Here is a 56,795-nt window from a genome sequence, read left to right as displayed (position 1 = left end):
CATGGCTCCCGTGGGCGGCAAAAGACTTGCCGCTATTCTGAAGGAAATGATCGCAGGAGGAGCGTGACCATGGAACTCCAGCGTCCGCGCGAAGCGGCTGCCCTCACTCTGTCCTTGCTGGACCTGACCAATCTTAGGGAAGACTGCACGCCGCAGCAGATCGCCGCTTTGTGCCAGCGGGCGCATACGAATTATGGCAACACTGCCGCCATCTGTATCTGGCCGCGTTTCGTGGCGCAGGCGCGTGCGGCTTTCGGCAAAGAGCATGTGATCCGCATCGCCACCGTCGTCAATTTTCCCTCGGGCGATCTCGATATCGAGACCGTGGTTGCGGAAACGGAAGCCGCGATTGGCGATGGTGCCGACGAAATCGATCTGGTCATCCCCTACCGTAAATTCATGGCAGGCGATGAAGCGGCGGTTAGCGAAATGGTAGCGGCCGTGCGCAAGGCTTGTGTCGCACCCGTGCTGCTCAAGGTCATTCTCGAAACCGGCGAACTGAAGGACAAGGCTCTGATCCGCCGCGCCTCCGAACTCGCGATCGCCGAAGGCGCTGACTTCATCAAGACCTCCACAGGCAAGGTCGCCATCAATGCCACGCTGGAGGCGGCAGACATCATGTTGCAGGCGATCCGCGACAGCCGGCAGAAAGTTGGTTTCAAACCTGCCGGTGGCATCGGCACGGTGGAGGATGCGACGCTTTACCTGCGGCTGGCGGAAACCATCATGGCGCCCAACTGGGCCATGCCGTCCACTTTCCGCTTCGGTGCTTCGGGTATTCTCGACGATGTGCTGAACGTGCTGGCCGGCGGTGAACCGGCCAAGGCCGCCAGCGGGTATTGAGCTTGATCCCGCAGGAAATCATCCGCCGCAAACGCGATGGCCTGTCTCTTGAGCCGCAGGAGATTGGCGCTTTCATCGACGCTCTGTCGAAAGATGGCATATCGGAAGGGCAGGCGGCCGCCTTTGCCATGGCGGTGTTTTTCCGTGGCATGAACCGCGACGAAATGGTGGCGCTGACGCTTGCGATGCGCGACAGCGGCGATGTTCTCTCATGGAGCGACATTGGCAGACCGGTGGCGGACAAGCACTCGACCGGCGGCGTCGGTGACAACGTCTCCCTGATGCTGGCTCCTATCGTTGCCGCCTGCGGTCTTGCCGTGCCGATGATATCAGGCAGGGGCCTTGGCCACACCGGCGGCACGCTCGACAAGCTGGAAGCCATCCCCGGTTATGATGTGATGCCGGATGAGGCTCTGTTTCGTCGGACGGTGCAGTCGGTCGGCTGCGCCATCATCGGCCAGACCGGCGATCTCGCACCCGCCGACAAACGCCTCTACGCTATCAGGGATGTGACCGCGACGGTCGATTCCATCCCGCTGATCACGGCTTCCATTCTCTCTAAGAAACTCGCGGCCGGGCTTGAGACGCTTGTTCTCGACGTGAAGGTCGGCAATGGCGCCTTCATGCAAAGCCTGGAGGATGCCCGCATTCTCGCCCGCGCACTGGTCGATGTGGCTGTTGGCGCGGGCCTGCCGACGAGCGCGCTGATCACCGACATGAACCAGCCGCTCGGCGATGCCACGGGCAATGCCGTCGAAATCGTCAATTGTCTGGAGTTTCTGGCCGGTCGCAAGGCCGGCACCCGTCTGGAGAAGGTGGTCCTGTCCTTCGCCGCAGAAATGCTGGTGCAGGCTCGTAAAGCCGCGACATTGGAGGAAGGCGAGGCGCTGGCGTCGGCGGCTCTCTCCTCCGGCCGCGCCATGGAGGTGTTCGCGCGGATGGTTTCGGCACTGGGCGGCCCGTCGGATTTTATCGACAATCCATCCCGTTACCTGGCCTCTGCGCCGGTCATCCTCCCGGTTCCCGCTGCACGAAGCGGCTGGCTCGCATCCTGCGCAACGCGCGATCTCGGCATGGCTGTCGTTGAACTCGGTGGTGGCAGAACAAGGCCCTCGGACACCATCAACCCGGCGGTCGGTATTTCGGATATCCTGCCGCTCGGCGTAAGGGTGGAGAAAGGCGAACCGATCGCTGTCGTTCACGCAGCGTCCAGCGAAGACGTGGAACGTGCAATCAGAAGAATAGAGGGCTGTTACGGCATTGCGGACAGCGCCCCGGAAATCGCGCCACCTATTCTTGAGCGGATCACCTGACCAGCCGCATTTCGCCGCCCGATACCTTGAAGGACGATAGTTGCTTCAAAAAGCTCATGCCGACCAGCATGCTGCTCAGCGCATTGTCCTTCAGCACCATGGCATCGACATTCTGAACGCGGATCGCGCCGATCTCCACCCGGTCGAGTTTCACATGGGCCGCCATGGTCTGGCCATTGGCGGTCGAGATCGCATATTTGAAATCGAGGCTGTTGACGCCGTAACCCAACCGGCGCGCAATCGTCTCGTTGATGGCCACCATGGAAGCGCCGGTATCGACAAGCCCGTCGAAGGATTTGCCATTGATGCGGAAGGTGGCATTGAAGTGACCGCGCGTATCCGCTTTCAGACTGACACTACCCAGTGAAACCGGCTGCGTTCTGGGAACTTCGGCGGTGTCGCCGGATTTTGCCGCGCTGGTTTCCGGGCGCGGCTGAAATTTCTCCATCAGCGCCGGAAGCTGCGTGGCGCTGACCGAAAGACCGACAAGCAAAAAAATCGCACGCGCCAGCAAGTGATTGCTCCTCATGGGCAAGGGTTATCCATGCGCAGCATAGGCGCAAAACATGCTGAAATCTTAAAAGAAAAAGCCATCCGCCGCGTTGCGCGCGGCGAATGGCTCAAACGGTTAAGCAATGATGAACGGTGTTATTTGGTGCCGTACATGCGGTCGCCGGCATCACCGAGGCCGGGAACGATATAGCCTTTTTCATTCAGGTGCCTGTCGATTGCGGCGGTGTAAATCGGCACATCGGGATGCGCTTCACGGAAATTCTTGATGCCTTCGGGTGCTGCCAGCAGACACAGGAAGCGGATGTTCTTCGCACCGCGCTCCTTCAGCTTTTCCACGGCGGCAATGGAGGAATTGCCGGTCGCCAGCATAGGGTCGACAACGATGACCAAGCGGGCATCGAGGCTTTCGGGCGCCTTGAAATAATATTCGACGGCCTCGAGCGTATCGTGGTCACGATAGACGCCGACATGGGCAACACGCGCCGAAGGCACCAGTTCGAGCATGCCTTCCAGAAGGCCATTGCCGGCGCGCAGGATGGAGGCAAAAACCAGCTTCTTGCCTTCCAGAACGGGTGCCTGAATGGTCTCGAGCGGCGTATCGATGGTTTCCATCGTCATTTCGAGATCACGCGTCACTTCATAGCAGAGCAGCGTCGAAATTTCCCTGAGCAGACGGCGGAAGCCGGCCGTGGAAGTTTCCTTCTTGCGCATGATGGTAAGTTTGTGCCGCACCAGCGGATGTTCGATGACTGTGACGCCGTCCATGAAACTGGCCTTCCTTTTTATCTTATGCCCTGTAATTCACCGAAAGCACGTTTTTCGCAAGCCTTCTTCGCGGTTTTACCCTGCCAACAACCGTCTCAGGCATCATCCAGTCTAGCAAGCAGCCGCTCGCGTGTTGCCTCGTCCACGAAGGCGCATTCCAGTGCGGTGCGGGTCATGCGGTTAATCTCGGTATCGCTGAAACCGAATGCGTCTGCAGCCAGCGCATATTCCCGCGCAAGCGAGGTGAAGAAAAACGGCGGGTCGTCGGAACTGATGCAGACGCGCACCCCGGCATCGCTCAGGGCTTTCAGCGGGTGGCTGGCAAAATCGGGATAGACGCTGAGCGCGATATTCGAGCCGGGGCAGACTTCGAGAACCGTTCCCGTCTCGACCAGCCGGGAGATGAGAGCGGCATCTTCGATGGCGCGCACGCCGTGGCCGATACGTGACGGTTTGACGAGATCGAGCGCGTCGGCAACGCTTTCCGGCCCGCAAACCTCACCCGCATGGATCGTCAGCCCAAGACCCGCATCGCGGGCGATATCGAAGGCGCGGGCGTAGTCGGCAACCCGGCCCATGCGCTCTTCGCCCGCCATGTTGAAGCCGGTTACCAGCGGATGCCGGGCGCGTGCCGCATATTCGGCCGCCGCGATCACCCGCTCCGGGCCGAAATGCCGCTCGCCGGTGACGATGATGCGGGTTTCGATGCCGGTCTTTTCTTTGGCGATACGGATACCCTCGGCAATGCCCGCGAGATAGGCGTCGGCGCCAAGCCCGATGCGGTCACCATGATCGGGCGAGATGATCAGCTCGCTATAGATTGTACTGGCTTCGGCCAGTTCTGTCAGATAGGTTTCCGTCAGGACAGCATAGTCTTCATCGGTCTTGAACACCTGCGCGACCGCATCGTAGCACTGGATGAATTGCGCAAAATCCGACCATACATATTGGCCGTCGCGCAGAAAGCCGCTGGTGTCTATGCCGTATTTCTCCGCCTGTTTCGCAACGAGGGCAGGCGGTGCCGCACCTTCGAGGTGGCAGTGAATTTCCGCTTTCAGCAAATGCGATGTCAAATGAAGCTCCTGCCGTGTGAACCGGCGTCAATGCCAAGATGGTGGGCGATACTTTCGCCGATATCGGCGTAGCTTGAACGAATGCCGACATCGCGGGAACGGATGCCCGGACCGAACGCCATGATCGGCACTCTTTCGCGTGTATGATCCGTGCCTCGCCATGTGGGATCGCAACCATGGTCTGCGGTGAGAAGCGCTATATCGCCAGGCGCCATCTTGCGGTGGATTTCCGGAATACGCGCATCGAAGGCCTCAAGCGCCGCCGCATAACCGGCGACGTCTCGGCGGTGGCCGTAAAGCATGTCGAAATCGACGAAATTGGTGAAGACGAGATCGCCGTTTTGTGCCTCGTCGATGGCCTGCAGCGTCGCATCCATCAAGGCGGCGTTGCCATTTGCCTTGATGACGCGCGAGACACCCTGATGGGCATAGATATCGCCGATCTTGCCGATGGCATGTACCTTGCGGTCTGCCTCCACCAACCGGTCGAGCAGGGTCGGTTCCGGTGGCGGAACGGAGAAGTCGCGGCGGTTGCCTGTGCGTTCGAAGGTTACGACTGTCTCGCCGATGAAGGGGCGTGCGATGACGCGGCCGATATTCAGCGGATCGACCAGCTTACGCACAGTCTCGCAGAGAGCGATAAGCCGCGTGAGGCCGAAATGGGTTTCATGCGCGGCAATCTGGAACACGGAATCGGAAGAGGTGTAGCAGATCGGCTTGCCGCTCCGGATATGCTCTTCGCCGAGCGCAGCGATGATTTCGGTACCGGAAGCATGGCAATTGCCAAGAATGCCGGGAATATCGGCTTGCCTGCAGATGGCCTCAACCAGCTCCGGGGAAAAGGCGTCGCCCTCCGTCGGGAAATATCCCCAGTCGAACGTCACGGGCGTGCCGGCGATCTCCCAATGGCCTGAAGGCGTGTCCTTGCCCTTGGAGATTTCGCTGGCGGAGCCGTGCAGACCGAAAATCCGCTCCGGCAGCTCCATGCCGGCGGGAATATCGCCGCTTGCCTGCCTTGCGATCTCCATGAGGCCGAGCGAACACATATTCGGCAGCTTCAGCGGGCCGGCCCGAAGCCCGGCTCTGTCCGCCGCACCTGCCGCGCAGAATTCCGCGATATGACCGAGCGTATTGGCACCAAGGTCGCCATAACGCTCCGCGTCAGGCGCGCCGCCGACACCGAAGGAATCCAGAACGAGAAGAAATGCTCTTGCCATAACTCACCGAAACAAAATTGCGCCGACGGGCAATGTCAGGCCGAACTGTCGTTATAGATCAGCAAAACGTGAAGAAGGAAGTGCTTTTATGAACCATCCGGTAAAACCGGCCGTTCACTCCGCATCCCGTTTCGATTTCGGCGCATTGAGATTGCGCAGAACATACCAGCCGGCCGCAACCACCATGGCCGCCAGAATGTACCATGTCACGGCGTAAGAGAGGTGGTTGTTGGGGAAAGTCAGCATGGTCTTGCCGCCAACCGGCAGGCCACCCGGATTGGGTGTCGCATCCGCATCGACATAAAAGGGCGCGACGTCTGAAAGGCCGGAGGCCCGTATAATCTGTGGAATATTGCGGGAATACCAGCGGCCGTTTGCCGGATCATTGGTTCTGAGGAAAAGCCCGCCTGTTTCCGGCGCGCGCATCAGCCCGACAATCTCGACGTTTCCGGTCGGTTCACCTTCCGCGCGCGAGGACGGGTTGCGCCGGTCGGACGGCACGAAGCCGCGATTGACGATCACGCTTGAGCCATCGTCCCGCCGCAGCGGCGTCATGACCCAGTAACCGGGCCCGAGATCGGTGACCGTGTAGACCTGAACTTCCCTGTCGTTGAGGAGGGTGCCGGTCAGTTTCACACGACGATATTCATAGTCCGAGGGATTGCCGAGAGCCGGCCATTCGCTGGCGGCAGGGGCATCGATGGGCTCGGCATGGGCGCGGGCGTTAACGCGTTGGATCAGGTCGAGTTTCCAGAAAAGGCGCTGGACCTGCCATGTTCCAAGCGCCAGCAGGCAGCCCGTCAGGGCAATGGTCAAAAACAGGACGACGATTGCCGCAGGGCGGATGCGCCGGTTTTGGGGTGCGATTTCGCTCATGTCACGGTCCTTGCGAAGCGCCACCGGCAGAAAGATCATCTGCTCCGGCGGGCCTCGTTGCACCCGCATGCGCTTCCTCCAGCAAATAACCCCATAAATCTCGCTGGGATTCATGGGGTTATGTGTTGGCGCGGAAGACGGCCCGCCGGGGTCCGGCAGGCCGTTGATCTATGCTGCTCAGGGTAGGTTCTTCACATCCTCGATGTGCAGCGGCATCATGTTCTTGTTCATGTTGTACATGACCCAGAGCGAGCCGGAGAGCGTGATCAAGAGCACCACGACGGTGAAGATCAGCGCCATGAAGGTCCAGCCGCCTTCGGACCTGGTGTCCATGTGCAGGAAGTAGATCATGTGCACGAAGATCTGGATGACGCCGAGACCCATGATGGCGATGACGAGCAGGGTCTTGTTCTCAAGAACGTCGCCCATGACCAGCCAGAACGGAATGGCCGTCAGAATGACCGACAGGACGAAGCCGATCATGTAGCTTTTGAAGGTGCCGTGGCTGGCGCCATCATGGTGATGGTCGTCACCATGCGCGTCGTGATGTGCGTGTGCTTCGGAACTCATCAAAGAACTCCCATGAGGTAAACGAAGGAGAAGACGCCGATCCAGATGACGTCAAGGAAGTGCCAGAACATCGAAAGGCACATCAGGCGGCGCTTGTTGGCGGCGATCAGGCCATGTTTTGCCACCTGTACCATCAGCGTGACAAGCCAGATGGTGCCGAAGGTGACGTGCAGACCGTGGGTACCGACCAGAGCGAAGAAAGCCGACAGGAATGCCGAACGTTGCGGGCCAGCGCCTTCTTCGATCAGGTGGTGGAACTCATAAAGTTCCACGGCGAGGAAGGCGAGGCCGAAGAGGCCGGTGATGCCGAGCCATATCAGCGTCGACTTCACCTTCTGTTTTTCCATTTCCAGCATGGCGAAGCCATAGGTAATGGAGGAGAGAAGCAGGAAGCCGGTATTGATGGCCACGAGCTTGAGATCGAACAGATCCGCGCCCGAAGGACCGGCCGCGTAGCTGCGGCCGAGAACGGCATAGGTGGCGAAGAGCACGGCAAAGATCAGGCAGTCGCTCATCAGATAGAGCCAGAAGCCGATCGAAGTGCCGTTTTCAGGGTGGTGGTCTTCTTTCAGGTAGAAGACCGGTGGTTCTGCGCCGTCGACGCTTTGTGCAGGTGTATGAGCCATGTTCCGTTACGCCTGTTTCGCGAGCAGCTTCGTACGCTCCGCCTCGACGGTCGAAACGTCGGACGCGGGAATGTAGTAATCGCGATTGTAGTTGAAGGTGTGGGCAATCGAGACTGCTATGATGGCGAGCATCGAAAGAGCCGCAAGCCACCAGATGTGCCACACCAAAGCGAAGCCGAGGACAACGCTGATGGCGCTGATGATGACGCCCGTGCCGGTATTCTTCGGCATATGGATCGGAATGTAACCTTCCAGAGGACGGCTGTAACCGCGCTTCTTCATGTCCGCCCATGCGTCCACGTCATGAATGACCGGCGTGAAGGCGAAGTTGTAGGCGGGCGGCGGCGACGAGGTCGACCATTCCAGCGTACGGGCGTTGTAGGGATCGCCGGTCACGTCGCGCAGCTGATCGCGCTTCAGGTAGCTGACGATGAGCTGGATGACGAAGGCGGCGATGCCGAGCGCAATCAGGAAGGCGCCGAAGGCGGCGATCACGAACCAGATCTGTAGCGAATTGTCCTCGAACTGGCTGACACGGCGGGTAATCCCCATCAGGCCGAGCACGTAAAGCGGCATGAAGGCGAAATAGAAGCCGATGAACCAGAACCAGAAGGACAGCTTGCCCCAGAACGGATCGAGGCGGTAACCGAACGCTTTCGGGAACCAGTAGACTATACCCGCAAGTACACCGAACACCACGCCGCCGATGATGACGTTGTGGAAGTGAGCGATGAGGAACAGCGAGTTGTGGAGCACGAAATCCGCAGGCGGAACAGCAAGAAGAACGCCGGTCATGCCGCCGATGACGAAGGTGATCATGAAACCGATCGTCCAAAGCATCGGAACGTCGAAATTGATGCGGCCCTTATACATGGTGAAGAGCCAGTTGAAGATTTTCGCGCCCGTCGGGATCGAGATAATCATCGTGGTGATGCCGAAGAAAGCGTTGACGCTCGCGCCGGAGCCCATGGTGAAGAAGTGGTGCAGCCACACGATATAGGCAAGGATGGTGATGACGCCCGTCGCATAAACCATCGAGGCATAACCGAAGAGGCGCTTGCGGGAGAACGTCGCAACGATTTCCGAGAAGACGCCGAATGCCGGCAGCACCAGAATGTAAACTTCAGGATGGCCCCAGATCCAGATGAGGTTGACATACATCATCGGGTTGCCGCCGAGATCGTTGGTGAAGAAATTCGTACCAACGTAACGGTCCAGTGTCAGGAGCGCGAGCGTGCCGGTCAGGATCGGGAAGGAGGCCACGATCAGGATGTTCGAACACAGCGACGTCCAGACGAAAATCGGCATGCGCATCATGGTCATGCCGGGTGCGCGCATTTTGATGATGGTCACGATCAGGTTGATGCCCGATAGCGTCGTGCCCACACCGGCGATCTGCAGACCCCAGATGTAATAATCGACCCCGACGCCCGGGCTGCCATCGATGCCGGAAAGCGGCGGATAGGCGAGCCAGCCGGTCTGCGCATATTCACCCACAAACAGCGAGATCATGGTGATGACGGCGCCGGCCGTGGTCATCCAGAAGGAGAAGTTGTTGAGAAAGGGGAACGAAACGTCGCGGGCGCCGATCTGCAGCGGCACGACGAAGTTCATCAGACCCGTGATCATCGGCATGGCCATGAAAAAGATCATGATGACGCCATGGGCCGTGAAAATCTGGTCGTAGTGGTGTGGCGGAAGATAACCTTCCGAGCCGCCGGAGGCGATCGCCTGCTGCACGCGCATCATGATGGCGTCGGCAAAGCCGCGCAACAGCATGACCAGCGCCAGAATGATGTACATGATACCGATCTTCTTGTGATCGATGCTCGTGAACCATTCATTCCAGAGATAACCCCAAAGCCGGAAATAGGTGAGGGCGCCAACGACGGCGATGCCGCCGAGCGCCACGGCCGCGAAGGTGGCGACAAGAATGGGCTCGTGAAGCGGGATGGATTCCCATGTCAGCTTCCCGAACAGGAACGACGTTTGATCGGAATTGACGATCATTTTCAGCCTCTTGCGATTCTAAGACGTAAGATCGGCGCAGCCATTGGCCGCGCCGCAGAATGCCGGGACGTCACCGTCAGCCAGCGACTTGTTTCGTTTCCGGCAGCGCTGCGGGTTCAAAAGTCTGACCTTTGATCGCAGCCGGAGTGGATTGGGGTCCGCTGGCGACACCGTAAGGCGCAAGCGGCGTGCAGACGACGGAGTTCAGCGCCTTGGCGATGTCGATGCCTTCCTTGCCGCCGCCGCCATTGGCGTCGATATGCATCATATCGCGCATGCAGAGCTTGTTGGGCTCCACGCAGCGGTTGAGGATGGCGCTGTACAGTTCCGGATCGACCGAAGCGAAATATTGCACCGGCTCACGCTCGGAAGGCTTGGCGAATTCCAGATATTCCTGCCGGCCGAAGCCCTTGCCGCCTTCTTTCACCTTGGCCACCCATTGCTCGAAGCCCTGCTGGCTGAGGCCATGGAACTTGAAGCGCATGTGCGAGAAGCCGGGGCCGGAGAAGTTGGCCGAGATGCCGTCATAGACACCTTCCTTGTTGATGACCGCGTGCAGCTTGGTCTGCATGCCACCCATGGCGTAAATCTGGCCGGCAAGTGCTGGAACGAAGAAGGAGTTCATCGCAGTCGTGCCGGTGATCTTGAAGTTGATCGGAACATCGACCGGCGCGGCGAATTCGTTGACGCTGCCGATGCCGAGTTCGGGATAGAAGAACAGCCACTTCCAGTCCATGGCCACCACTTCGACCGTGATCGGCTTAATATCGGCGGTAACCTGACGGTTCTCGTCGATCCGTTCCAGCGGGCGGTAAGGGTCGAGACGGTGCGTGGAAATCCAGGTCACCGTGCCAAGCATCAGGATGATGGCGACGGGGGCCGACCAGATCACCATTTCAAGGCGGGTGGAGTGGTGCCACTCGGGATCGTAATCTTCAGCCTTCGCCGACTCGCGGTACTTCCAGGCGAAGAACAGCGTCAGCACGATGACCGGGACGATGATCAGCAACATCAGGACCGTGGACGTGATGATAAGATCGCGCTGCTGGATGGCCACGTCGCCCGAAGGGTTCATGACGACCAGATTGCAGCCGCTGAGCAACAGCAGGGCCGGGATTGCCAGAAGGGCGGATGGGAGTTTTTTGATCATGCGCACGTTCTTTGAACTCGTACAGTTTGGATTAGGCCGCGAATAATTGCCGAAGGTCATTTTTGAAATGAGGTATATTGTCGCGGTGCAGCGAAGCCTTCGCGATGCACCATATGCCGGGCAGTACTGCGTTTAAAGGCGAGCGGCTGCATTATCGCACGGTCGGCCGGCTGGGCAACCCTTTATTGTCAAACTTCAATTGACGTTACGTAGGGTGCGTGTGACAATCCGTCGCATCGTAACGCAACGGAAGAGGAGCCTGCGCGTTACAGGGAATGGTTCGTCCATGACGCAGGAGGGATATTATGAGTTATACCAATGCTGCTCCATCCTTTGGGCAGGCGCCGGAGGCAAACGGGGCTGGTCCCACGAGCGTCGATCCGGATCGCATCACGATCGCGGTCATTCTTGCGAGAATGACTGAATTCTTTGACTTTTTTATCTATGCCATCGCCTCTGCGCTCGTTTTCCCCCACGTCTTTTTTTCCTTCGTCGATCCGCTGACGGCCACACTTTATTCCTTCGCGGTATTCTCGCTTGCCTTTATCGCAAGGCCGATCGGTTCGCTGATCTTCCTCCAGATCGACCGTAAGTTCGGCCGTGCCGTCAAGCTGATGGCGGCGCTTTTCACGCTCTGTGGTTCCACCATGGCGATCAGCTTCCTTCCGTCTTATGCGGAAGCGGGCATGCTCGCTCCGATCCTTCTGGCTGTCTTCCGTATCGGTCAGGGCCTTGGCCTTGGGGGCGCCTGGGATGGTCTGGTTTCGCTGCTTGCCATGAATGCACCGCAGAAACAGCGCGGCTGGTACGCCATGATGCCGCAGATCGGTGCGGCCATGGGCTTCGGCCTCGCCAGTGCCTTTTTTATCGTTTTCGTCACGCAGCTTTCCAATGCGGAATTCCTCGCCTGGGGCTGGCGTTTCCCCTTCTTCGTGGCGCTGGCGCTCAATGTTCTCGCGCTCTTTGCCCGCCTGCGCATGATCGTCACGCCGGAATTCCAGGCCATGCTGGAGCAGCATGAGCTGGAACCGCGCCCGATGTTCAAGATGCTGCGCTCACAGTTCCCGGTCGTCGTCACCGGCGCCTTCGTCCCGCTGGCAAGTTTTGCACTCTTCCACCTCGTCACGGTATTCCCGCTGAGCTGGGTTTCCCTTAATACCAGTCAGCGTGTTTCGGACTTCCTGTTCGTGCAATTCGTCAGTGCCATCATCTGCGGCGGTATGATCGTGGTTTCAGGCATTCTGGCCGACAGGATCGGCCGGCGGAAGCTTCTGGCCATCGCCGCAGCTCTCATTGGTCTCTTCAGCCTCGTGGCACCCGTGCTGCTGAGCTCGGGCGATATTGGCCGCTATCTCTTCGTTCTGATCGGCTTCTCGCTGCTTGGCTTGTCTTTCGGTCAGGCGGGCGGCGCGCTCGCATCCCGTTTCAGCCGTGAATACCGCTATACCGGTGCGTCGCTCACCTCGGATATTTCCTGGCTGATCGGTGCCGGTTTCGCACCGCTTGTCGCACTTGGATTTTCGTCCAAATTCGGACTGTTCGCGGTCGGAATTTACCTGATGTCGGGTGCCGTCTGTACGCTGGTTGCCCTCTGGTTCAGCCGAACGCTGGAAATGCCTTCGGACTGATCTGGGCAATTTAACAATCGCTGCAGCCATCACGCCGCGGAATCCTGTCGGATTTCGCGGCGTTTTTGTTTTTTTATTGCGCGAGGCAGATTTTAATCTTGACTCGGCCCATCATGAAATATTATGTAAGCAATACTGACGTAATTCAGTGTGCCTCATTGCCGGAAATACCGGCCACCAGGGAACGCGATGCGAACGACGACGATCATTATTTGCGAAAAAGCGGCCATTGCCGTCACGCCGTTTGCCGGCCGCAAAACGACCGTTCGCGCCATTAAACGCCGATAGCCAAAAAAAGAGGAGCAGCCAGGTCGCCTGCGGCTCCGCCCGCAGAGTGCCGGCTGACGCGCCGGGTTTCGGGAAAAGAGGGTGATGCCGCGCGAAATGCGCAACGAGAGGAGAGTGCCTTGAGTGTGACGGAGCAAAAATTCGGCCTTTATGATGCGGCTTTTGAAAAAAGCAGCTGTGGCGTCGGTTTCATCACCCGCAAGGATGGCGTGCAGACGCATGATGTGCTGAAGCGCGGCCATGAGGCACTCTGTGCCGTGCCGCATCGCGGCGGCATGTCGGCGGAAGGTGTTGGTGATGGCGCGGGCGTGTCGCTGGATCTGTCGCTCTCCTTTTTTCGTGAGCTGACGGGACAAGGTTCCCTCAAGGCCGGCCGGTTCGGCGTCGGCAATTTTTTCCTGCCGCAGAACCCGGCTTTCCACGATGAGGCGGTCGGTATCATCGGCACCGCTCTGAAAGAGCAGGGCTTTTCGGTTCTGCTGGTGCGCGATGTGCCAGTGAATGATGCGGCCATCCGTCCCGCCGCAATCCCCTATCAGTTACCGATCCGCCAATGGGTCTTTTCGGCACCAGCGGAATGCGCGACGCTTGCCGAATTCGACTGGCGCATCCACAAGGCGCTGCTCGCCATCGAGGCGCTCGCTTACACCGTGCCGGAGCTTGCCGGTTTTTACCCGCTGTCGCTCAGCGCGCGCACGCAGGTGCTCAAGGGCCGTCTGAACTCCCAGGAGGTCATGCCCTATTTCTGCGATCTGACAGATCCGCGCCATGAAGTGCATACGATGTATTTCCACACTCGGTTCTCCACCAATACCGATCCGCATCCCTCCATGGCGCAGCCCTTCCGCCTGATGGCGCATAATGGCGAACTCAACACCGACAAGAAAAACCGGCTATCGGAAGCGGCCGTGGCGCTGGCGAAGAATGCCAGCATCGTCAGGCCCAAGGGCCAGTCGGATAGCTGCCGTCTGGACCAGACATTGCAGGCACGGGTGATGGAGGATGGTCTCGACCTCGTCACCGCCGTGGTCTCGATGATGCCGCCAGCCTGGGAAAACGACGACACGCTCTCGCCCGGTGTGAAGTCGATGCTGGAATATTTCTCGCTCTATGAGGAAAAGAACGACGGCCCAGCCGCGCTGATCTTCGGCGACGGCACGATCATTGGTGCACGCCTCGACCGCCTTGGCCTGCGCCCGCTGCGCACTGTCGAGACGGAGGACTATCTCTGTGTCATGTCTGAGGCGGGGCAGATTGCCTTCCCGGCGGAAAGCGTCATCCGCCGTGGCCGCATCGAAGCGGGCGGCATGCTTTATTACAATCACGCCGAGCGTCGTGCGTTTTCAACCGTCGAGGCGCTGGAGCTTCTGGCCTCGCAGCGGGACTATTCGTCGCTGCTGTCTGAAGCGCGCGTCATGCTTGGTGATCTGCCGGAGGTGCCGGCCGACAAGCAGGGCTCACCGCTTCGCTATAATGGCGATCTGGAGCGGCATCAGCGTTATGTCGCCTATTCGCACAATCAGGAAAGCTTCAAGTTCCTGATGGACCCGATGCTGGCCTCCGGTGCGGAAAAAATCTCGGCCATGGGTTATGGCAATGCCATCAATGCGCTTTCCGATCAGGAAGGCGGCGTCGCGAAGTATTTCTCACAGCGTTTCGCGCAGGTCACCAATCCGCCGCTCGACAGCATTCGTGAGGCCGACGGTATGACGCTGCGTGTGGCGTTGGGCGCAAAGCCGAACAGCGGTGCGGCCAAGGCCCGCCAGATCGTCGTTCGCTCCCCGATCCTCACCCATCTCGATATGCTGCGTATTCGCGAGCAGCCCGAGACACCCGTTCGTCGTTTCGAAATGCTCTTTACGCCGGTCTTCGATGCTGCTGACCTCAATGAGGCTGCCCTCCGGCAGGCGATCGACGGCCTCTGCGATGAGGTTGCGGCTTTCGCAGCCGAGCAGGGCGGGATTGCCGTCATCACCGACCGCCATGTCTCGGCGGGCCGCGCGGCCTTACCGATGATCATGGTCGTTTCCGCCATCAACCAGCGGCTGATTGAGGAAGGCCTGCGGTTGCGCGTTTCCCTGATCGTCGAAAGCGGGCAGTTTTCGTCCTCCCATCATATCGCAGCCGGACTCGGTTTCGGTGCTTCGGCGGTCTATCCGCTCGGCGTGCAGTTCCGTGCGGAAGAGAAATTCGGTGCCGAGGCCGACAAGGCGTTCAAGCGCTTCGCCAAGGCGGCTGAAAAGTCGCTGATGAAGACCATGGGCAAAGTCGGCCTGTGCACGGCGGAAAGCTACATCGGTGGCGAATTCTTCGAGCCGAATTTCCTCGATACCAACGATCCCGTTCTGAAGCGTTATTTCCCCAATGTGAAGACCCCGGTCGGCGGCGTCACCTTCGCCGTTATCGCGCAGGCGGTGGCCGACTGGCATCGAAAAGCATTGTCGGTGAAGGGTGAAAACGATATTCCGCTGCTCGGTCTCTTCAAGGAACGTGCCGAAGGTGCCGGCCATTCTTATGGCACGACGGCCGTTCGCGGCTTCGTGGATATGACGGAGGAAAAGATCGGTTTCGACAAGGGAACTGAAAACGAGGAGGCGCTGCGCCTCCTGCCGCTCAACCGGCTGGAAGATGCCTTCGGTCTCAACGATGCTGCCTATTATCACAACAGCTTCGACCGGCTGACCCCGGAGGCCATCGATGCATTTGAGGTAACGCCCGGTTACCGCTCCTTTGCGCGCATGATGGCGGAAGAAAGAGCGGGCCGCCCGGCCGCCCTGCGTGATGTTCTGGAACTGCCGGCCGATGTGACCTTTGCCGGTTCGGCCGAAGAATTCCGCCGGGAAATGGGCCGTTTTTCCAGGCATGGCAATAACAGCTTCATGGTGCGCGGATTGCGCTGCGAAGAGGCAGGAGACGGCGCGTTCCGGCTGCAGCTGATCGGCCCGCACGGTCATGAACTTGCCCGCCTCGCCGCCCTCGGCCAGTCGCTGCTCGACCGTTTTGGCGACGACATCACCGGCCATTGGCTGGAAGGTGGCGCGCTCATGGTTCAGGCAAAGGGTGAGGCCTCCGCCTATCTATCGCTTATCCGCACCGCACCGGAGAGTATTCCGCTTGAGACCGTGCAAAAGGCAAGCGAGATCACCAAGACCCTCGCATCGGGTGCCATGAGCCACGGCGCGCTGGTTGCGGCTGCCCATGAGGCGGTGGCCCACGGCACCAACATGGTTGGTGGCATGTCCAATTCGGGCGAGGGCGGCGAGCATATCTCCCGTTACGGCACCATCCGTGCCTCGCGCATCAAGCAGTTCGCCTCCGGCCGCTTCGGTGTCTGGGCCGGTTATCTTGCCGATCCGATGCTGGAAGAGATCGAGATCAAGATTGGCCAGGGCGCAAAGCCGGGCGAGGGCGGGCAGCTGCCGTCTCCCAAGGTGACGGTGGAGATCGCTGCGGCGCGCGGTGGCACGCCGGGCGTCGAGCTGGTCTCGCCGCCGCCGCATCATGATACCTATTCGATCGAGGACCTGGCCCAGCTTATCCACGACGCCAAGGCGGCACGCGTGCGCGTCATCGTCAAGCTCGTATCGTCGGAAGGCATCGGCACGATTGCAGTCGGCGTCGCCAAGGCGGGTGCGGATGTCATCAACGTTGCCGGCAATACCGGCGGCACGGGTGCTGCGGCCGTTACCAGCCTCAAATATACCGGCCGTGCGGCGGAAATCGGCATAGCCGAGGTGCATCAGGCGCTGTGCGCCACCGGTCTGCGCGCCAAGGTGCTGCTGCGTTGTTCCGGCGCGCACCAGACGGCGAGCGACGTGGTGAAATCAGCCCTTCTCGGCGGCGACAGCTTCGAATTCGGCACCACGGCGCTGATGATGCTGAAATGCGTCATGGCGAAGAACTGCAACATCAAGTGCCCGGCCGGTCTCACCACCAATCAGGAAGCCTTCAACGGCGATCCGCGGGCGCTGGCGCAGTATCTCATGAACATCGCCCATGAAACGCGCGAGATTCTGGCAGGGCTTGGGGTTACCTCGCTGCGGGAAGCCCGTGGTCGTTCCGACCTTCTTCACCTCCTCGATCATCCGGCAAGCGTCGGTCAGCTTGACCTCCGGGCAATGCTTGCCGTGGTCGAAGAGGTGAAGATCGACAGCCCGGTCTATATGGAAAAGGACTTCGCACTCGACGATGCCTTCATCGATCTCGTGCGTTCGGCGCTGGTCGACAGCAAGCGCGAGAACATCGAGCTTGGCGGCAATCGTTTCCTAAACAATTGCAACAAGAGCGTCGGCGGCCAGCTCGCCGTCGATATCGAACGCATGTTAAACCACGAACTTTCGGATGAGCAGCTGGACGCGCTTCCGGCCGTCAAGCGGGATGGCCGTGGCCGCCGTTTTCTGGAAGCGGGTTCGGTGCGCATCGATACTTCAGGTTCGGCTGGTCAGTCCTTCGGCGCTTTCTGCAATGACGGCATGGTCATGGTGCATACCGGCACCTGCAATGACGGTGTTGGCAAAAGCGCCTGCGGCGGCACCATCGTCGTGCGCTCGCCCGGCGGCGGTTCGCAAGAGGCGGGCGGCAATGTGCTGGTCGGTAATTTCGCGCTGTTCGGCGCCACCGGCGGCCGCACCTTCGTGGAAGGGCAGGCGGGCGACCGTTTCGCGGTGCGTAATTCTGGCGCCACCGCCGTGGTCGAAGGCGTTGGCGATTTCGCCTGCGAATATATGACCAATGGTGCTGTTCTCAACCTTGGCAGTTTCGGCAAGGGTTTTGGCAACGGCATGAGCGGCGGCTTCGTCTATCAGTATGATCCCTATGGCGATCTGCCGAAGAAGGTCAGCCATGACTCCATCCTGCTCGGCTCGATCACCGGTGAGGATGAACAGGCAGCAATCCACAATCAGGCAGTCCACCAGCTTCTGAGCCTGCATGTCGCAGAGACCGGCTCGGCCAAGGCGGCATGGCTTCTGGAAAACTGGGAGAGTGAGCAGCATAATTTCGTCTATGGCATGCCGCGCGCCCTGCTGCTTTATCAGGACAGCGATGAGATCCTCAAAGCCAAGCCCCGCAAGGAGCTGCTGGAGGAGCTGGCCTCGGCACTTGCCGCCCATCAGTTGCGCAAGTTCAAGCTCGCTTATCGCGACCGTAAGGCTGTCTTGAACGGAACGGTGCCGGGTTATGGCGAGACGGATACGGAAGACATGTATGCGCTTCTCAATAACTACACCGTGTTGAGCATGGCGCAGGCCATCGCCCTGCAACGGTTGCCGATGGCATCCGGTCCTTCTGATCCCGCCATCGAAAAGGCTGTGCGCAATCTTATTCTCACGGAAGACTATGCGCTAATGCAGCGCCTGCTGAAATATGCCCGCGAGGCGTTGTCCGACCATAGCGACGCGCAGCTCGCGGTGATGATCGCGGCCAAGCGGCTTGACGACTACAAGCAGGCGCTGACGCGCCGGAACATCTGGTCGGTGGACAGCCCCGGCACCTATGGCTGGATCATTCAGCAGAACCGGAAAAACATCGAGAAGATCGGTCGTCTGCCGGGCTTCGAGGAGCTTTTCGCCGCTCGTGCCATCCCGGACCTAGCCACCGCATCCAGCCAGAACAGGGCAGCATGATGAAGATACCTTACATTCCACAGGATGCGCCCTTTAACGGCGACCAACGCGCTTGGCTCGCCGGCTTTCTGGCCGGGCTCCATTCCCGCGCTGCCATCGGCCTCGAGACATCGGTGGCCGCTGCTGCCCCCAAGGCGACAGCCAGCCTGCTGAACATCCTTGTCGGCACCCAGACCGGCAACGCCGAGGCGTTGGCGATGGATATCGCCGCTGCTGCCCGCACCCAGGGTATGCAGCCGGTTGTGACGGCGCTGGACGACGTCTCAATGGACAGTCTCGGCACCATGAAGCGGGTCATCGTTGTTACTTCTACATATGGCGAAGGTGAGATGCCTGATAATGCCCAGCTGTTCTGGGAAGCGCTCGCCGCTGACAGCGCACCGCGGCTGGACGAGATGAGTTTTGCGGTGCTCGCCTTGGGCGATACCGGCTATGACGGCTTCTGCCAGGCGGGCAAACTTATCGATACACGCTTTGAACAGCTTGGCGGCAGGCGCATGAAAGCGCGTATCGATTGCGATATCGACTTTGAGGATGCGGCTGCCGCGTGGATCGGGGAGACGCTGCCGCTCGCGCTGGCCGTCGATGGCGGCAAGGAAGCCGCTGTCACCATGCCCGACATTGCTGGGCAGCCCGCAAGGGCAAAATCGGGCTGGAATCGCAAGAACCCCTATTCGGCAAAGATTAGCGTTAATCGCCGGCTGTCCGGTCCCGGCTCGTCCAAGGAAATTCGTCACTACGAATTCGATCTCCGCGAAAGCGGGCTCGATTATGAGGCGGGTGACGCGCTTGGTGTTGTTCCGCTTAACGATCCGAAACTGGCCGGCGCGCTGCTCGGCCATTTCGGAGCGGGCGCAGACAGCCAAGTCGCCGGGATGGACCGGCCGGTTGGCGATGCGCTTCTCAAAATGTACGAGATTTTAACGCCCTCACGCGAACTGGTGGCTGAAATCGGCAAGCGCGCGGGGCATGAAGAACTTTCCCATATCCTTGCGAATGGCGACAAGGAGCAGCTTGCCGCCTTTCTCTGGAGCAAGGATATTCTCGACCTGCTCAATCTTGGCAGAAAGCCACTGTTCGAGCTTGCCGAATTCGTGAACTTCCTGAAACCCTTGCAGCACCGCGCCTATTCCATCTCCTCCAGCCCTCTGGTTGCGAAAGACAGCGTGCATCTGACGATCGCGAGCGTACGGTATCGCGCCGAGGGCCGGGAGCGTGGCGGCGTATGCTCCACCTATCTCGCGGACCGGGTGGAGGCAGGGCAGAGCGCCGGTATTTTCGTCTCACCAAACAAGGCATTCCGTGTCCCGCAGGACGACAATGCGCCTGTTATCATGGTGGGACCGGGCACGGGCATAGCACCTTTCCGGGCCTTTTTGCAGGAACGGCAGGCGCGCGGCGCCAGGGGCAAGAACTGGCTGTTTTTCGGCGACCAGCACCGGCAATCGGATTTCATCTATGAAAACGAACTTGGCGATATGAGCCGCGATGGCGTGCTGACCCGTCTAGATCTCGCTTTCTCACGGGATCAGGCGGAGAAAATCTATGTCCAGACCCGCATGCGGCAGAACGGCAAGGCGCTCTATCAGTGGCTTGAGGAGGGCGGCTATTTCTACGTCTGCGGCGATGCGACCCGTATGGCAAAGGATGTCGATGATGCCCTGCACGGCATCATAAGCGACGAGGCAGGCATCTCCGCCGAGGCCGCAAGCGACTACATCAACCGGCTAAAGCGCGAAAAACGCTATCTGCGCGACGTCTATTAGGCCCGGCCGAAAAAGGGGCCGCCGTGGCACCGATTGGCTCAGCAATTGGTGCAGGCGGTCTCTGCGTCGCGTTGCTTGAAGAAATAGTCTCTGCCGATCGTGATCGACTTTGTGCCGGATGAGGTGACATCAGGCATGAACATCAGCAACTCATGTGGGATGGAAAGTTCCACATGAATGAGGAAGCTGTCTTGCACAAGCAGGCGCGTTGGAACGGTGACCACGGATCCTACCGCATAGGGTCTCAGATTCTTCTCATCCCAGGACCAGGTGATCTTTGCCTGTTTTTGCGTATCGATCTTGATGCCGCTGATCTTCAGCTTAAGACCCTTGGTACTGTAAGGTGCAAAAACCGCGGCTGCGACATCCTGCATGCCTGTGAGGTAGGTTTTATCGACGGAACCTGTTTTCGATATCAGGTCGTTGATTGTGGCGGCCGCGCTGCTTGCCCGCTTGTAGGTATTATAGCCTATCGTCAACTCGAAAGAGGTCAGATAAAGCGCGAGCAATATCGGGAAGACGATGGCGAATTCCACGGCGCCCACACCCCGGCGATCCCTGACGAAGCGTGAAACGAGCGCGATCAGACCCCGCTTGCCGCTTGCCGCGACCAAGACAAGCTTTTTCATCATGACCCCCCGCCCGTGACGTATTTCTCGTTCATGAACGCACTTGTCGCGACGATAAGGAAATGCGAGGGCATCGATCCATCGGCCGGGCGTATTTTGGTGAGATAGGGGCGGATAATATCGGCGACGACCCGCCAGCGATAATAGACGCGCAACATGTTGATGGTTTCCGGTCCGCCTGGCTTGAAACCGAACTGGGCCGTATCGAGATCGTAATATTCGCCATAGGCTTTCAGGGGTATCGTGGTCGGAATATCCTTGAAGGCGGTAAAAGAGCGAAGGTCGACATACAGTTTCTCTTCTTTTTTGATCTCGTCTGCCGAGCAGGTGATCATCACAGAAATTTCGTTGCAGAAACTCTTGCGAAAATCTTCTTTGGAAATCGAGCTGCTGATCTGCCCGGTGCGCAAACGTCGCGACATGGTCTCGGTGGCGTTGGCAACGACCTGTTCCGCCATCAGGGCGATGAAGGTCTCGATGATCGCGAAAACCACAAGAAAATAAGGGATGGCAAGGATCGCGAATTCTATGGCTGCCGTCCCGTCGCGGGACAACCCGAATTTTTCCAGCAATGGCTTCAGTCTGGCCAGTCGCATGAGGTGGTGTCGATCTCTAAGAATATGCGGCAAGCGCAACCGTTGAATTTGTTGCGGACCATAACCACCCCATGTTTAAAATCAGTTACTTCGATAAACTATACTTTAGTGATTTCCAAAATTGATACGGCGCATAAAAAAGCCCGGCGCAGGGCCGGGCTTTGTTGATTGCGAGAGGTAGGCTTATTCCGCGTCTGCCTTGGAGAGAACCTCGAGCGTGGGTGTCGAGGTGATATTGTAACCGCAATCCACGTAGTGACATTCGCCGGTCACGCCGCGCGACAGGCTGGACAGCAGGTAGAGTGCGGAGCCGCCAATGTCGTCGATGTCAGCCGTCCGCCGCAGCGGTGCGTTTTTCTGGTTCCAAGCGTAGATCGCGCGCGCATCCGAAATGCCCGCACCCGCCAGCGTGCGGACCGGACCGGCCGAGATGGCGTTGACCCGGATATCGCGCGGGCCGTAATCAGCGGCGAGATAACGGACTGACGCCTCGAGAGCCGCCTTGGCGACGCCCATGACGTTGTAGTTCGGAATGACGCGTTGCGAACCATTATAGGTCAGCGTCAGCATGGATCCGCCATTGGTCATCAGTTCTGCGGCGCGCTTGGCGATTTCCGTGAAGGAGAAACAGGAAATGACCATGGTACGGCTGAAATTCTCGCGCGTCGTGTCGGCGTAGAGACCTTTCAGTTCGTTCTTGTCGGAAAAGCCGATGGCGTGCACGACGAAATCCAGCGAGCCCCATTTTTCGCGGATCGCTGCAAACAGCGCATCCACCGAAGCGATATCCTCGACATCGCAAGGTACGATGAAGTCGGAGCCCAGTTCCGCGGCGAGCGGCTTCACGCGCTTGCCAAGCGCTTCACCCTGATAGGTGAAGGCCAGTTCCGCGCCCTGTGCCGCAAGTGCCTTGGAAATGCCCCAGGCGATCGAGTGATTGTTCGCGACGCCCATGATGAGGCCGCGCTTACCTTGCATGATGCCGTTCATGGGCAATTATCCGTTATGACGCTGGAAGACCAGCGTGGCGTTGGTGCCGCCGAAGCCGAAAGAATTGGAAAGGATGGTGTCGATCTTGGCGTTGTCGATGCGGCTGCGAACGATCGGAACGCCCGCAAATTCCGGATCGAGTTCGGAAATATGCGCGCTTTCGCCGATGAAACGTTCCTGCATCATCAGCAGGCCGTAGATCGATTCCTGCACGCCGGCCGCACCCAGCGAATGGCCGGTGAGCGACTTGGTCGACTGAATATGCGGAATCTTGTCGCCAAAGACTTCGCGGATCGCACCGATTTCCTTGCTGTCGCCAACCGGTGTGGAGGTGCCGTGGGTGTTGATGTAGTCGATGTCACCCTTGACGGTGGCAAGCGCCTGCCGCATGCAGCGGATCGCGCCTTCGCCTGACGGAGCCACCATGTCGTAACCATCAGAGGTTGCGCCATAACCGACGATCTCGGCGTAAATCTTCGCGCCGCGCGCCTTGGCATGTTCCAGCTCTTCCAGAACCAGCACGCCTGCACCACCAGCGATCACGAAACCGTCGCGGTTGACGTCATAGGCGCGCGACGCGAGGCTGGGCGTTTCATTGTATTTGGACGACATTGCGCCCATGGCGTCGAAGAGGTTCGACATCGACCAGTCGAGATCCTCGTGGCCGCCTGCAAACATCACATCCTGCTTGCCCCACTGGATCATCTCGGCGGCGTTGCCGATGCAATGCGCCGAGGTGGAGCAGGCCGACGAGATCGAATAGTTGACGCCGTGAATCTTGAACCAGGTCGCGAGCGTGGCCGAGGCGGTGGAGGACATGGCCTTCGGCACGGCGAAGGGGCCGATGCGCTTCGGGCTATTGTTCTTGAGCGTGATATCGGCAGCTTCAACGATGGTGCGGGTGGACGGACCGCCCGAACCCATGATGATGCCGGTGCGCTCATTGCCGCTGATGTCGCTCTCTTCCAGACCGGAATCGGCGATCGCCTGCTTCATGGCTACATGGTTCCACGCACCGCCCTGCGACAGGAAGCGCATGGCGCGGCGGTCGACCAGATCGGTTGGGTCGAGAGAGGGTTTGCCCCAGACCTGGCATTTGAAACCGTGCTCGGCAAAATCCGGCGAAAATGAAATGCCGGACTTGGCCTGGCGCAGCGACGCCGTGACCTCAGCGGCATCACCGCCGATGGAGGAAACAATACCGAGGCCGGTGACAACAACTCGTCTCATGAAAGGGACCTTTTCTTAAGATTTCGGCTGGACGACCAAAGCCGCCCGGCGTTTGTCTGAACTATTCCGTCTGTGTCAGGCGGTCTTTTCCTTGGACAGGCCGACCCGCAGGTCCGTCGCCTGATAAATGGTCTCGCCGTCCGCCTTCAGCCAGCCATCGGCGGTTCCGAGAACCAGACGGCCGCGCATCACGCGCTTGAAATCAATACCATACTGCAGCAGCTTGGTGTTAGGGCGTACCATGCCTTTGAACTTCACTTCGCCGGTGGAAAGCGCCATGCCGCGGCCTTCTTCGCCCAGCCAGCCGAGGAAGAAACCGGTCAGCTGCCACATGCCGTCAAGTCCGAGGCAGCCCGGCATGATCGGGTTGCCCTGGAAGTGGCAGGGGAAATACCAGTCGTCGGGGCTGACATCGTATTCGGCGCGGATGAAACCCTTGTCGAAGGCGCCGCCGGTTTCGGAAATTTCGGTGATCCGGTGAACCATGAGCATGGGGGGCAATGGGAGCTGGGCATTTCCAGGGCCGAACAATTCGCCGCGACCGCAGGAAAGAATCTCCTCGTAATTGTAACTTGATTGCCTGGTTGCCATACCGCTTTCACTTCCCCAATCACTGGTGTTGAACGACTTCACTAGAGCAAGTTAGGTTCAAAATGAAGCGCTGCAAGGGCAGAGGCCGCTCCGGCCCCAATCTTTGTCTTCAGAACCTTCTTTGCAGAAGTCATTACCTCAATATGCCGTCCGCATACAGGAACCATCAGGCTGGAACCAGAGGAAATTTGCAGGAATGGCCGGTTTACAGCCATTTGCGACACTCGACGGCGCTGAAACTATTGAAAGCATTCCCTGCAAAAGATATATGCTATTGCAATTGACGGGTTTCATACCTCTGTTTGGAATGGGATTGCATGGCATTTGACGCCACATTGGATATCGGAACGAGGCTGCGGCGCTCGGGGCTGCGGCCCACGCGCCAGCGCGTTGCTTTGGGCGATCTTCTTTTCGCAAAGGGCGATCGGCACCTGACGGTCGAGGAGCTGCATGACGAGGCGGTCACCGCCGGCGTGCCCGTTTCTCTCGCCACGGTTTACAATACGCTGCATCAGTTCACTGAAGCCGGCCTGATCCGCGTTCTTGCCGTGGAAGGCGCTCGCACCTATTTCGATACGAACGTCTCGGATCACCACCACTTCTTCGTGGAAGGTGAGAACGAGGTTCTCGATATTCCCATCAATAATCTCCAGATCGACAACCTGCCGGAAGCACCCGAGGGCATGGAAATCGCCCATGTGGATGTGGTCATCCGCCTTCGCCGCAAGCGCGGCTGACGTTTTTGTCCGATAGTGAATATGAAAATGGCGCCCATGGGCGCCATTTCTGTTTTCAGTGATCATTTCCACATGTCACTTCATGACGTCTTCCGGTCGCCTGCCGGGCTTGGCCTTATAGGGCGGGAAGGTCCAGCCGAAGATCAGCGCGCCTGATCGCACGCAGAAGGCGGTCAGGAAACCCGCCGCTGATGCGGCATAAAGCGGTGCGCCGAGGAAATAGACGACAATGAAGGTGGAGGAGCCCAAAAGCGCGCAGGTGATGTAGATTTCCGGGCGCAGCAGAACCGATGGCTCTCCGGCCATAATATCGCGCAAAACACCACCGAACGTCGCCGTCAGAACACCTGTGACGATGGCGACGGTTGCCGAGCCGCTTGCAGCGAGACCTTTGGCTGCTCCCATGACGCAATAGGCGGAAAGGCCGAGCGCATCGAGCCAGATCAATACCCGATAACGGGATTCGAAAAGATGCGCGGTGAAAAACAGCAGAACCGCGACCGAGACACAGACGAGAATATAGGTGGGGTTTATCACCCAGAAGACCGGCGTTCTGCCCAGCACAAGATCGCGAACCGTGCCGCCGCCAATGCCGGTCGCCGCCGCGAAAAACAGGAAGCCGATCAGGTCGAGCTGCTTGCGTGAGGCGGCCAGAGCGCCGGTTGCGGCAAAGACGGCGACACCGGCATAATCGAGAAAACCCAGAAGTGTCATGAAAAGGTTCCCCCTGGAAACACGGGCCGCGAACACGTCAGTGTCGCGCAAGCACTAAACTCTAGGCTGACCGCCCGGATGATCGCAACATCCATAACCGAAACGGATGCAAAGGAAAATGCCGTGCGAATCGCTCTCGTTGCCGCTCTTCAGGCGCTGGTCCTCTTGATGTTTCCGGTAGCGCTCTCGGCGCAGCAGCAGCTGGTGAGCGACCCGGAGATTTACGAGAAGGATCATTTCCGCAATGAGTGCAAGGTGGCGGCCTTCGGCGATGATTTCGTCACGCGGCTGGATATCAACAATGACGGCCTGATGGATGCCGTCGTCAATCACGGCGTTCTGGATTGCGACGGTGAAAAGGGCCGCAGCTGCGACGACGAAGGATGCCCCTATAATTTCTACGTCCAGGTGAAAGAGGGCGGCTATCTGATGATCGCCACCGCCCGGATCTACAGCTATGATTTCATCAAGCGGTTCGGCAACATGGTTTTTGTGCTGAGGATGCATCCGCGTTATTGCGAGCGTACCGACAAGGAGCCCTGCCTGATGACGGTGCGGGTTCGCGGCACGAAATTCGTGACGATTTCGCGAAAGTGATGGGGGGCGATGATCAAGGTGCAATCCGCCGGATTTTGACCCGCTGATTATAGCGCTGGCGCAATGAGCGCGGAATGATGAGCGTGGTGATGGCGACGGCGAAAACCGCGCCCGCAACTACCCACAGAGCATCGGACTGGAGAGTGGCGCCGAGAACGGCGCCGCAGATCGCGCCGCTCAGCATGCCGAGCCACGGAACGATCTGGATGCCCCAGTCGAAGCTCCGGTCACCGAGAAGAAAACGGCCGATGCCGCGGCCGAAGCGGGAAAGAGCGCCCGTCACATAGGTAAGCCCGATCGGTAACCCCTCTATATGCTCCACGGCGGCGTTGACCATGCCCATGGCGAAGACCACGAGGTAAAACTGCGCAAGCGCGGTAGCCTCGCCGGGCAGCAATGCGGCAATCACCACCAGAGCTCCCACCGCCATGAGAACGGCAAAGATGCGCCGCTCGAACTTGTGCGCTACCACGATGCCGCCGGCATTGCCGGCCACGAAAGCAACGATGGCGAAAAGCAGTTTCGCGGCGTGGGAATAGAGACCCGCCTGCGCCGAGACGGCGGCGCGGGTGGTGTTGCCGGTCATGAACGATACGAAGTCGCCTGAAATATGCAGGCCCACCGCATCCGTCATGCCCGCTATGAAGGAGATGGCGGCCACCAGCGCAATTCCGGTTCCGGTGCGCCTCGCCCTGATGATATTACGACGTCTTTGTCTGGTCATGGGAACGCTCGATATCGAAAAACAGCTGCCCGACAGCTAGGCCGTGTTATCCTATGTCTAGAATGCCGGAGGGTCGGTTTGCAATCTTTCCGGAGGTGTTCAAGCGCTTCTATTTTGTCTAGACAAATATAGAATCCCTGCCTACCATGCCTCAAATAAGGCGAAAAATAACATCGCACAAAAATAAGTCAAAAGGGGTCCGGATCATGAAAAGAACGTGGGTTCTCGCCACTATTGCAGCACTTGCCTCATCCGCTTCCGCCTATGCCGAAACGTCGGTGACGATCGGCATGTCCGGCTGGACGGGTTTTGCACCGCTGACGCTTGCCAAGCAGGCCGGCATTTTCGAAAAGAATGGCCTGAAGGTCGATATCAAGAAGATACCGCAGGCCAGCCGCCATCTCGCTCTTGCTTCCGGTGACATCCAGTGCGCGGCCACCACGGTGGAAACATGGATCGCCTGGAACGCCAATGGCGTGAAATCCACCCAGATTTTCCAGATGGACAAATCGCACGGTGCCGATGGCATCGCGGTGCGCAGCGATGTCTCGAAGGTCGCGGACCTCAAGGGCAAGACTGTCGCCGCGTCCGCGCCGGGCACCTCGCCCTATTTCTTCCTTGCCTGGATCCTCAAGGAAAATGGCCTGACGCTGAAGGATGTGAAGGTCGTCAACCTTGAGCCGGGACCGGCCGCGCAGGCCTTCGTCGCCGGCCAGAATGAAGCGGCCATGACCTATGAGCCCTATCTCTCCACCGTGCGCGCCGCGCCTGACAAAGGCAAGATTCTCGCCACGACGCTGGATTATCCCGCGGTCATGGATACTTTCGGCTGCACGCCGGACTTCCTGAAGGCCAATCCGCAGGCGGCCAAGGCCCTGGCGGACAGCTATTTCCAGGCGCTGGAACTCATCAAGGCCGACCCGGAGAAATCCTATGCCACGATGGGTGCTGATGTGAAGCAGTCGGGCGAGGCCTTTGCCGCTTCGGCAAAATTCCTCGAATGGCAGGACAAAGCCTCCAACCAGAAATTCTTCGAGGGTGAGTTCAAAACGTTCTCCGAAAAGTCGGCGGATCTGCTTCTTGAAATCGGCGTGATAAAGTCGAAGCCCGATCTTTCGACGCTCGCGGATACATCTTTCATCAAGTGAGAGAAAAGGCGGCGGCAGCCCTGCGGGGAATGCACGGTCAGTGATAATTTGAGAGCGTCGATTGTGTGCCCTGAAAGGCATGCAGTGCTCTGATGGCGCGGCGAAAGTGCCGCGCCGGTTTTCCGGACAGGCGATAGAATGCAACCTCTTCAACCCATCAAGAACAGCACGAGGATCATCCTCGGCATTCTGTTCTTTGTGCTGTTTTTATCCGCCTGGGGCTTTGCCACGCTCGGCGGTTTCGTGTCGCCAACCTTTCTGGCTGACCCGATCACCATGCTCAAGGACGGCATCTATCTGCTGACCGATCAGGGTTTTGCCGGTGATATCGGCATGACCATCTGGCGCGTTGTGGGCGGTTTCGTGCTGGCATCGGTGGTCGCCGTGCCTGTTGGTATCGCCATGGGGGCTTATAAGCCGATCGAGGCGCTGCTTGAGCCCTTCGTGTCCTTTGCGCGTTATCTTCCGGCCTCCGCCTTTGTGCCGTTGCTCATTCTCTGGGCCGGCATCGGCGAAATGCAGAAGCTGCTGGTGATCTTCATCGGTGCCGTCTTCCAGATCATCCTGATGGTTGCCGTGGCGGTTGCCGGCACGAGGCGTGATCTGGTGGAAGCCGCTTATACGCTGGGCGCGAAGGACCGTGGTGTGGTGCGCCGTGTTCTCATTCCCGCCAATGCGCCTGACATTGCTGAAATCCTCCGCCTCGTTCTTGGCTGGGCCTGGACCTATGTCATCGTTGCTGAACTGATCGGAGCTTCCTCTGGCATCGGTTACATGATCATCAACAGCCAGGCGCTGATGGCGACCGGGCAGATCATTTTCGGCATCATCGTCATCGGTGTCATCGGCCTAATCTCGGATTTCGCGTTCAAATCGCTGAACCGGAAGCTTTTCGCCTGGAGGCTTGCCTGATGAGCGAACTCGTTATCAAGGGCGTCAGCCGCACTTTTCCGGGCGTGCAGGGCGGCCAGCCGACGCTGGCCCTGCAGCCGACCGATCTGGAAATCCCACGCAATGATTTCGTCACCATCCTTGGTCCGTCGGGATGCGGAAAATCGACCTTGCTGCGCATTATCGCTGGCCTCGACCGTCCGACGACGGGCGAAGTCCTGTTGTCGGGCAAGGCGGTGACCAGTCCGGGCGCGGATCGCGGCATGGTGTTCCAGTCCTACACCCTGTTTCCCTGGCTGACGATCCGTGAAAACGTCGCCTTCGGCCTGCGCGAACGCGGCGTGGCCGAGAAGGAAAAATGGGAGATCGTCGACAGCTATATCGATAAGGTCGGCCTGCGCGGTTTCGAAAACCATTGGCCGAAACAACTGTCCGGCGGCATGCAGCAGAGAACGGCGATTGCCCGCGCCTTGGCGAATGGCCCGAAAATCCTGTTGCTGGACGAGCCTTTCGGCGCCCTCGACAACCAGACGCGCGGCCTGATGCAGGAATTGCTGCTCGGCATATGGGAACGTGAGCAGAAGACGGTCATTTTCGTCACTCACGATATCGAGGAGGCGGTCTTCATGGCCTCGCGCGTCGTGACCATGTCCGCAAGGCCGGGCCGCATCAAGTCGATCACGCCGGTCGACCTGCCGCATCCGCGGCACTACACCATCAAGGCCAGCCCGGAGTTTTCCGAGCTGCGGGCGAAACTCACGGAGGAAATACGCAGCGAGGCGATCGCCGCCGCTGCCCATGGCTAGCTGATCCGGCAAAGGGGAGGAGAGACGTATCGGGATGAGGAGCACAGGCGCCGATCTTCAGGAAAAATCGCTGCACGAGCGCATCCGTAACGATGTCGAGCGCCACATCATGTCGGGCGAATGGCCGCCGGGATATCGTATCCCCTTCGAACACGAGATGACCCGGCAATATGCCTGTTCGCGTATGACGGTGAACAAGGCACTCGGCGAACTGGTACAACGCGGCTTGATTGAAAGACGCCGGCGTCTCGGCACCTTTGTTCGCCAGCCCCACGCGCAATCCGCCGTGTTGGAAATCCACGATATCGAGCGGGAGGTGCAGGCGCTCGGTCTCGTTTATGGCTACAGTCTTGATAAACGACGGCTGCGCCCTGCGGGCAAGGAAGATGGCGCGGCCATGGCGCTTGCCGCCGATGCGCCGGTTCTGGAACTCACCTGCACGCATTTTGCCGGCGGCGTTCCCTTTTGCCTTGAGGAACGTACTATCAATGTCACCGCCGTTCCCGAGGCGGAACACACTGATTTTTCAAATGTCGGGCCGGGAACTTGGCTGCTGAAGATGGTACCCTGGAGCGCTGCCGAACATCGCATTAGCGCTGTTTCCGCAGATCGCAAAAACGCCGCGGCACTGGGTATTGCCTCCGGTGCGGCCTGTCTGGTCATCGATCGCCGCACCTGGCATGGGGCGGATTACATTACCCGCGTCCGGGTCACCTATCCCGGAGACCGGCATGCGCTGGTTGCGCAGTTTTCACCTTCACAAAACAGCTGAAACTGCTTGGGGCGATCAATTTTTTGCAAAGAAGAGTTTACGGGTCGTCTTTTGACAATATAATAGTTGTCAAAAGAACTCAGGTTTATTATCGGAACGTCAAGCTTACACGACGGCGTCCGTTGATGGCCCCGGTTTTCAGGACCGGTCAATCTGCGGATGAGTTCATCGACGGAAATCCGGGATAAAAATTATGTCAGCTGAGACCTTCACTTCTTCCGCGTCCTTCACCAAGGCAAACACAACACGGCATGCCTCTCTTGCCATGGCTGTCACCTTGCTGACGGGCCTGAGTGCCGGTGCGGTGTTTGCTCAGCAGACCCCTGAAACCCAGATTCAATCCGCGCCACAGACGGAAACGGTTCAGCCTTCACAGGCGCCGGCAGCTCCCGCAACGCCGAGCGCACCAACCGCCGAGCCTTCCGCAACCGCGCAGCCCTCATCGCCCGAGCCTGCGCCTGCTCAATCCGCGACCGATCCCGCGCCGGCGTCTCAAGGCAGTGCGCCGCAGCCGGCGCAGACCGAGCAACCCGCCCAGACGAACCAGACGCCCGTGCCGAGTGAAACCTCCACCCCGGTAGAAACCATCAGCGCCGAGCCGGGCAGTGCCGAACGTCGCACGGACATCCCGCACAACCTGTCGCCTTGGGGCATGTTCATGGCGGCGGACTGGGTCGTCAAGGGCGTCATGATCGGTCTCGCCTTCGCCTCACTCGTCACCTGGACGGTCTGGGTGGCGAAGTCGATCGAGCTCGCAGGCGCACGCGTGCGTGCCGGCTCGACGCTGAAGGTCATTCGCCGGGCAAAAACACTTGCCGAGGCCACCGATGCTGTCGAAAACAAGGGTGGACCTGCCGCGCTGATGCTGCGTATGGCAACCCACGAAATGCAGCTTTCCGATGCGGTGGTCGAACACACCGATGGCGGCGGCATCAAGGAGCGCGTTTCCTCGGCGCTGTCGCGGATTGAAACCCATGCGGGTCGCCGTATGTCACGCGGAACGGGTGCTCTGGCAACCATCGGTTCCACCGCGCCCTTTGTTGGCCTTTTCGGCACGGTCTGGGGCATCATGAATTCCTTCATCAGCATTTCGGAATCGCAGACCACCAATCTCGCCGTCGTGGCGCCCGGCATTGCCGAGGCGCTTCTCGCCACCGCCATCGGCCTTGTCGCGGCAATTCCGGCGGTGGTGATCTACAACGTCTTCGCCCGCTCGATTACCGGATACCGTCATCTGCTGGCGGATGCCGCAGCCGGCGTGGAGCGCCTCGTCAGCCGCGACCTCGATTTTCGCCGCATTCCGCCCGGCAGCACCAGCAAGCCGGCCGTGTCGCTGGTTGGACGGTGATCGGTCATGGCTGGCGGTATTCGCGAAAATAGCGGAGACGATCTCTCCGAGAACCACGAAATCAACGTCACACCCTTTATCGACGTGATGCTGGTTCTGCTCATCATCTTCATGGTGGCCGCACCGCTGGCGACCGTCGACGTAAATGTCGATCTGCCCGCATCCACCGCCAAGCCAGCGGAGCGGCCGGAGGAGCCGCTTTATCTGACGGTCAAGGACGATCTCTCGCTCAATCTCGGCAATGATGCGGTTGCCCGCGAGGCCCTGGCGGCAGCGATCGACCGCCAGACGGGTGGCAAGAAGGATACGCGTATCTTCCTGCGGGCTGACAAAGCCGTTGATTACGGTCACTTCATGGAAATCATGAACCTTCTCAGGGATGCCGGTTATCTGAAGATCGCCCTTGTCGGGCTGGAAAACGCGGCTGCGGCGTCTCAGCCTGCCAGTTCCACGACGGCCCAACCCTTTGGCCAGCCCGCCGCGCCGGCAGGGCAGGGAACGGTGCCATGACTGAAAACGGCTACCCGCAGGCCCGCCATTCCCGTCTTTGGGAAGTGACGCTGTGGTCTGCCGCGGCGCTGCTCATGCTGAGCGTTCATGCCGGTTTTGCCTATTATCTGATGCAGGAGCCCGAGGAACAGGATGCCGGCGGACAGCCGCCTGCCGCGATCATGATTGAAATGGCGGCGATACCGGAAGCCGTTAAAACCGAGGAAACGACGCAGGCGCAGGATGTCGAAGACACCCAGGAGGTGAAGAGCGACAGCAGCGAACCGGTGGAGGAAGCTGCTCCGGAAGAGCCGCCCCCACCGGAACCGGTTGCGGAAACGCCGCCGCCCGAGCCCATCCAGCCACCCGAACCACCGGTCGAAGAGATCGTCGAACCGCAGGAAATTCCCGAGCCGGTGGAGCCGATCGATCCCGTGCAGGAACAGATGATGGCGGAACTCGAAAATGTCGAGGTGCCCTTGCCCGTCATGCGGCCGCCGCCGCCGCCCGTCGAAAAGAAGGTGGAAAAGAAAGAGCCGGAAGAGAAAAAGAAGGTCGAGCGACAGCGTCCCAAACCGCAGCAGGCATCGGAATTGCGCGAAACGGCGAAGGCGGAAGCCCAGCAATCCGACCGGACGGCGGCATCGCGCAGCAATGCCGGCTTCTTCTCGTCATCGTCCATGTCAAAAGCTGACTGGGACGCAAAAGTACGCTCGGCGATGCAAAGGCGACTGGCCCGGGCGGCTGGAAAATCCGGCATGGCCATTACGGTATCATTCAAGATAGATAGCGGCGGATCCGTAGGCGGTGCGAGAATCCTTTCGTCCACCGGTGACTCTGCGATGGATCAGAAGCTTCTGGCCGTCATACAAAAAGCGTCCGTTTCACCGCCGCCAGCGGGCGCAAATACCAGTTTTACCCTTCCGGTTCTTTTCAAGTAGGGCTGGAACGGCATGAGGCCATTCCGACTCTGAAGAGGACGGGATGGCCGGTTCATTTTCCATGTTGATTTGCAGCGACCCTATACCGCAAAGTGGGCTCATATATCCCATCGCATGCGAGCCAACAGGAATCACGAAAATCATGAAATTCTCAATCGCAGAGGCGGAGGAACTCGTATCCTCTATCTTTGAGCGCAATGGCGTTCTGCCGCAAAATGCCCGTTCTGTGGCAAAGGCGCTGGTCGCTTCCGAAGCGGCTGGCCAGGGCGGCCATGGTTTTCGCCGTATCCCCGTTTATGTCCGCCAGGCGCGGGTTGGAAAGGTGGACGGCCAGGCGCGTCCGGTAATGAGGCGCGTGAAGCCGGGTGTTCTTTCGATTGATGCCAATCATGGTTATGCCTATCCGGCGATCGACTGCGCTCTTGAGGAATTGCCTGAAATGGCCCGACAGCAGGGCATTGCGCTGGCAGCGATCCATCGCTCCCATCATGCAGGTGTCATGGCACTGACGGTCGAGCGCTTTGCGGAAATGGGCCTTGTCGCGCTCATGTTCGCCAATGCGCCAGCCTCCATGGCTCCCTGGGGCGGCCACACACCGCTTTATGGCACCAACCCCATCGCCTTTGCGGCGCCCATCGGCGGTGCCGATCCGCTGGTCATCGATCTGGCTCTGTCCAAGGTCGCACGCGGTAAGATCATGGCGGCACGACAGAAGGGCGAAACCATTCCCGGCGATTGGGCGCTCGACAGAAACGGCCGGCCGACGACCGATCCAGAAGAGGCGATTGCCGGAACCATGGTGCCTGCGGGTGAAGCCAAGGGCGCTGCTTTGGCGCTGATGGTGGAGATCATGGCGGCTGCGGTGACCGGTGGAAATTTCGCATTCCAGGCGTCTTCCCTTCTGGACGACAAGGGCGTGCCACCCTCCCTCGGCCATACGATCATTGCCATCGACCCGGTATCCTCTGGCGGCGCGGCCTTTACAGAGCGGCTGGCCCTCATCGCGGGTGAGATCGAAAAGCAGGAAAATGTGCGTTTGCCCGGTCGTCGCAGCCAGGGTATCCGCAAACAGGCGCTGGAAAGCGGCATCGTGATCGAAAGCGATATTCTCGCCGAAATTCAATCGCTCTGAAGCGACAGGAAAAACCCGGCGGATCGAATATGATCCGCCGGGCAAACCCGATATGGCTGCTTCGCATTTGCGTCGATTGGGCCGGACATCATGTCCAGCCCGCTTTTGGTCCGCCATCCCGCCATTGACGTGGAAGGATTTGACGCAGAAAGCCGCTCATTCGGTTTTTAGCTTACGGAAGGGGACGTTTCGCGTAAGCTTGGATAAAGCACACGGTGATCATGCATCCTGTTCGATCAGGCCGCGTAGCAGGGCAATGCTGACGGCGTTCAGCAGATTGGCCGCACCCAGCCTGTTCCGCACCCGGTCCAGAGTATCCTTTACTTCCGTTTCGTCCGCGCCGGTTATCAGGGCGACGTGGGAAGGATGTTTACCCCGTGCGACAAGCCCCAGATAATGTCGCTCACGATCCGAAAGGACAATGTCGCGCGTCTGATGATGTTCATGCGGCGTTTTTGCAGACATTTTCTTTCAGCCTCAAAAGAGATTGACCTGCCCCGAATGCGTGACCATCTGGTGATCTCGCCCCGAAACTGGCTCGTTAACCGCTCTGCCTAAACGCGAACAGAAACGTCAATTTCGCCAATAGGTTTCATGTCGCATCAGGAATTATGCAGTAAAAGCCACTTTCGCAGCCAGCCGATCCCGGAGGGGACATTATTCCGGGGCATTGAGAGAACTGCCGCGCCAATTTTCGAGACCGCAATCTCGGGTCTGGCGCAGAATGCAGTTTCAAAGCTCTGGAATGTTTTTCGTCATACCCCGGGGATATGCGGCGCTCTATTAAGCGATGTGATGCGCCGATAAAATAACATCGCGCGCCAAGTTTTGCATTTCTATTGTTATGTTTCGGCACATCTTCTTAGATGTGCCGACATATTTCTCAAGTTTTATGTGTATTTTCGAAATATTGATGCCCATGACATCCGTCAGCTGGCGGAATGATGCGCGTGTTTCCTTCGAATATCCGTGGGTGTCGCCCCGAACCAGCGCGAAACGGAACGCGAAAAGGCACCGGGTGTGGAATAACCAAGCCTGTAACTGATGTCAGATACCGGAAGATCGCTTTCGACAAGGAGTTTGAAACCGGCGTTTTTGCGAATGGCGTCCTTTATCTCGTTGAGATTGGTGCCAAGCTCGGCGAGCCGCCTTTGGAAACTCCGTTCCGAAAGGTTGAAGTAGGGCGCGATCTCTGCGAGTGAAAGTTCTGCGTCCGACAGCCGCATCTGCATATAGCGTTTCACCTGATCGATGAAATGGGTCGGGTCCGCCGATGTTTCAGGCCGCAACATCCGGCATTGCAAGTTCATCAATTCGAACAGGCGCTCATCCGCATTCGGATTGGCCACATCCAGAAGCGATGCCGGAAGTCGCATCGTGTGGATGGCCTGGGAAAAACTGAGCCGTCTGGTCAGTCTGTCTTTAAACAGCTGAATATTATTGGGTTTCTGTCGCTCCAGACCGATCTCGATCTGGTTCACGCGCTCTCCGAGAATATCGCGCAGACGCTGCATCAGAACGGCAAGTGACAAATCCACATATTGATCGCGTTTGGCGATCCCGGGCGCGAAGGACCATGACAGCGTTACCTGCGCGGCATCCGTCACCATGGTGAAATTGCTGTTATTGGTGGCGTAATAAACATGATCCTGAAGAAAACGCAGGAACGACCGAACAGTGGGGGCGCTGATCAGCCCATATCCGAACGCACCGGATGCACCGGCTGGAAAGGTGGCGGCGCATTGCAGGCCAAAGGCGTCGTCGCCGGAAATCAAGGCGCAGGTTTCCAGCAGACGGGAAAATCTGTCGAGGCTGATGCGTTCCGTCAGGCTGCTGAATGTGGCGGGATCAATATCCAGTGCTTTGCAGATGGGAACGATATCGATGCCCCGTGACCGGGCGTAATTACTGACGCCGGCGGCCAGACCGGCGACCACAGATATCTCGTCACTGACCCTTTTTTCGGGCATCCCTCGCCTTGGCGTACCATGTTTGGAAATTGTCGCCTGATGGTAAGCCTTGAAAGCGTGTTTGTCGAGCAGCCCGGCTGCGGCATTTTAAGGGTGGCTGGAACCGGCGCTTTGCTGCAGCACCTGCATGATGGTCTTGCCGGCATCTTCGATTGCGCCGCTATTATCGACGGTCGTGACATCGAAGTCCCCGGCGACGGCCAGCGAGCTTCGTTCCAGCCGGCGGAGAATGTCGTCCTGGCTTTCCCGTCCGCGCTGTTCCAGTCGCCTCGCCAGCACATCCGGCCGCGCAACGATGTTCACGACCTTCAGACGGGAAAATGCAGTGCCAAAATGCGGAAGCGCCGAGCGTGAACCATTGGCGATGACAACGTCTCCCGCTTCGAGATGGCTATAGACGGCGGCCGGAATGCCGTATTTCAGACCGTGCGCCTGCCAAGAGACCGCGAAGGCACCTGCGTCTTCCAGCTGGTTGAACTCGTGCAACGAAACGGCATCGTGATTTTCACCGCCCGCATCGCAGCTGCGGGTAATGACGCGGCGCGTGAAATGGAAACCCGGGCGGCCGGAGAGTTGTGCCGCCGCATAGTCCATCAACGTGTCCTTGCCGGCCCCGCTCGGGCCGACAATCACGATCATCGTGCCGGGCGACAATGTGCGCCGGCTATCTTCTCCATCGGTGGTCATGCCACGCGCTTGCCCTGGCGCCAGACCGAACGGGCGACCGGCACGCCATCTTCGCGGTGGACCCGTACTAGATCGGCCCGCAATCCGGTTGCGATACGGCCCCGGTCAACGAGGCCGACCGTGCGTGCCGGCGTGGCGGTGACCATGCGCAGCGCTTCCGGCAGGCTGATGGCCTCCACCTGATCGGCGAGCAGGAACGGCGCGAAGAGCAGGCTGAACGGCACGTAGTCGGAAGAAAGAACATCCAACACGCCGATCTCGGCCAAATCGCGGGCGGCGATATTGCCGGAATGAGACTTGCCGCGGACGATATTCGGCGCACCCATCAACACGCTCATGCCGGCGCTGTGCGACGCCTTTGCCGCCTCGACGCTGGTGGGGAATTCCGCCAGTTTCACGCCGTGGCCGATGGCTTCGCCGACATGCGCTTCGGTCGCGTCGTCATGGCTCGCAACGGTGATGCCACGCTCAGCGCAACGAGCGGCCAGATAGTCGCGATGCTTGGTGGAATATTCGGCTGATGCGGCCTGTCGCCGGCGCACGAATTCGGCAAAAGCCTCGTCGCTCAAGCCGCGTTTCTTCTGATAATAGAAGATATACTGGTCCATCGACTGGAACTGGCGCTGACCCGGGGAGTGATCCATCAGCGAAATCAGCCGCACGCGCGGATCGGTTTCGAAGTCTTCGAAATGCTCAAGCACATCGGCGGAAGCCACTTCACAGCGCAGATGCAGCAGGTGGTCCGCGCGCAGGCGGTTCTGATCCGCCGCCGCCTCGATGGCGTCAGCCATTTCGCGCATTTCGCCCTTTTTGAAACCGCCATCCTCATCCGAGCCGAGCCGCAGGCAATCGAACACCGTGGTGATGCCGGAAGCGGCGACCTGTGCGTCATGCGCCTGAATGGCGGCGATCTTGTCCCAGATCACACCGGGACGCGGCGAATAATGCTGCTCAAGGTGGTCAGTGTGGAGTTCCACCAGGCCGGGGATCAGGAAGTCGCCTTCGAGGTCTTCTCCGGTTTTGGAAGCGCCTTCGCTGATATCGGCAATCTTGCCGTCACGGATCAGAACGGATCCGAGAATAATATCGTCTTCCAGAACGATACGGGCATTGGAAAGGGCGTGCTCGGTCATGGGTTCGCATCTTTCTTTGGTGGCTGGGCAAGGGGGTGCCAGCTATGAACGGTAAAGGGCGCGCCGCGCGTTTCTTCAATGAACAAGGCGAGGCCGGAAATGGTGAGAGGCCGGTCGGTGAATTCGGCAAACCGGGTGGAGAGAACCTCTTGCATGGCGGGCTGCTCATCTTCATCGATACGGCCGGTCAGCGTCATATGAAAACGGAAGTCATCCATGACATGCGGATAACCCCAGAGAGAGAGATTTTGTCGCTGGCTTTCCGTCAGCATCTGCGGTCGTCGGCGGGCAATATCGGTCTCAGACAGGGGCGCGCGGAACCGATCGAAGTGATCAACAACCTCGGCGGCAAAATCCTGTAGCGGCTGGTAAATACGGTCTGGAACCAGCGCGAAAAACGGCCCAAGCGCCCCGACGACGATGCGCGGTATCTCGAAGGCGGACTGATTAGCCGCAAAGTCTTCGACGGTCGCGAGAAGCTCCGCTTCGCTGTATTTTTCGGCAAGCTCAAAGGGGGCCTTCAGGGTCGCGTGGAAACCGTAACGACGGGGTTCCTCCGTTAAATCGGCATAGTCGTGGTGGTCGTCGTGCAACGTGCCGGAAAACGCATTGCGGCCCAGCCAGCGCGACGCCGTTTCAGTCAGCGGATGATCTTTAGCCGGAGAAAAATAGATGGCGTAGCGCACGGCAAGCACTCTTCGGTGTCATGGAAAACCAGGGATGAGAAGCTATTTGGCGTGACTCGCCCGCTTCCCGCAAGGTCAGGAGTGCGAGTAATCGCTTTCCGTGACAGAATGATGATGCAGATGGAAAAAAGCGTAATCAAAACGCCACAGATACTCCCACCGCGATGAAGGCGTAGACGGAGATGGTGGAGAAATATGGCCTGAGCAAATCGGGACTGCGTGAACGTTCGGGACGAGGGATAACGAAAATCGCTGCGAGTTTCGTTATCCTGCCCGTTTAGACCTAATGCTGTGTTTTACCAATCAGTCGCGAACGCAGCGAATTGGAAATATGGTCGAACAGGAAAACGACGAAGAGGATAAGCACGACCATATAGGCGACCTTGTCCCAGTCGGCGTTGGTACCCATCGCTTCCAGCAGCTTCAGGCCAATGCCGCCGGCGCCCACCGCACCGATGATGGTGGCGGAGCGAGTGTTGCTTTCCCAGAAATAAAGGGATTGGGAAATGAAGACCGGCAGGACCTGCGGCAACACGCCGAAGCGATTGACCGCAATCGGCGATGCACCGACTGATTTGACGCCTTCGCGCTGCTTGTCGTCGACATTCTCCAGTGCCTCGGCATAGACCTTGCCGAGTGCGCCGGTATCGGTGAAGAAGATCGCGGCAATTCCCGGGATCGGTCCCGGGCCGAAACTGCGGGTGAAGAACAGCGCCCAGATCAGCATGTCGATGGAACGCAGGAAATCGAACAGGCGCTTCATGCCCCAGTTTGCCGCCCTGTTGGCGGTGATGTTGCGCGCTGCGATGAAGGCGAGCGGCAGGGCGACAAGCGTGCCGAACAGCGTTCCAACAAATGCCATCACCAGCGTCTGCATCAGCTTGGACAGGATATCGGCATGTTGCCAGACGCTGTTATCGAGGAAATCATCCACCATGTGACCGATATTGGACCGTGCGGGATCGAGCCTCTCTCCCCACAGAGCCAGTGCTGCCAGTTGGCCGTAGCTCTTGCCCCAGAATTCTGAACGGGTGTCAAAGAAGAAGTTCGCCCATCCGAGAAAGCGGCGCTGCACATAGACCTGGCTGGTGCGGATCTCGGCCTGACCTGCAAAGCCGTAGTGAACGAGCACCTTGTTGCCGTCTTGCCGGATTTCCTCCGGTGCGTTTTGCGGCGCTGAAGCCTGATCACCATTGATAACGACGGGATAACTCCTGCCATCGACATAGACATCGACCCGGGTCGGCGTCACATCGAGGCGGTTGTCCGAGCCCGCATAAAAAACGCTGTAACCGCCATCCGGCAAGGGCTGCAGCCAGTCGATCCTGGCGTCGGCAGGATATTGTCTGCGGCTCGACCATTGCGGCTCGACCTTGCCGTCTTCGAAACGCAGGCGCGGTTGGGCACGCCAGGAATACCAGTCCTGAATATAGCTGGATGCGCGATCCCACCGGCCCTGCATGAAAGCCGGGCCGACATTGAAGAAGAAAAAGCAGCCGATGAGATAGGCGGTGGCGACGAGAAGGCCGACGAGCAGACCATATCGCTGCATGAAACTGCGGTTGAACACCTGCGGATGTGCAGCCGTCAGCTTCTCGCGCTCGGCGGTGTTGAGAATGAAGCTGGACGACATCAGGCCGCTCCCCGTCCGAATTCGAAGGATTGTTGGCCGATCAGCCTGCGGCGCAGCCAGCTGGAGAACTGGTCGACGGCGATGATGGTGATCAGCAGAAGGATGATGATGGCATAGGTCTTCGAGGCGTGATCGTTTCCGATCGACAGACGGAAGACCTCGCCAATGCCGCCGCCGCCGACGGCGCCGATGATCGTGGAAGCGCGCACATTGATTTCGGCGCGCAGCAGTGCGTAGGAGACGAAATTGGGCAGGACCTGCGGCACGATGGCGAAGCGCACCCGCTCCAGCCAGTTGGCACCGGCGGCACGCAGGCCTTCATCCGGCTTCATGTCGGCATTTTCCACGACTTCGAAGAACAGCTTGCCCAGCGCACCGATCGTATGGACCGAAATCGCGATGATCGCGGCGATCGGACCGATCGACAGGATGGCGGTCAGCAACCCGGCGACGACGATTTCCGGAAAGGCGCGCAGCACTTCCATCACCCGGCGCACCACCCAGCGCACGAGGCCGGCGCCGACGAGATTGGTGGAGGCAAAGAAGCAGAGCACGAAGGCGAAACTCGTGCCGATGATTGTCGAGACCAGCGCGATATTGAGTGTGATGATCAGCTGGTAGATGAAATGCGGGATGTAGAATCCGTCGGTGATGTAAACGCGATCCGCGACATAATTATATTTCAGCGAACCATCCGCATAAGGCGACGGCAGGTCGAACATCGCCCGGAAGATTTCCAGCGGACTATCCGGCACGAAGGTCTTCATGAAATCGAAGAAATAGGGCAGGCGCTCGAAGAATTTGCCCGAATTGGCCGCATTGGCGAAATTCAGGGAGGCGACGAGGATGACGAGAAAGATCACGAGCGAAATGACGGTATAGATCCGCCGTGTCGCAAGCTGCTGTTGATAATGGCGCATGACCGTCCGGGACGATGCGCTCAACCCCTCGGATGAGAGGGTACCATTGTGCAGTGTGGTCGCCATGCCGCTTTTCCTTTATTGGCAAAAGCGGCGGCGCCGTGGGGCACCGCCGCTTCCGGATATGATCTGAGGATCAGCCGCCGATAACGGACTTACGGGCGTCGATGATCGTCTGGTAGAAGGACGGGTCGACCTTGATGTAGGCGGTGTTCTTGCCCTGGGTGAAGCCCTGGAAGCATGCGAGGTCCTTCTTCGGCAGTTCCATGAAGAAGTTTTCGACCTTCTGCTTCATCGCGTCGCCGAGCTTGTTGGTGACCATCAGCGGACCGTTCGGGATCAGCGGCGACTTCCAGACTTCGACGATATCGTCCATGTCGAGGTTGCCCTTCTTGACCATCTGGTAGAGGTTGCCGGCGGTGTAGCCTTCTTCCCACTTGCCAACGCCCGAACCGAAGGTGGTGCCAACGTCGAACTTCTTGTCGAGGACGGCGAGAACGAGGTTCTCATGGCCGCCGCCGAAGCCGGTTTCGGAGAAGTATTCCTTGACCGGAACGCCGGTTTCCTTCGGAATAGCCACGTTCGGAACGAGGAAGCCCGAGGTGGAGTCAGGGTCGGCGAAGCCGATCTTCTTGCCCTTGGCGTCAGCCAGCGTCTTGATGCCGCTGTCCTTGCGGGCAACCATGATCGTGTAATAACCGGTCGAACCATCGGCGCCAGCCGTGGTCAGGATCGGGTCGACGGCCTTCGGGTCGGCCAGAGCGATCTTGGCGTAGGAGGATGCGCCCATGGAAGCGATGTCGATGGTGCCGCCGAGCAGGCCCTGGATGACGCCGTTATAGTCCGGCGACGGGAAAACCTGAACTTCGGAAACGCCGGTTGCAGCCTTGAGGCCATCGGCAACGCACTTGGTGTTGCGGATCTGGTCGGCTTCGTTTTCGGAACCGTCGAGACCGATGCGCAGAACCTTGACGTCCTGAGCCATGGCGGAACCGGCCAGAACGCCAAGGGCGACTGCCGAAAGAAGGACTTTCTTCAACATGGACTTTCTCCTGTTTCCCGGCGAGCCGGAGTTTGTTGTGAAGTGTTGGCCCTTGACGCGGGCGCAAACGATGCTGAGCGGTTCCTCAGAGCCCGGCGAGAGCGAGCGGTTCGGGGCCGGCAGATTGTTGCACCGGACGCGCGGCAAGCTGCGCGCCGGGAATATTGATGCTGGTCGAGGTCATGGTCTCGTCGATGCCGGAGCCTTGTGAATCGGTTCCGTAAATCTCGGTGACGGCGGCAGCCGTCAACTCGGCGGGCGTCCCGTCGAAGACGACGCGGCCCTTGGACATGCCGATGATGCGTTCGCAATAATTGCGTGCCGTATCCAGTGTGTGCAGGTTGGTGATGACGGTGATGCCTTCGCGCTCGTTGATGTCGCGCAACGCGTCCATCACGATCTTGGCATTGAGGGGATCGAGCGAGGCGATCGGCTCATCGGCCAGCACCATCTCCGGGGACTGCATCAGCGCACGCGCAATGGCGACGCGCTGCTGCTGGCCGCCGGACAGCGTGCCCGCCGCCTGCATGGCCACATGCTCGATGCCGAGCCGCTCGAGCGCGGCAATCGCCATCAGCCGCTCTTCATGGGTGAAGATGTTGAAGAGGCTGAGCGCCGTCGAACGATGGTTGAGGCGGCCGAGCATGACGTTGGTGAGCACGTCGAGGCGGGGCACCAGATTGAACTGCTGGAAGATCATGGCGCAGTCGCGCTGCCAGTTGCGCAGCGCCGCACCCTTCAGCGACGAGACTTCCGTATCGTTGAAATGAATGGAACCCGAGGAGGGATCGACGAGGCGGTTGATCATGCGCAGCAGCGTCGATTTTCCCGCACCGGAGCGCCCGATCACGCCGACCATCTGACCCTGCGGTATCTCGACATCAACGGAATCGACCGCAGTGTGGTTGCCGAAACGGCGCGTGACTTGCTTCAGGTGAAAGCTCATTTCCCCGTCCAATCTTCTTTTGACGGGGTTCGACGTAACAGCGGTGCGTGAAGCGTGAGTGTCAGTTTGATGAATAAAATATTACAGATTCCGGAGGCACGACCGGTGCCTGTTCGCCGACAAAGCTTTGGGGAAGTATTTCGGCGCGCTGAAATCCGCGCGTCCGTTAATGGTGCAGAAACAAAAATCCCGGAGTTTTGCTCCGGGATTTTTAACTGTTTCAGAAGTGGGAAGTTCATCCGCCATATTTCGCGACGAAATCCTCTGCCGCCAGGTTGCGGAAGTCGTCCAGAGCGCCGCGCAATTTTGTATGGTCCCAGTCCCACCATTTCAGATCATCCATTTGCCGGCCCAGTTCAGCCGGGAAACGTTCCCGGATCAGCTTGGCGGGTACGCCGCCGACGATGGTATAAGGGGCCACGTCTTTCGAAACGACCGCACCTGCGCCAATCACCGCGCCATTTCCAACGGTTACGCCGGGCAGGATGGTTGCGCCGTGGCCGATCCAGACATCGTGGCCGATCACCACGCGTTTGGCACGGCGGGCGGCGAAGAAGTCCGTTTCATCTTCCGCATCGTCCCAGTAACTGCGGGCGCGATAGGTAAAATGGTGCAATGTCGCCCGCTGCATCGGATGGTTGGTGGCATTGATGCGGACGGAAGCGGCGATGTTGACGAATTTGCCGATGGTGGCACACCAGATGGCGCCATCCTGCATGACGTAGGAGTAGTCGCCCATCTCGACCTCTTCGAGGCGGCAGTGCTCCGAAATTTCGGTATAGCGGCCGATCGAGGAATTGGTGACGCGGGCACTTTCGTGGATGACGGGTTCGAGACCGACCTTGACACTCATGCCGCTGCCTTTCGGGGCGAGAATTGCGAAACGTCGAGAATGCGGTCAGCCACGGCTTCGCGCACCTCCTCGTCGTGGAAGATGCCGAGCAGAGCCGTGCCGTTCTCTTTTTTCCCCCTGATCATGTCGACCACCACACGCCGGTTGGTGGCGTCGAGCGAGGCAGTCGGCTCGTCGAGGAGCAGGATCGCATGATCGGTGATGAAACCGCGGGCGATATTGACGCGCTGCTGCTCACCGCCCGAAAAGGTCGCTGGTGGCAGGGACCACAACTCCCGTGGCAGGTTGAGTTTCGAAAGCAGCATGGCCGCCTGCTCGCGCGCATCTTCGGCCGTAACCTTGCGCGCCAGAAGCGGCTCGGCAACGACGTCGATGGCCGCGACACGCGGCACCGTGCGCAGGAACTGGCTGACATAACCGATGGTGCGGTGGCGGATATCGAGGATCGTGCGCGGCGAGGCATTGCCCATATCGATGACCTCACCCTGATGGCGGATGAGGATCTGCCCGCTATCTATGGCGTAATTGCCATAGAGCATTTTCAGGATCGAGCTTTTGCCGATGCCCGACGGGCCGCCGAGCACGACGCATTCGCCGCCGGAAACGGAGAAATTGACATCACGGACGACAGGCAACTCAATGCCGTCGCGAAGATGCATGGTGAAGCTTTTGAAGACTTCCGAAACAATGAGTGGCGTCGTCATGGCATCAAACCTGCAAGATGGAGGAAACAAGCAATTGCGTGTAGGGCTCGCGCGGATCGTCCAGCACCCGGTCGGTGAGGCCATGTTCGATGACGTCGCCGCCCTTCATCACCATCATCCGGTGGGAAAGCAGCCGCGCCACCGCGAGATCATGGGTGACGACGACGACCGCAAGACCGAGATCGTTGACGAGGCCGCGAACCAGATCGAGCAGGCGCGCCTGCACCGAGACATCGAGACCACCGGTCGGCTCATCCATGAAAACGAGACGCGGCGAGGTGACGAGGTTGCGGGCGATCTGCAGGCGCTGGCGCATGCCGCCGGAAAAGGCGCGCGGCTGGTCGTCGATACGGTCGGTGCCGATTTCCACCCGCTCCAGCCATTCGCTGGCCGATTGCCGGATATTACCGTAATGCCGGTTGCCAACCGCCATCAGCCGCTCGCCGACATTGGCGCCGGCAGACACCGCCATGCGCAGTCCGTCGGCCGGGTTCTGGTGCACGAAACCCCAGTCGGTGCGCATCAGGAAACGCCGTTCAGCCTCACCCATATGATAGAGGTCGCGCATGGAGCCATCACGCATGCGATATTCCACGCTGCCAGCCGTCGGCATCAGCCGGGTGGAAATGCAGTTGAGCAGCGTCGTCTTGCCGGAACCGGATTCGCCGACGATCGCCAGCACTTCGCCCGGATAAAGCTCGAAGGAGACGTTGCGGCAACCGGCGCGGTCGCCGTAATATTTGGAAACGTCCCGGACTTTCAAAAGCGGTGCGTCGCTCATTCTGCGGCCTCCTTCACATCCGCCAGCAGGTGGCCCTTGTGGCCATGGGCACGGCGGTCTTCGCAATGGTCGGTATCGGAGCAGACGAACATCCGCCCGCCCTTGTCATCCAGCACCACCTCGTCGAGATAGACATTCTCCCCGCCGCAGAGCGCGCAGGGCTTGTCGAAGCGCTGGATTTCGAAGGGGTGATCTTCGAAATCGAGGCTGACGACGTCGGTATAGGGCGGCACGGCGTAGATGCGCTTTTCGCGCCCGGCGCCGAACAATTGCAGGGCGTCCGACATATGCATTTTCGGATTGTCGAATTTCGGCGTCGGCGAGGGGTCCATCACGTAGCGCCCGGCCACCTTCACCGGATAGGCATAGGTGGTGGAGATGCGGCCGTTGCGGGCGATGTCCTCGTAGAGCTTGACGTGCATCAGGCCGTATTCTTCGAGCGCGTGCATGACGCGGGTCTCGGTCTCGCGCGGTTCGAGGAAGCGCAGGGGCTCGGGAATCGGAACCTGATAGACCAAAACCTGTCCCGAATGCAGTTCCTCTTCCGGAATGCGGTGCCGCGTCTGGATGATCGTTGCGTCCTTCGTGCGGGTGGTGACGGCCACATCAGCCACCTTCTGGAAAAATGCGCGGATCGAAACGGCATTGGTCGTATCGTCGGCGCCTTGGTCGATAACCTTCAGCACATCATCCGGGCCGAGGATGGAGGCCGTCAACTGCACGCCGCCGGTGCCCCAGCCATAGGGCATGGGCATTTCGCGGGAAGCGAAGGGGACCTGGTAACCGGGAATGGCGATGGCTTTCAGGATCGCCCGGCGGATCATCCGCTTGGTCTGTTCGTCCAGATAGGCGAAGTTGTAGGCAGCCAGCCCGTCGTCAAATGAAACTTCTTTAAGCATTGCGCGTTAGCCTTGTGAAAAAAGGAGTACAAGCTCATGGAGATTGGAATTCTTGCAGCCGTGTTCTTTGCTGTCTTTGCAGCATCGACCGTCTTTTGCGCCTACTGGTTTGGCGAGCAGCACGGCCGCTAAGCTATTCGGCCGCATCGCTCATCCACTCCGCGCCATTTGTATTGATGGCCTCGAAATCGGCGCGCATCTTTCTGACCAGACCGAGTTCGGCCTGGAAATCCACATAATGCGGCAGTTTCAGATGCTCGACGAAACCCGTCGCCTGCACATTGTCGGCGTGTGAGATGACGAATTCCTCATCCTGTGCCGGGGCAACGACATCCTCGCCGAATTCTCCGGCGCGCAGCGCCCGGTCGACCAGAGACATAGCCATCGCCTTGCGTTCGCTCTGGCCAAACACCAGACCGTAACCGCGGGTAAATTGCGGCGGTGCCTTGGCCGAACCCTTGAATTGGTTGACCATCTGGCATTCGGTGACCTTGATGTCCCCGAGCGAGACGGAAAAGCCGAGTTCCGGCACATCAAGTTCGACTTCCACTTCACCGATGCGGATTTCGCCGACGAAGGGGTGGGTGCGGCCGTAACCGCGCTGGGTCGAATAGGCGAGCGCCAGGAGGAAACCTTCGTCGCCGCGCGCCAGCGATTGCAGGCGCAGGTCGCGCGGCATCGGAAACTCCATCGGTTCCCGTGTCAGGTCGCCGGCAATATGATCGTCCGGCATGTCGCCGTCGCTTTCGATCAGCCCCTCCTCAGCGAGGATATCGGAAACGCGCATGACATATTCAGGCTCGCCTTCCCGCTGGGTAGCGGTTTCGACGACCTCGTCTTCGAGGAGGGAGGGATCGAGCAGCCGGTGGGTGTAGTCGAAGGTCGGCCCCAGCAATTGCCCGCCGGGCAGATCCTTGTAGGTGGCGGAAACACGCCGCTGCACCGCCATGTCGGCGGTATCCACCGGGACCGAATAGCCGAAGCGCGGCAGCGTGGTGCGATAGGCGCGCAGCAGGAAGATGGCTTCGATCATGTCGCCGCGCGCCTGCTTGACGGCAAGGGCTGCAAGCGACTGATCGTAGAGTGAGGCTTCCGCCATCACGCGGTCTACGGCGAGCGATAGCTGCGAAACAATCTGCGCCACGCTCATGGCGGGCAGGTCGCGGTCTCCGCGCCGCTGGTCGGCCAGCAGCCGGTGGGCGTTGGCGATGGCGGTCTCCCCGCCTTTGACAGCAACATACATCTTATGCCTCCACGGGTTTGATGCGCGTCGTACGCGGCAGGCAGACGAATTTATCGCCAGCCGTCAGGATGACATCGATGCCACGCGGGAAGGTGGCGTTGTTCTCTGCCCAAAGCCTCGGGAATATATCCGGCAGGCCGGATGGGCTGATGATGTTGACGTGGCGGATGCCAGGCCCGGAAAGCAGCAATTCCCGCCCACCGTCCAGATCGGACAATTCGATGATGAGCGTCGTGGAGCGGTCGGGATATTCCTGGCTGCCCTGGGCGAAGAGGCCGAAGGACGCGATGGCGCTGCCCGCTTCGATGACGGCGAAATGCGCGGCCGCTTTTTCTTCCGTTGCCGGTGCGCCGGTGTGAAATCCGATCCAGCCCGGCACCGCGGTCTTGCGCAATGTGCCACTCAGCCAGACCGGTGTATCGTGGTCGCAAAGCGCCAGCAGAACCGCACCGGTGGCGGCGGCAAGCGGCAGCGGCGGGGCAACCGCCGTTTCGATTGTGTGCGGTGTGCCGGGACGGGCCATGCCGTCCATCAGCTTCTTGAAAATACGCTGGGAATCGAAGACGGCGCTGGAAAAGCCGCCCGTCAATGTTTCGGCTTTGACACCCATCAATCTTCTCCTCGAACCATGGTGAAGAAATCGACCCGCGTGGCGGCGGTTTCCTTTGTTTTCCGGTCCTTCTCTTCGCTCAGTCTCTTTTCGACCGGTGAAAGAAGCTCGGTCTCGATGAAGTCCCGGGTCGGATTTTCCTGCCAGAGCGCGTCGAACACGGCGGCGTACCAGGCCTTCTTGCGGCCGGTGCCGAGAACATGCGCATGACCGACGGTTCCCGAGGCCAGCTTGACGGTCGCGCGGGTAACCGTGGTCTCGCCGAGATTAAAGGGCGCACCGCCGCCGCCAATACGGCCCTTGACCATGACGAGGCCGGTTTCCGGCCCCCGCACGTTTTCCGTCTGCGGGCTGGCATCCTGCCGGTTCCAGACCGTTTCAAGTTCCTGAAAGGTGGCGCGGGCAAGAAGCGCCGCCACTCGCTTCCTCTCTGCATGTATATTCGCAGCTTCGTTATTCATCGCTTGACCTCTAATGTCTATTGATATAGACAACTATACAATATAAGCTACAATTAACGTCGATGAATGACAAGCGTGTGACATGAGCCCTGCAGCAGCGATGAAAAGAAAGAACGGTGTGGCGCTCTGGCGGCAGATTGCCGACCGGATCAGAGGCGAGATTGCGGCAGGCGATCACGACGAAACCGGCATGTTGCCGCCGGAGATGACGCTGGCCGAAAAATTTGGCGTCAACCGCCATACCGTCAGAAGTGCGATCGCCGCACTGGCGAGCGAAGGCATTCTCGAGCCGATGCAGGGGCGCGGCACGATGATCGCCCGCAAGGAGCGCCTGAGCTTTCCGATTTCGCTGCGCACGCGGTTTACGGCTGGCATCGGCGATCAGGTGAAGGAAATGGAAGCGCTGCTTCTTTCCCATACGACCGAGCCGGCAAGCGCCGATCTCGCAGCACGGCTGCAACTGCCGGCCGGCGCGCCGCTCACCCGTCTGGAAACCCTGCGGAAGGCGGATACCCGCCCTGTGTCGCGTTCGACCACATGGTTCCCCGCGGATCGTTTTGCCGGAATAGGCGAGGCATATCAGAAAAGCGGCTCGATCACGGCCGCTTTTAAGATGCTTGGCGTGGCGGATTATGTGCGCATTTCCACCGTCATTTCCGCTATCCACGCGGATACGCAGGATCTCGCCGATCTCGAACTATCGCCGGGGGCCATCCTGCTTGTCACCCAGGCGTTAAATGCGGATATGGACGGCGTGCCGGTGCAATATGCCGTCAGCCGATTTTCTGCCGACACGGTCGAATTCACGGTGGAAAATTAGAGTACGGCTTACTCCGGCTGCGAAAGGCCGAGCACATCCAGCATGGAGTAGAAGCCGGGCTTCTTGTCGAAAGCCCACATGGCCGCCGTGATTGCGCCGCGTGCGAAGATGGAGCGGTCGCCGGCATAATGGGAAAGCTCGACGCGCTCACCTTCGCCGGCGAAGATCACCGAATGTTCGCCGATGACCGAGCCGCCACGTAGCGTGGCAAAACCGATGGTGCCGGCCTCACGCGCGCCCGTGTGTCCGTCGCGCACGCGCACGGAGGAGGCGGTGAGATCGACCTTGCGGCCGGCGGCGGCCGCTTCGCCCAGCAGCAGCGCGGTGCCTGAGGGCGCATCGACCTTGTGCTTGTGGTGCATTTCCAGAATTTCGATATCCCAGTTCTGCGCATCCAGCGCCTGCGCCGCCTGCTGGGTGAGAACGCTGAGCAGGTTGACGCCGAGGCTCATATTGCCTGACTTGACGATGCGGGCATGGCGCGACGCCGCCTTGAACTTTTCCTCGTCTTGCGGCGAGCAGCCGGTCGTGCCGATGACGTGCACGATGCGGGCCTGCGCGGCGAGGCCGGCAAAGGTGACGCTGGTTGCCGGTGAGGTGAAATCGATCACCCCTTCGGCATGCAGGAATGCCTGTAAGGGATCGCTGGTGATTTCGACGCCGATGGGGCCGAGACCGGAGATCTCACCGGCATCGCGGCCAACAAAAGCTGAACCTTCACGCGCCACTGCGGCATGCAGCTGAACGCCGGGTGTCTGGTGAATGAGGCGGATCAGTGCCTGCCCCATGCGGCCCGCCGCGCCGACCACCACCAGTTTCATGCCGCTGCTGCCCATGTTTTCACTCACTTTTCATGTCGGGCGGATCGGAACCCGCCGGTATCGGTCGATTGATGTTTGCAGCAGCGACGTTAAAGATCGCCCGCCCGCTTCGCAAGCATCACATGGGAAGAGTAGCCCCTTTGAGGGGATAGCGATCAAGCTCTCCAGCGCCGCCCGTCCAGCGCCAGACCGAAATCGGCCGGCGTTCTCGCATAGGTGGCAAGCCCGGAAAGGGCCGCCTGCGGATGGGTAACGACGAATGTCGGAATGGTCCGCATCAGGGCTTTATGCGGCGCTTTATCTTCGAAAGCGGCCCGGAATTCCGGGCTTTTCAGCGCAGGGATGATCTTCTGCGAAATACCGCCGGCCAGATAGACGCCGCCCTTGGCCATGAATATCAGCGCAAGGTCGCCCGCCACGCGGCCGAGATAGGTGCTGAACAGCGACAGCGTTTCTTTTGCCTGCGCGTTCTGGCCGGAAAGCCCCTGCGAGGTGATGTCGGCCGGATCGGAAAAGACAGGCTCGATGCCATCGGCTTTGCAGATGGCCCGATAAAGATTGACCAGCCCGCGTCCGCACAGGATCTGTTCGCCCGCGACGCGGCCTTCGATGGTTTCGATATGGGGGAAAACCGCATAGTCCCGTGCGCTTCTCGGGCCGATGTCGATATGGCCACCTTCGCCAGGCACCGGGAACCACATGTGGCGGGCATAGACCAGCCCGGCAACGCCAAGCCCCGTACCCGGTCCAAGAACGACGCGCGACGCCAGCACATCCTTGCGGCCGGAGCCGATGGCGTCGCGGTTGTCATCGTCAAGAGCCGCAATCGCCAGAGCCTGCGCCTCAAAATCGTTGATGACGATGACGTCCTTCAGGCCGAGCTTGGCCAGCATGTCCTTCGGCTTGACGACCCAGTGGCAATTGGTGAGCGGAATCTCGTCGCCTTCGATCGGGCCGGCAATGGCCAGAATGGTGGAGACCGGCTGAAGCGAGGTCTTGTCCAGAACCGCCTGCTGGATAGCGTCGTCGATCGTCGGATATTCCGCAGTCTTTACCGTGGTGAGGTGCACCGGTTCCGCAAAGGAATCGATCAGGATGGAAAAGCGGGCATTGGTGCCGCCGATGTCGCCAAGAAGGATCGGAAAGGACAGATATTCGGTATCGGACGTCTTCGGCATTGCCTGTTCCATATTGGTGGGTGCGGGTCAGTCGGCGGAATTGAAGTCGATCAGGTTTTCTGCGGTGGCGCGGTTGAGCGCCATGGGAATGTCATAGACCGTGGCAAGACGCGTCAGCGCCTTCACATCGACATCATGCGGCATGGCCGTCAGCGGATCGGTAAAGAAGATCAGCATGTCCACTTCGCCAGTGGCGATCATCGCGCCGATCTGCTGGTCGCCGCCGAGGGGACCGCTTTTGAGGCGAATGACCTCAAGGCCCGGACATGCTTCCTGCACGCGCCCGCCGGTGGTGCCGGTGGCGACGATCCTGAAACCGGCAAGCGCCTTCTGATGGTGACGGGCGAAATCCGCCATATCGTCCTTTTTCTCGTCGTGAGCGATGAGCGCGATACAGCGTTGCCCTTCCATGGTCCCAGCCTGTCCTCAAAGAATTAAATCGATTTGAAGCCTTCTATAACAGCTTGCCGCCATTTGAAAAGGGAAGCCGTTGAATGCCTCATTTCTGTTTCAGTTCAATGTCGGACGCTGGCTCGGAAGCGGAATATCGGACGGCGGCTGAATCGCCGGGGCGTTTTGAATAACCTGTTCCACATTCTGCTGGCGCATGGCCTGGGCAGGGGAGGAGGAGTAGGCCTGAGCCGCAATGCCCTCAGGATTGGCGGAAGGAGCTGCCGCAACAGCAGCGCAGGCCGCCGGCAAATCCGAGACCATGACCTGGCGAGGTTTCACCGGCTTGGCATTCGGGTCCTTTTTCGGCGGCGCCCATGGTTCCTTGGTGAACCACCAGGCAAGCGACTTGTCGCAGCCGTCGCCTTTGCCGACCTCCGCTTGTGGTTTGCAGTTGGGAGCGCCGGGCGGGCATTCGAGACGGATGTGGAAATGTTCGTCATGGCCGTAGATCGGCCTGATCTTGCCCATGAAGGTGCGGTCGCCGGTCCATGTCTGGCAGAGCTTCTGCTTGATGGCCGGGTTGACGAAGACCCGCTCCACCTGCGGATAACTTGCCGCCATCATCACCAGCCGGGCATTCAGCGGCGACCATTTACGGTCATCGACCGTCAGGAACTTGCTCTTGTCCAGCATCGAGATGAAGGGCACCGTTTCGCGCTGCTCCACGGTCAGCCGGGGGGTGGGCATCGGTCGCCACCAGACATCGACATCGAGGCCGATCTGGTGTGAGGCATGGCCGGTCAGCATCGGGCCGCCGCGCGGCTGGGAAATATCGCCGAGCAGCAATCCCGGCCAGCCGATCTTCTGCGCATCCTGCGAAAATCGCTCCAGGAAGGAAATCAGCTGCGGCTGCCCCCAGCGCCGGTTGCGCGAAAGCCGCATGGCCTGCCAGCCGGGACCATCGGTAGGCATGGCGATGGCGCCGGATTGGCAGCCCTTGGCATAGGAGCCGATCGGCTGGGACGCTGCGGCGGAAGGCAGGGCCATGTGGCCAAACACCTCTTTCGCGGGCCGGTCTTCGGCCGACGCGGTCTCGATCTGCAATTGCAGCGCCGAGACGACCGACATCGCCAGCATGGTCGCTTTGAAAATTCTCGATGATCCCGCCGTCATATAGCCGTGCCCGTCCGATCAGGTGATTCTCTTGCCCCCAGAATAAACTGGAACTGGATTTTGTTGAAACCATGTTTCGCCTGGCCCTCGCAAAGCGGGGATAACGACGCCGATAAAGAGCTTGTGAGTCAGCACATCTGTTTTTTGCCAATGTTTCTTTTATGCTCTCTCCAGCAAGCACAAAAACAGGGACATCCACCCGATGATATTGGCACCACTGAAATCCCGTTTCCTTATCGCTCTCGCCGCATCCGCCCTGCTGATACCGGCGGCTGCTTCCGCCCAGTCTGCGGATGTGTGGCGAAAGGGGATTTCGACGGTCGGCGAGCTGAAACACCCTGATGGCTTCGACCATTTCGACTATGTGAATACCAAGGCCCCGAAGGGCGGCACTTTGCGCCTGTCGACATCAGGCACTTTCGATACGCTCAACCCGCTGCTCGCCAAGGGCGAGAGGGCAACGGGCCTTTCGCTGGTTTACGATACGCTGATGAAATCGACGGAAGAGGAGCTGTCGGCCTCCTATGGTTTGCTGGCCGAGGGCGTGAGTTATCCCGACGATATTGCGAAGGCGACGTTCCGGCTGCGGCAGGACGCCAAATGGGCCGATGGTAAACCGGTGACGCCGGATGATGTCGTCTTCAGCTTCGAAAAAGCAAAGGACCTGAGCCCGCAACTCTCGACCTACTACACCCACGTCACCAAGGCGGAGGTGAGCGGCGAAAGGGACATTACCTTTACCTTCGATGAAAAGAACAATCGCGAATTGCCGCAGATCGTCGGGCAATTGCTGATCGTTCCCAAGCACTGGTGGGAAGGCACCGGCCCGGATGGCAAACCGCGCGACATATCCCGCGGTACGCTGGAGCCGGTCATGGGTTCCGGCCCTTACAAGATTGCGGCCGTCTCTCCCGGCTCGTCCGTCACCTATGAGCGCCGTGACGACTACTGGGGCAAGGACGTCAATGTGAATGTGGGGATGAACAATTTCAAAACCATCGCCTACACCTTCTTTGCCGATCAGGACGTGGAATTCCAGGCTTTCAAGTCCGGCACCGTCGATTTCCGGCAGGAACCCTCATCCAGCCGCTGGGTCACGGGTTATGATTTCCCGGCCGTCAAGGAAGGTCGCGTCAAGAAGGAAGAGCTGCCGAATATCTATCGCTCCGTCGGCATCATGCAGGCCTTCGTGCCGAATATGCGCCGCGAAAAGTTCCAGAACCCGAAATTGCGCAAGGCACTCAACTACGCCTTCGATTTCGAGGAGTTGAACCGCACGCTGGCTTACGGCCAGTTCCAGCGCATCAACAGCTTCTTCATGGGCAGCGAACTTGCCTCCTCCGGCCTGCCGACAGGCCGCGAACTGGAACTTCTTCAGGAGCTGAAGGATCAGGTCCCGCCGGAAGTCTTCACGACGGAATATCGCAACCCGGTGGCCGGTGACCCCACCAAGCAGCGCGACAATCTGCGTGAAGCGGTGAAGCTGATGAAGGAGGCCGGTTACGAGCTGCGCGGCAACCGCATGGTCAATGCGGCAACCGGTCAGCAGCTGGATATGGAGTTTCTGATCGATTCCTCCGGCATGGAGAGAACCATCCTTCCCTATGTTCAGAACCTGAAGAAGATCGGCATCAACGCCACCATCCGCACCGTCGACGCCTCGCAATATACCAACCGTACCCGCAGCTTCGATTTTGACGTCACCATCAAGCTCTGGGCGACGTCGGCCAATCCCGGAAACGAGCAGGCGGATTTCTGGGGTTCGGCAGCCGCTGACCGGCAGGGTTCCAACAACGTTGCCGGCATCAAGAACCCGGCCGTCGATGCCCTGGTCAGGAAGGTCATATTTGCGCCCAACCGGGATGAACAGGTGGCCGCCGCCCGCGCGCTCGACCGGGTGCTTCTCGCAAACAGCTATGTCATTCCGCAATTTTACCGTGGCGAGATGTTCATCGCATACTGGAACACCCTCGTCCGCCCTGAAAGCCTGCCCGAATATGGCGTCGGTTTTCCGGACGCGTGGTGGTCCGGCCAGGCCGGGAACTGAGGTCGGCCTTGCTTTCGCGGCGAAGGCTTGATTCACATAGGGCGAGACGAATCGCTTGGAGCGCACGCAAGGCGCTTTCACGAAAGGACTGGGTTTGACTGAAACGAAAACCGCTGACTTACAGCATTTCCAGGAAAAGTGGACCCCGGTTTTCCGTCCGGAAATGCGCCAAAATAAAAAGTTAGAGCGTTTTCGCAATTCGAAGAAATGCGGAAGCGTTCTGACGCCCGGGAGCAGAGGCTGATGGGCGCCTATATCCTCAGACGTCTGGCACTGATGATCCCGACGATTGTCGGCATCATGGGCATTTCGTTTCTCGTCATCCAGTTCGCGCCGGGCGGGCCGGTGGAACAGGTCGTGGCGCAGCTGACCGGACAGGGCGACAGCGCCTCCGACCGGCTCTCGGGCGGCGGCGATCTCATGGGCCAGTCCGGTGGTTTCGATGAAAGCGGCTCGAAATATCGCGGCGCCCAGGGCCTTGACCCGGAGCTGATCAAGAAGCTCGAAAAACAGTTCGGCTTCGACAAGCCACCGCTCACCCGTTTTCTTGAAATGATGTGGAACTACATCCGCTTCGATTTCGGCGACAGCTTCTTCCGCAATTCGTCGGTGATCGATCTCATCATCGACAAGTTGCCGGTCTCGGCCTCGCTCGGCTTCTGGATACTGATCATTTCCTATGTGATTTCCATTCCACTCGGCATCAAGAAGGCCGTTTCCGATGGCTCGACCTTCGATGTCTGGACATCGGGCATCATCATTATCGGATATGCGGTGCCGAGCTTCCTGTTCGGTATCCTGCTCATCGTGCTTTTCGCCGGCGGTTCGTTTTTCGACTGGTTTCCGCTGCGCGGGCTGGTCTCGGATAATTTCGACCAGCTGAACTGGTGGCAGAAGATCATTGACTATTTCTGGCACCTGACCCTGCCGTTGATCGCGCTCTCGCTTTCGGCCTTCGCGACGACGACGCTTCTGACCAAGAATTCCTTCATTGACGAGATCAAGAAACAATATGTCGTCACCGCCCGCGCCAAGGGTCTTACCGAACGCAGGGTTCTCTATGGCCATGTCTTCCGCAACGCGATGCTGATTGTGATCGCCGGTTTTCCGGGGGCTTTCATCTCGGCCTTCTTCACCGGCTCGCTGCTGATCGAGAACATCTTCTCGCTGGATGGTCTCGGCCGTCTCGGTTATCTTT

Annotated in this window: 55 protein-coding genes (2 of these 55 only partly in view); 19 read left to right on the top strand and 36 right to left on the bottom strand. The window is 59.4% G+C overall.

Annotated features, from left to right (window positions below):
* The 3 genes in view from O8B93_RS03065 to deoA are tightly spaced (at most 2 nt apart) and all read left to right on the top strand, a layout consistent with a single transcriptional unit that may run on beyond the window.
* On the top strand, positions 1 to 67 hold the 3' portion of the coding sequence (locus tag O8B93_RS03065; protein WP_006309954.1) for a purine-nucleoside phosphorylase. The gene continues 734 nt to the left of window position 1, outside the view; 67 of the gene's 801 nt are visible here — the last part of the coding sequence; its start codon lies beyond the left edge, outside the window; its stop codon occupies positions 65 to 67.
* Positions 68 to 69: 2 nt separating this feature from the next.
* The gene (gene deoC, locus O8B93_RS03060; protein WP_269708335.1) at positions 70 to 843 is read left to right on the top strand and encodes a deoxyribose-phosphate aldolase; all 774 of its coding nucleotides are present in this window, start codon (positions 70 to 72) and stop codon (positions 841 to 843) included.
* Positions 840 to 2,156, top strand: coding sequence for a thymidine phosphorylase (gene deoA, locus O8B93_RS03055; RefSeq protein WP_269708334.1), 1,317 nt, complete (start codon positions 840 to 842; stop codon positions 2,154 to 2,156). Before deoC ends, deoA begins: the two co-directional genes overlap by 4 nt.
* Here deoA and O8B93_RS03050 read toward each other — a convergent pair.
* The 9 genes from O8B93_RS03050 to cyoA all read right to left on the bottom strand — a co-directional run bounded on the left by O8B93_RS03050 (position 2,149) and on the right by cyoA (position 10,956).
* The gene (locus O8B93_RS03050; RefSeq protein WP_269708645.1) at positions 2,149 to 2,670 is read right to left on the bottom strand and encodes a TIGR02281 family clan AA aspartic protease; all 522 of its coding nucleotides are present in this window, start codon (positions 2,668 to 2,670) and stop codon (positions 2,149 to 2,151) included. The two genes, deoA and O8B93_RS03050, sit on opposite strands and share 8 nt — an antisense overlap.
* 134 nt (positions 2,671 to 2,804) lie before the next feature.
* Positions 2,805 to 3,434 (bottom strand): uracil phosphoribosyltransferase, encoded by a 630-nt coding sequence (gene upp / locus O8B93_RS03045; RefSeq protein ID WP_004439188.1) that lies wholly within the window; start codon positions 3,432 to 3,434, stop codon positions 2,805 to 2,807.
* Positions 3,435 to 3,529: 95 nt separating this feature from the next.
* Entirely contained in the window at positions 3,530 to 4,507 is a 978-nt protein-coding gene (locus tag O8B93_RS03040) for an adenosine deaminase (RefSeq protein ID WP_269708333.1), read from the bottom strand.
* Complete coding sequence (locus O8B93_RS03035) at positions 4,504 to 5,724, bottom strand: phosphopentomutase (protein WP_269708332.1); 1,221 nt, start codon at positions 5,722 to 5,724, stop codon at positions 4,504 to 4,506. Before O8B93_RS03035 ends, O8B93_RS03040 begins: the two co-directional genes overlap by 4 nt.
* Positions 5,725 to 5,838: 114 nt before the next feature.
* Complete coding sequence (locus tag O8B93_RS03030) at positions 5,839 to 6,600, bottom strand: SURF1 family protein (RefSeq protein ID WP_269708644.1); 762 nt, start codon at positions 6,598 to 6,600, stop codon at positions 5,839 to 5,841.
* A 177-nt stretch (positions 6,601 to 6,777) separates the two neighbouring features.
* Positions 6,778 to 7,170: a cytochrome o ubiquinol oxidase subunit IV gene (gene cyoD, locus O8B93_RS03025; RefSeq protein WP_003493104.1), complete on the bottom strand. Its 393-nt coding sequence runs from the start codon at positions 7,168 to 7,170 to the stop codon at positions 6,778 to 6,780.
* Positions 7,170 to 7,796 carry a cytochrome o ubiquinol oxidase subunit III gene (cyoC, locus tag O8B93_RS03020; protein WP_010970676.1) on the bottom strand — a complete coding sequence of 209 codons (627 nt, stop codon included), beginning with the start codon at positions 7,794 to 7,796 and terminating at the stop codon, positions 7,170 to 7,172. The genes cyoD and cyoC overlap by 1 nt, the downstream gene beginning before the upstream one ends.
* A 6-nt stretch (positions 7,797 to 7,802) precedes the next feature.
* Positions 7,803 to 9,806 (bottom strand): cytochrome o ubiquinol oxidase subunit I, encoded by a 2,004-nt coding sequence (cyoB, locus tag O8B93_RS03015; RefSeq protein WP_269708331.1) that lies wholly within the window; start codon positions 9,804 to 9,806, stop codon positions 7,803 to 7,805.
* 76 nt (positions 9,807 to 9,882) lie between these two features.
* Positions 9,883 to 10,956 (bottom strand): ubiquinol oxidase subunit II, encoded by a 1,074-nt coding sequence (gene cyoA / locus O8B93_RS03010; RefSeq protein ID WP_269708330.1) that lies wholly within the window; start codon positions 10,954 to 10,956, stop codon positions 9,883 to 9,885.
* A gap of 305 nt (positions 10,957 to 11,261) precedes the next feature.
* On the opposite strand from cyoA, the gene O8B93_RS03005 reads away from it, so the two are divergent.
* The 3 genes from O8B93_RS03005 to O8B93_RS02995 all read left to right on the top strand — a co-directional run bounded on the left by O8B93_RS03005 (position 11,262) and on the right by O8B93_RS02995 (position 20,262).
* Positions 11,262 to 12,584: an MFS transporter gene (locus tag O8B93_RS03005; RefSeq protein ID WP_269708329.1), complete on the top strand. Its 1,323-nt coding sequence runs from the start codon at positions 11,262 to 11,264 to the stop codon at positions 12,582 to 12,584.
* Positions 12,585 to 12,991: 407 nt separating this feature from the next.
* Entirely contained in the window at positions 12,992 to 18,496 is a 5,505-nt protein-coding gene (locus O8B93_RS03000) for a glutamate synthase-related protein (RefSeq protein WP_309568488.1), read from the top strand.
* Positions 18,493 to 20,262, top strand: a complete 1,770-nt coding sequence (locus O8B93_RS02995; RefSeq protein WP_269708328.1) for a sulfite reductase subunit alpha — start codon at positions 18,493 to 18,495, stop codon at positions 20,260 to 20,262. Before O8B93_RS03000 ends, O8B93_RS02995 begins: the two co-directional genes overlap by 4 nt.
* 38 nt (positions 20,263 to 20,300) lie before the next feature.
* Here the strand turns inward: O8B93_RS02995 and O8B93_RS02990 are convergent, their stop codons facing one another.
* From O8B93_RS02990 to fabA, 5 genes are all read right to left on the bottom strand, one after another.
* On the bottom strand, positions 20,301 to 20,894 hold the full coding sequence (locus O8B93_RS02990; protein WP_269708327.1) for a TadE/TadG family type IV pilus assembly protein: 594 nt from the start codon (positions 20,892 to 20,894) through the stop codon (positions 20,301 to 20,303).
* A complete protein-coding gene (locus O8B93_RS02985) occupies positions 20,891 to 21,487 on the bottom strand; it encodes a TadE/TadG family type IV pilus assembly protein (RefSeq protein ID WP_269708326.1) in 597 nt (198 codons plus the stop codon). Before O8B93_RS02985 ends, O8B93_RS02990 begins: the two co-directional genes overlap by 4 nt.
* A gap of 183 nt (positions 21,488 to 21,670) precedes the next feature.
* Positions 21,671 to 22,477, bottom strand: a complete 807-nt coding sequence (fabI, locus tag O8B93_RS02980) for an enoyl-ACP reductase FabI (RefSeq protein ID WP_269708325.1) — start codon at positions 22,475 to 22,477, stop codon at positions 21,671 to 21,673.
* Between the two features lie 6 nt (positions 22,478 to 22,483).
* On the bottom strand, positions 22,484 to 23,707 hold the full coding sequence (gene fabB / locus O8B93_RS02975; RefSeq protein ID WP_269708324.1) for a beta-ketoacyl-ACP synthase I: 1,224 nt from the start codon (positions 23,705 to 23,707) through the stop codon (positions 22,484 to 22,486).
* 75 nt (positions 23,708 to 23,782) lie between these two features.
* Entirely contained in the window at positions 23,783 to 24,298 is a 516-nt protein-coding gene (gene fabA / locus O8B93_RS02970) for a 3-hydroxyacyl-[acyl-carrier-protein] dehydratase FabA (RefSeq protein ID WP_035219583.1), read from the bottom strand.
* A gap of 317 nt (positions 24,299 to 24,615) precedes the next feature.
* On the opposite strand from fabA, the gene irrA reads away from it, so the two are divergent.
* Positions 24,616 to 25,035 carry an iron response transcriptional regulator IrrA gene (gene irrA / locus O8B93_RS02965; RefSeq protein ID WP_006309975.1) on the top strand — a complete coding sequence of 140 codons (420 nt, stop codon included), beginning with the start codon at positions 24,616 to 24,618 and terminating at the stop codon, positions 25,033 to 25,035.
* Between the two features lie 75 nt (positions 25,036 to 25,110).
* Here the strand turns inward: irrA and O8B93_RS02960 are convergent, their stop codons facing one another.
* A complete protein-coding gene (locus O8B93_RS02960; RefSeq protein WP_269708323.1) occupies positions 25,111 to 25,749 on the bottom strand; it encodes a trimeric intracellular cation channel family protein in 639 nt (212 codons plus the stop codon).
* A 78-nt stretch (positions 25,750 to 25,827) separates the two neighbouring features.
* Here O8B93_RS02960 and O8B93_RS02955 point away from each other — a divergent pair, with 78 nt between their 5' ends.
* Positions 25,828 to 26,346: a hypothetical protein gene (locus O8B93_RS02955; protein WP_269708322.1), complete on the top strand. Its 519-nt coding sequence runs from the start codon at positions 25,828 to 25,830 to the stop codon at positions 26,344 to 26,346.
* A 13-nt stretch (positions 26,347 to 26,359) separates the two neighbouring features.
* On the opposite strand, the gene O8B93_RS02950 is transcribed toward O8B93_RS02955, so the two are convergent.
* Positions 26,360 to 27,070, bottom strand: a complete 711-nt coding sequence (locus O8B93_RS02950; protein WP_269708321.1) for a YoaK family protein — start codon at positions 27,068 to 27,070, stop codon at positions 26,360 to 26,362.
* A 206-nt stretch (positions 27,071 to 27,276) separates the two neighbouring features.
* On the opposite strand from O8B93_RS02950, the gene O8B93_RS02945 reads away from it, so the two are divergent.
* The 8 genes from O8B93_RS02945 (at position 27,277) to O8B93_RS02910 (ending at position 34,597) form a co-directional block, all read left to right on the top strand.
* Positions 27,277 to 28,218 carry an ABC transporter substrate-binding protein gene (locus tag O8B93_RS02945; RefSeq protein WP_269708320.1) on the top strand — a complete coding sequence of 314 codons (942 nt, stop codon included), beginning with the start codon at positions 27,277 to 27,279 and terminating at the stop codon, positions 28,216 to 28,218.
* Positions 28,219 to 28,356: 138 nt separating this feature from the next.
* The gene (locus tag O8B93_RS02940) at positions 28,357 to 29,130 is read left to right on the top strand and encodes an ABC transporter permease (RefSeq protein ID WP_269708319.1); all 774 of its coding nucleotides are present in this window, start codon (positions 28,357 to 28,359) and stop codon (positions 29,128 to 29,130) included.
* Positions 29,130 to 29,915, top strand: coding sequence for an ABC transporter ATP-binding protein (locus O8B93_RS02935; protein ID WP_269708318.1), 786 nt, complete (start codon positions 29,130 to 29,132; stop codon positions 29,913 to 29,915). Before O8B93_RS02940 ends, O8B93_RS02935 begins: the two co-directional genes overlap by 1 nt.
* Positions 29,916 to 29,949: 34 nt before the next feature.
* Complete coding sequence (gene hutC, locus O8B93_RS02930; RefSeq protein WP_269708317.1) at positions 29,950 to 30,687, top strand: histidine utilization repressor; 738 nt, start codon at positions 29,950 to 29,952, stop codon at positions 30,685 to 30,687.
* Positions 30,688 to 30,880: 193 nt separating this feature from the next.
* Positions 30,881 to 32,035: a tonB-system energizer ExbB gene (gene exbB / locus O8B93_RS02925; protein WP_269708316.1), complete on the top strand. Its 1,155-nt coding sequence runs from the start codon at positions 30,881 to 30,883 to the stop codon at positions 32,033 to 32,035.
* A 6-nt stretch (positions 32,036 to 32,041) separates the two neighbouring features.
* Entirely contained in the window at positions 32,042 to 32,545 is a 504-nt protein-coding gene (exbD, locus tag O8B93_RS02920; protein ID WP_269708314.1) for a TonB system transport protein ExbD, read from the top strand.
* Entirely contained in the window at positions 32,542 to 33,465 is a 924-nt protein-coding gene (locus O8B93_RS02915) for an energy transducer TonB family protein (RefSeq protein WP_269708312.1), read from the top strand. Before exbD ends, O8B93_RS02915 begins: the two co-directional genes overlap by 4 nt.
* A gap of 142 nt (positions 33,466 to 33,607) precedes the next feature.
* Positions 33,608 to 34,597 (top strand): Ldh family oxidoreductase, encoded by a 990-nt coding sequence (locus tag O8B93_RS02910; protein WP_269708311.1) that lies wholly within the window; start codon positions 33,608 to 33,610, stop codon positions 34,595 to 34,597.
* A 219-nt stretch (positions 34,598 to 34,816) separates the two neighbouring features.
* Here O8B93_RS02910 and O8B93_RS02905 read toward each other — a convergent pair whose 3' ends face one another.
* From O8B93_RS02905 to phnG, 16 genes are all read right to left on the bottom strand, one after another.
* Entirely contained in the window at positions 34,817 to 35,062 is a 246-nt protein-coding gene (locus O8B93_RS02905; protein ID WP_269708310.1) for a helix-turn-helix domain-containing protein, read from the bottom strand.
* A gap of 464 nt (positions 35,063 to 35,526) precedes the next feature.
* Entirely contained in the window at positions 35,527 to 36,567 is a 1,041-nt protein-coding gene (locus O8B93_RS02900) for an AraC family transcriptional regulator (RefSeq protein ID WP_269708308.1), read from the bottom strand.
* An 87-nt stretch (positions 36,568 to 36,654) separates the two neighbouring features.
* On the bottom strand, positions 36,655 to 37,254 hold the full coding sequence (phnN, locus tag O8B93_RS02895; RefSeq protein WP_269708307.1) for a phosphonate metabolism protein/1,5-bisphosphokinase (PRPP-forming) PhnN: 600 nt from the start codon (positions 37,252 to 37,254) through the stop codon (positions 36,655 to 36,657).
* Positions 37,251 to 38,387 (bottom strand): alpha-D-ribose 1-methylphosphonate 5-triphosphate diphosphatase, encoded by a 1,137-nt coding sequence (locus O8B93_RS02890; RefSeq protein ID WP_173986026.1) that lies wholly within the window; start codon positions 38,385 to 38,387, stop codon positions 37,251 to 37,253. Before O8B93_RS02890 ends, phnN begins: the two co-directional genes overlap by 4 nt.
* Positions 38,384 to 39,082: a DUF1045 domain-containing protein gene (locus tag O8B93_RS02885; protein WP_269708305.1), complete on the bottom strand. Its 699-nt coding sequence runs from the start codon at positions 39,080 to 39,082 to the stop codon at positions 38,384 to 38,386. The genes O8B93_RS02890 and O8B93_RS02885 overlap by 4 nt, the downstream gene beginning before the upstream one ends.
* Before the next feature lie 274 nt (positions 39,083 to 39,356).
* Entirely contained in the window at positions 39,357 to 40,706 is a 1,350-nt protein-coding gene (gene phnE / locus O8B93_RS02880) for a phosphonate ABC transporter, permease protein PhnE (protein WP_269708304.1), read from the bottom strand.
* Entirely contained in the window at positions 40,706 to 41,692 is a 987-nt protein-coding gene (gene phnE / locus O8B93_RS02875; protein ID WP_269708303.1) for a phosphonate ABC transporter, permease protein PhnE, read from the bottom strand. The genes phnE (O8B93_RS02880) and phnE (O8B93_RS02875) overlap by 1 nt, the downstream gene beginning before the upstream one ends.
* Before the next feature lie 70 nt (positions 41,693 to 41,762).
* Positions 41,763 to 42,668 (bottom strand): phosphonate ABC transporter substrate-binding protein, encoded by a 906-nt coding sequence (gene phnD / locus O8B93_RS02870; RefSeq protein WP_060722755.1) that lies wholly within the window; start codon positions 42,666 to 42,668, stop codon positions 41,763 to 41,765.
* An 85-nt stretch (positions 42,669 to 42,753) separates the two neighbouring features.
* Positions 42,754 to 43,614, bottom strand: coding sequence for a phosphonate ABC transporter ATP-binding protein (gene phnC / locus O8B93_RS02865; RefSeq protein WP_269708302.1), 861 nt, complete (start codon positions 43,612 to 43,614; stop codon positions 42,754 to 42,756).
* Positions 43,615 to 43,849: 235 nt separating this feature from the next.
* Entirely contained in the window at positions 43,850 to 44,467 is a 618-nt protein-coding gene (locus tag O8B93_RS02860; protein WP_269708301.1) for a transferase hexapeptide repeat family protein, read from the bottom strand.
* Positions 44,464 to 45,171 (bottom strand): phosphonate C-P lyase system protein PhnL, encoded by a 708-nt coding sequence (gene phnL / locus O8B93_RS02855; protein WP_269708300.1) that lies wholly within the window; start codon positions 45,169 to 45,171, stop codon positions 44,464 to 44,466. Before phnL ends, O8B93_RS02860 begins: the two co-directional genes overlap by 4 nt.
* 4 nt (positions 45,172 to 45,175) lie before the next feature.
* The gene (phnK, locus tag O8B93_RS02850; protein WP_004439249.1) at positions 45,176 to 45,952 is read right to left on the bottom strand and encodes a phosphonate C-P lyase system protein PhnK; all 777 of its coding nucleotides are present in this window, start codon (positions 45,950 to 45,952) and stop codon (positions 45,176 to 45,178) included.
* Positions 45,949 to 46,851 carry an alpha-D-ribose 1-methylphosphonate 5-phosphate C-P-lyase PhnJ gene (locus O8B93_RS02845; RefSeq protein WP_269708299.1) on the bottom strand — a complete coding sequence of 301 codons (903 nt, stop codon included), beginning with the start codon at positions 46,849 to 46,851 and terminating at the stop codon, positions 45,949 to 45,951. Before O8B93_RS02845 ends, phnK begins: the two co-directional genes overlap by 4 nt.
* Before the next feature lie 133 nt (positions 46,852 to 46,984).
* Positions 46,985 to 48,094, bottom strand: a complete 1,110-nt coding sequence (locus tag O8B93_RS02840; RefSeq protein WP_269708298.1) for a carbon-phosphorus lyase complex subunit — start codon at positions 48,092 to 48,094, stop codon at positions 46,985 to 46,987.
* Position 48,095: 1 nt separating this feature from the next.
* Positions 48,096 to 48,704: a phosphonate C-P lyase system protein PhnH gene (gene phnH, locus O8B93_RS02835; protein WP_269708297.1), complete on the bottom strand. Its 609-nt coding sequence runs from the start codon at positions 48,702 to 48,704 to the stop codon at positions 48,096 to 48,098.
* Positions 48,704 to 49,165 (bottom strand): phosphonate C-P lyase system protein PhnG, encoded by a 462-nt coding sequence (gene phnG, locus O8B93_RS02830; protein ID WP_269708296.1) that lies wholly within the window; start codon positions 49,163 to 49,165, stop codon positions 48,704 to 48,706. Before phnG ends, phnH begins: the two co-directional genes overlap by 1 nt.
* A gap of 82 nt (positions 49,166 to 49,247) precedes the next feature.
* On the opposite strand from phnG, the gene phnF reads away from it, so the two are divergent.
* Positions 49,248 to 49,985, top strand: a complete 738-nt coding sequence (gene phnF, locus O8B93_RS02825; protein ID WP_269708295.1) for a phosphonate metabolism transcriptional regulator PhnF — start codon at positions 49,248 to 49,250, stop codon at positions 49,983 to 49,985.
* 8 nt (positions 49,986 to 49,993) lie between these two features.
* Here phnF and dapB read toward each other — a convergent pair whose 3' ends face one another.
* The 4 genes from dapB to mepA all read right to left on the bottom strand — a co-directional run bounded on the left by dapB (position 49,994) and on the right by mepA (position 53,550).
* Entirely contained in the window at positions 49,994 to 50,821 is an 828-nt protein-coding gene (gene dapB, locus O8B93_RS02820) for a 4-hydroxy-tetrahydrodipicolinate reductase (protein WP_269708642.1), read from the bottom strand.
* Positions 50,822 to 50,961: 140 nt separating this feature from the next.
* Positions 50,962 to 51,984, bottom strand: coding sequence for a glucokinase (locus tag O8B93_RS02815; protein ID WP_269708294.1), 1,023 nt, complete (start codon positions 51,982 to 51,984; stop codon positions 50,962 to 50,964).
* Between the two features lie 27 nt (positions 51,985 to 52,011).
* A complete protein-coding gene (locus O8B93_RS02810) occupies positions 52,012 to 52,395 on the bottom strand; it encodes a methylglyoxal synthase (RefSeq protein WP_092770187.1) in 384 nt (127 codons plus the stop codon).
* Between the two features lie 99 nt (positions 52,396 to 52,494).
* Positions 52,495 to 53,550 carry a penicillin-insensitive murein endopeptidase gene (gene mepA / locus O8B93_RS02805; RefSeq protein ID WP_269708293.1) on the bottom strand — a complete coding sequence of 352 codons (1,056 nt, stop codon included), beginning with the start codon at positions 53,548 to 53,550 and terminating at the stop codon, positions 52,495 to 52,497.
* Between the two features lie 202 nt (positions 53,551 to 53,752).
* On the opposite strand from mepA, the gene O8B93_RS02800 reads away from it, so the two are divergent.
* Positions 53,753 to 55,597: an extracellular solute-binding protein gene (locus O8B93_RS02800; RefSeq protein ID WP_269708292.1), complete on the top strand. Its 1,845-nt coding sequence runs from the start codon at positions 53,753 to 53,755 to the stop codon at positions 55,595 to 55,597.
* Positions 55,598 to 55,840: 243 nt separating this feature from the next.
* Positions 55,841 to 56,795, top strand: the 5' portion of a protein-coding gene (locus O8B93_RS02795; protein ID WP_080826852.1) for a microcin C ABC transporter permease YejB. Its footprint extends 140 nt past the window's final position; only the first 955 of its 1,095 coding nucleotides appear in the window; the start codon lies at positions 55,841 to 55,843; its stop codon lies beyond the right edge, outside the window.

Source organism: Martinezella rhizogenes (genome assembly GCF_027460065.1).
Classification (GTDB): domain Bacteria; phylum Pseudomonadota; class Alphaproteobacteria; order Rhizobiales; family Rhizobiaceae; genus Agrobacterium; species Agrobacterium rhizogenes_C.
This window is presented reverse-complemented; position numbering and strand designations above follow the sequence as displayed.

Coding starts and splice junctions, on each gene's coding strand:
- deoC (WP_269708335.1), top strand. CDS start 70: ATGGAACTCCAGCGTCCGCGCGAAGCGGCTGCCCTCACTCTGTCCTTG.
- upp (WP_004439188.1), bottom strand. CDS start 3,434: ATGGACGGCGTCACAGTCATCGAACATCCGCTGGTGCGGCACAAACTT.
- O8B93_RS03035 (WP_269708332.1), bottom strand. CDS start 5,724: ATGGCAAGAGCATTTCTTCTCGTTCTGGATTCCTTCGGTGTCGGCGGC.
- O8B93_RS03030 (WP_269708644.1), bottom strand. CDS start 6,600: ATGAGCGAAATCGCACCCCAAAACCGGCGCATCCGCCCTGCGGCAATC.
- cyoD (WP_003493104.1), bottom strand. CDS start 7,170: ATGAGTTCCGAAGCACACGCACATCACGACGCGCATGGTGACGACCAT.
- cyoC (WP_010970676.1), bottom strand. CDS start 7,796: ATGGCTCATACACCTGCACAAAGCGTCGACGGCGCAGAACCACCGGTC.
- cyoB (WP_269708331.1), bottom strand. CDS start 9,806: ATGATCGTCAATTCCGATCAAACGTCGTTCCTGTTCGGGAAGCTGACA.
- cyoA (WP_269708330.1), bottom strand. CDS start 10,956: ATGATCAAAAAACTCCCATCCGCCCTTCTGGCAATCCCGGCCCTGCTG.
- O8B93_RS03005 (WP_269708329.1), top strand. CDS start 11,262: ATGAGTTATACCAATGCTGCTCCATCCTTTGGGCAGGCGCCGGAGGCA.
- O8B93_RS02995 (WP_269708328.1), top strand. CDS start 18,493: ATGATGAAGATACCTTACATTCCACAGGATGCGCCCTTTAACGGCGAC.
- O8B93_RS02990 (WP_269708327.1), bottom strand. CDS start 20,894: ATGATGAAAAAGCTTGTCTTGGTCGCGGCAAGCGGCAAGCGGGGTCTG.
- O8B93_RS02985 (WP_269708326.1), bottom strand. CDS start 21,487: ATGCGACTGGCCAGACTGAAGCCATTGCTGGAAAAATTCGGGTTGTCC.
- fabI (WP_269708325.1), bottom strand. CDS start 22,477: ATGAACGGCATCATGCAAGGTAAGCGCGGCCTCATCATGGGCGTCGCG.
- fabB (WP_269708324.1), bottom strand. CDS start 23,707: ATGAGACGAGTTGTTGTCACCGGCCTCGGTATTGTTTCCTCCATCGGC.
- fabA (WP_035219583.1), bottom strand. CDS start 24,298: ATGGCAACCAGGCAATCAAGTTACAATTACGAGGAGATTCTTTCCTGC.
- irrA (WP_006309975.1), top strand. CDS start 24,616: ATGGCATTTGACGCCACATTGGATATCGGAACGAGGCTGCGGCGCTCG.
- O8B93_RS02960 (WP_269708323.1), bottom strand. CDS start 25,749: ATGACACTTCTGGGTTTTCTCGATTATGCCGGTGTCGCCGTCTTTGCC.
- O8B93_RS02955 (WP_269708322.1), top strand. CDS start 25,828: ATGATCGCAACATCCATAACCGAAACGGATGCAAAGGAAAATGCCGTG.
- O8B93_RS02950 (WP_269708321.1), bottom strand. CDS start 27,070: ATGACCAGACAAAGACGTCGTAATATCATCAGGGCGAGGCGCACCGGA.
- O8B93_RS02945 (WP_269708320.1), top strand. CDS start 27,277: ATGAAAAGAACGTGGGTTCTCGCCACTATTGCAGCACTTGCCTCATCC.
- O8B93_RS02940 (WP_269708319.1), top strand. CDS start 28,357: ATGCAACCTCTTCAACCCATCAAGAACAGCACGAGGATCATCCTCGGC.
- O8B93_RS02935 (WP_269708318.1), top strand. CDS start 29,130: ATGAGCGAACTCGTTATCAAGGGCGTCAGCCGCACTTTTCCGGGCGTG.
- hutC (WP_269708317.1), top strand. CDS start 29,950: ATGAGGAGCACAGGCGCCGATCTTCAGGAAAAATCGCTGCACGAGCGC.
- exbB (WP_269708316.1), top strand. CDS start 30,881: ATGTCAGCTGAGACCTTCACTTCTTCCGCGTCCTTCACCAAGGCAAAC.
- exbD (WP_269708314.1), top strand. CDS start 32,042: ATGGCTGGCGGTATTCGCGAAAATAGCGGAGACGATCTCTCCGAGAAC.
- O8B93_RS02915 (WP_269708312.1), top strand. CDS start 32,542: ATGACTGAAAACGGCTACCCGCAGGCCCGCCATTCCCGTCTTTGGGAA.
- O8B93_RS02910 (WP_269708311.1), top strand. CDS start 33,608: ATGAAATTCTCAATCGCAGAGGCGGAGGAACTCGTATCCTCTATCTTT.
- O8B93_RS02905 (WP_269708310.1), bottom strand. CDS start 35,062: ATGTCTGCAAAAACGCCGCATGAACATCATCAGACGCGCGACATTGTC.
- O8B93_RS02900 (WP_269708308.1), bottom strand. CDS start 36,567: ATGCCCGAAAAAAGGGTCAGTGACGAGATATCTGTGGTCGCCGGTCTG.
- phnN (WP_269708307.1), bottom strand. CDS start 37,254: ATGACCACCGATGGAGAAGATAGCCGGCGCACATTGTCGCCCGGCACG.
- O8B93_RS02890 (WP_173986026.1), bottom strand. CDS start 38,387: ATGACCGAGCACGCCCTTTCCAATGCCCGTATCGTTCTGGAAGACGAT.
- phnE (WP_269708304.1), bottom strand. CDS start 40,706: ATGTCGTCCAGCTTCATTCTCAACACCGCCGAGCGCGAGAAGCTGACG.
- phnE (WP_269708303.1), bottom strand. CDS start 41,692: ATGGCGACCACACTGCACAATGGTACCCTCTCATCCGAGGGGTTGAGC.
- phnD (WP_060722755.1), bottom strand. CDS start 42,668: ATGTTGAAGAAAGTCCTTCTTTCGGCAGTCGCCCTTGGCGTTCTGGCC.
- phnC (WP_269708302.1), bottom strand. CDS start 43,614: ATGAGCTTTCACCTGAAGCAAGTCACGCGCCGTTTCGGCAACCACACT.
- O8B93_RS02860 (WP_269708301.1), bottom strand. CDS start 44,467: ATGAGTGTCAAGGTCGGTCTCGAACCCGTCATCCACGAAAGTGCCCGC.
- phnL (WP_269708300.1), bottom strand. CDS start 45,171: ATGACGACGCCACTCATTGTTTCGGAAGTCTTCAAAAGCTTCACCATG.
- phnK (WP_004439249.1), bottom strand. CDS start 45,952: ATGAGCGACGCACCGCTTTTGAAAGTCCGGGACGTTTCCAAATATTAC.
- O8B93_RS02845 (WP_269708299.1), bottom strand. CDS start 46,851: ATGCTTAAAGAAGTTTCATTTGACGACGGGCTGGCTGCCTACAACTTC.
- O8B93_RS02840 (WP_269708298.1), bottom strand. CDS start 48,094: ATGTATGTTGCTGTCAAAGGCGGGGAGACCGCCATCGCCAACGCCCAC.
- phnH (WP_269708297.1), bottom strand. CDS start 48,704: ATGGGTGTCAAAGCCGAAACATTGACGGGCGGCTTTTCCAGCGCCGTC.
- phnG (WP_269708296.1), bottom strand. CDS start 49,165: ATGAATAACGAAGCTGCGAATATACATGCAGAGAGGAAGCGAGTGGCG.
- phnF (WP_269708295.1), top strand. CDS start 49,248: ATGAGCCCTGCAGCAGCGATGAAAAGAAAGAACGGTGTGGCGCTCTGG.
- dapB (WP_269708642.1), bottom strand. CDS start 50,821: ATGGGCAGCAGCGGCATGAAACTGGTGGTGGTCGGCGCGGCGGGCCGC.
- O8B93_RS02815 (WP_269708294.1), bottom strand. CDS start 51,984: ATGCCGAAGACGTCCGATACCGAATATCTGTCCTTTCCGATCCTTCTT.
- O8B93_RS02810 (WP_092770187.1), bottom strand. CDS start 52,395: ATGGAAGGGCAACGCTGTATCGCGCTCATCGCTCACGACGAGAAAAAG.
- mepA (WP_269708293.1), bottom strand. CDS start 53,550: ATGACGGCGGGATCATCGAGAATTTTCAAAGCGACCATGCTGGCGATG.
- O8B93_RS02800 (WP_269708292.1), top strand. CDS start 53,753: ATGATATTGGCACCACTGAAATCCCGTTTCCTTATCGCTCTCGCCGCA.